Source organism: Streptomyces sp. NPDC127119, assembly GCF_042677425.1.
GTDB lineage: Bacteria > Actinomycetota > Actinomycetes > Streptomycetales > Streptomycetaceae > Streptomyces.
Genome location: NZ_JBHXTO010000017.1, coordinates 1 through 56,027 on the forward strand (window position 1 = coordinate 1; position 56,027 = coordinate 56,027).

The following is a 56,027-nucleotide window of genomic DNA, read 5'->3' on the forward strand; positions in this document are numbered from 1 at the left end:
GCAGTCGACGCCCGGGGTCCTCACCGAGCAGGCCGTCTACCTCGGGGCTTCCGGGCTCGCGGGGGTGGGGCGCTTCCTGGTGCTGCGACTGTTCGTCTTCGCGGGTGACCGCGAGCGGACGGGGCTCGGCGAGGTCTCCCGACCGCGCTCTGCACGCACCGCGACCCCGGTGGCCGTCGCTTGTGTGTCGCGCACGCAGGTGTCCCGTTCTCAGCTCGTACTCGCGGCCGGTGCCTGATCGGCCCACCGACTCCGGATCAGGCGAGTGCCCTGCACGGGCTGGCAGGATCGGCGGCATGTCGGTGGATTCGTTGGTGGTCCGGGCCCGTGGGCTCTGGGAAGACCTGGCCCAGGTGCCGGTGTCGTTCGACCCGCCTGGCGCAGTGAACGTGGTGGTCTCCCCGCGGTCCAGGCTGTGTCCGAACGGCTGGGTCGGAGTGGTCGCCCTGGGTGGCTCAGCGATCGTGACCGCGCCGAACGACAGTGCCGCCCAGTTCGTTCGTGACGCACTGGGGTGCCTGCCTGTGGAGGCCGTCGTGGATGGCGTACTGGTTCGGGAGGTCCTACCGGTACGGCGGGTGCTCGGGCCGGCAGCGCTCGCCTATGTGTCTCCAGCGGGCTTTCGGCCGGTGGAAGCTGGTGCGTTGGCGGTGGAGCAACTGCCGCCCGCTCATCCGGACTTGCGTCGTTTGGAGCACGTGGCCGGTGATGACGACGCCGGTGAGGCTTCTCTGGACGAGATCACGTCGCCCGCGTTCGTGGTCCGTGAGTACGGCCGCGTGGTTGCCGCCGCGGGATATCGGGACTGGCCGAGGCGTACGGCCCATGTCAGCGTACTGACCGCGCCGGAAGCGCGCGGGCGAGGACTGGCACGGGTGACAGGGTCGGCGGCTGTCACTCAGGCCCTCACACGCGGGCTTCTGCCGCAGTGGCGTGCGCGACCGCCCGCCTCCCGGCGCGTCGCGACCGCATTGGGATTCGTGGAACTGGGCTCCCAACTCAGCATTGAGATCGCTTGAGACGTGCTCCTAGCCTGCGAGGGCTTCCTCCGCACGGTCTCCCCCGGTCACGGCGTCGGGAAGATCAGCCGTACGTCGTACGTCCGTTCCGCGTCGCGCAGGGCCGGGAACAGCGCGGTACGCAGTTCGCGGACCTCCTGCGCGTGCGTGTCGAGGAACTGTCGGCGCAGGGTCCGCCGGAGCGGTTCGCGGGCGGCTTCGACGGGACGCATGCAGGTGGCGTACGCGCTGCCGAGGGCGCGGTCCTGACGGGCGTAGTCCGCCGTGCTCGCGTTCATCATCGTCTTGTCGACGAGGGCGAAGAACGCCTCCTCGTCGCGGACCCGGTAGCCCTTGCCGGCGAGGCAGCCGGGCAGGGTACGCAGGGCCCGTACGGCGGCGGGGTCGCGCCGCGAGGCCGAGAGTTCACCGAACCACAGCCGCTGCAAAGGGAGATAGGCCTCCCGTACCTTCTCGCCTGCGGCTTGGCCTCGCGTGCGGCAGCGACGGATCTCGGCGTCGCTGCCCGTCCGCACCGGAGTGGCACTCGACGCGAGTACAGGCACCTCGGTGCCGTGGCCGAAGCCGTGACGGCCGAGGTAGGCGAGGTCGGGCAGTTCGGCATACGAGATGAAGGCGAGCGGAGGCTCAGGCGGCAGCCCGGTTCCGGCCTCGCGGGCGCAGTCGGCAGCGACGGAGCGTGCCACCTGCTGCCTCAGGACGTCCAGGCCCTGGGTCCAGCGGGACTCGGCCCCGGTCGCGGGGAGCACCATGAGCGCCGGGTCGTCGGGCAGGGTGCGGGTCACCTTTGCGGGTGCCACGGTGGCGGGCGGCCCCGGTACAGGCCCGGTCGCGGCGGTCGGCTCCGTCGTAACCGAACACGCGCCGAGCAGCAGCGCGGCCGTCGTCGCGAGGGCCGCGCGCGCCAGAATCGTACGGGTCACGTCCATCCGTCCTTCCGCCGGTACGGGGCGCCGGTACGGGGCGCCGCCGGACAGGCGGCACCCCGTGGGTCTGGGCCGAGGTCAGTGGGTGATCGTGACGCTGTCGCCGCCTTCGAGGAGGCTGGACACGCTGAACGGCACGTTGTCGTTGACGTCGGTGCACAGCCAGTACGTGGAGTCGTTGATGCTGTGGTTGCCGTCATAGGCCTGGACGTAGCGCTTGGCGCAGGTGAACCAGGTGCCGTCGGAACGGCGCAGGCGGCCCGCGTAGTAGTCGTACAGCCGCGAGCTGCTGTTCAGGGAGTACGTCAGGTTGAGGTCGCCGCAGGTGCTGGTGGCGGACTTGTTCCGGACGGTGCCCTGGCTCTCGTACTCACCGGTCGTGATGGCCGAAGCGGTACAGGCCGCCGGGGCGGCGGACGCCACGGGGGCCAGCGCCACGCCGGTGCCGGCGCAGACGAACGCCAGCGCCCCGGCCATCAGGCTCCGGTTGATGGTTCTCCTCTTCGACATGTTTCGTGTCCCCTCTCCGTTCGGGGCACGGACCGTGGTCGGACCGGCCCGTGCGGTGCCGCGGGAAACACTCGCAGCGCCCGCCCCGGCGCCACCACGACCTTCGAAACGGCTCGAAAGTCCCAGGCCCGGCAGCGGAGTTCAGCGCTCCGGCGGGGCGGGCGGGGAAGGTGGGCCCGCTGGGGTGATAGGGGCCTCGGCGGGAACTCGGGCGCCTGAGCGACCTTGACTCGAATGTGTCGTGTCGGGCTTCCGCAGCATGGCCGCGCCGAGCGGGGTGAGGGTGTGCAGGACGGTGTTCCGCACCCGTCGGCTGCGTACCAGGCCTGCGTCCCGCAGCACGGTCGTGTGGTGCGTGGCGGTCGCGGGTGACACACCGAGGTGGCGGGCGAGTTCGGAGGTGGTCGCGCCGCAGGCCAGGGTGTGCAGGGCGGCGGCGCGGGTGCGGCCGAGCAGCGCGGACAGGGAGGCTTCCGAACGCTCGGGCGGCGCGGTCGGCCGGCTGTCGTGCAGCGGGTAGACGAGCACCGGCCGGAGGGTGTCGTCGGCCAGCGAGACGGGCGACTGCCAGCAGAAGTAGGAAGGTACGAGCCGCAGTCCGCGTCCGCCGAGGTACAGGTCACGGTCCTGTACGTAGTCGACGTGCAGGACCGGCGGGCGCCAGCGCATGGCGGGCGAGAGGCCGCTGAGCAGGCCGCCGACACCGCCGTCGAGGAGGGCGCGGGAGAGCAGGACGCGTTCGCCTGCGAGCGAGGCGCCGATGAATTCCTGGTGCGGGGCGACGACGGTGTCGTGGTAGTCGCGCAGTACCCGTACGAGTTCTCCGCGAAAGTGGCGTTCGGTGAGCCGGTACGCCCAGGTGGGGGCCCGGCCGAACCGGGCGAGCAGGGCCACCTCTTCGGCGACGCGGCGGGGTGGGGTGTCGAGGATGGCGGCGAGTCCCGGTTCGAGTCCGTCCTCGGACTCCTGCGGGGAGAGGAAGTCGGGCCAGTAGCGGGCCCGGGGCAGCACGGGGACGAGCAGCCGCCGGACGGCGGCGCCGAGCCGGGTGCCGGTGAGGGCTTCTCTGGTCGCGCGGTGCCAGTGGGCGTAGGCCCATCGGCCTTGAGAGGTCTGGAGACGGTGCAGGCTGGAAGTGATCTCCCAGAGCGGGTCGGGTGTGTTCGCCACTCGGATGAGGCTCAGGTCATCGGGCGTGAAATGGATGCGCAGCATGGCAGGGTCCCCCGGTTCGACTAGTCGTCCCGCCCGGCAGGCAGCAGCCTGTGCCTTCTCGCGCATCGGGGACAACGTACGGATCCGGCCGTTCCGTGCCGTCACCGCTGGCCCACGGGTCTCGGCCACGATCCGAGCGCGCGGCGGATGGGAGGGGGTGGCTGGGGCTGAGTGTTCGGCTGCGGGTCGGTGGGGGCCGATCGCGCAGTTCCTCACGCCCCTTACGAGCAGGGGGTAAGGGCGTGCCTGGTAGCGGGCCCCTCAGGGGCGCGGGGAACTGCGCGGCCCGCCCCCACCGACCCGCAGCCGAAGTAATCCCCGCACGAACCCACACCCGGCGGACGCGCACAAGCGAAGGATCAGAGGTACGGAAGGATCAGACGTACGACTGGAGCCAGTACAGGAGCAGGCCCGCCGCCCCCGTGCCCAGGCCGTAAGCCAGGCCGCGCAGCAGAGCGAAGGTGGCGGCGTCGCGCAGACGACGGCGTTTGCGGCGTGATCCCTTGCTGGAAACGACAGTTCGGGGCTTGTGCTTCATGGTGTTGTACGTCCTTCTGGGGGCGTGAGGAGGAGCCTGCCGGCGGTCAGTGGCCCGGGCACCGGGACCGCGGGCAGGCTTCTCGTCAGTTCGGGGTCAGAGGGAGCCGGTGCAGTCCTGCAGGCGCCGGGCGAGGCCGGCGTCGGGGCGGCACACGAGACGGTCGGCGTCGTCCTGCGTCGCCAGGCGGCGCACCTCGGCGTCCAGGGCCGGGGTGACGGGGGCCGGGGGTCGGTGGCGCCGGGTGTAGGCCGCGAACCTGCCGACCGTGCTGACGAACGTCGTCTTGACGGCGACGTCGTCGTCCAGGTCGACGACGAGGAGCAGCATCTCGCGCCAGTGCTCGGCCTCCGCGGTCTCGCCCCGGGACCTGTGCAGCAGTTGAAGGCACAGGGCGCTGGCGCCGAAGCCCGCCCCGGCGGTGAAGCGCCACCAGAACTGGGCGCTCTCGGGGTGCCCGGCCAGGTACAGCATGCAGGCGAAGACGTGTGCGCCGTCCAAGTCGACTTCCTCGGTGTCCCGGTCACGCGTCAGCAGCCGGTGGGCGTCGCTCTCGCCGAGTGTCGCGGCGTACCGCTCGACGTGCGTCGTGGCGCCTGGCTGGTCCAGGCTCCAGCTGACGAACTCCTTCAGATGGCGCAGGGCACGGGAGACGGACGGTGCGGTGTCCGGCACAGGGCTGTAGCCGGCGTCGCGGGCCAGGCGGAGCAGTCCGGCGCCGACATCGAAGGCGGGCTGTCGGGCGCGCAGGCGCCGGCCGGCCGCGGCCAGCACCTGTTCGGTGTGCGTGACGGATCCCTTCTGGGCGCTCATTCAGTTGCTCCTTCGGATACGGGCGGGCATGGCCTGCTCAAGTCGCTGCTTGGCCTTGCGGCCGTGGTAGTCGACGGTGCTGGCCGACACGCCCAGGTACCAGGCGATGTCGGCGGTGGCACAGCCGCACAGGTACCGCAGGACCATGACGTCGAACTGCCGCGACGGCAGGGTGCACAGGGCACGCGCCACGTCGTTGTCCTCGATCAGTTCGGCTAAGTTGCCCCGGTAGTTCGTCAGCTTCTCGGAGATGACGGTGCGCCGCAGGATCGCCCACGTCTGCTGGTGGACGTTGCCGTCGGCCAGGAGGTCCGGCCAGTGCGCGAGGATCTCGAAGTAGGCGCGGTGGACGGCGTCTTCGGCGTCCTGCTGATCGTTGAGTATGGCTTGCGCGAACCGGTGGTAGTCCTCGTGGTTCTTCAGATAGAGCGCCTCGAAATCCAGCGGGAAGGGCAGCACGCCGGTGGCTGTCACGGGGCTTCCACCGGCCCCCGCACGGGCATCGTCAGTCATGGATCCTCTTCGTTGAGGCAAGATGCGAACGGCTCCGCGCTACGAGATGCGCACCTGCGGCGCCTTCTGACGTCGCCTATGAAACTCGTCCGAACGGGCGAACACGCATGCGTGGCAGGGCGAACATGACAGAGCGGTACTTGAATAATTCACAAAGCTGCCGCCTACCCGTTGGTAACGCAGAGTGGCCAGCGGCTTCCCCGCGAGCGCCACGAGGTGGTCTACGCCTCTCCTGGCTCAACTGTGTTGCAGTTCACTCGCGGAACCAGCGAATCCGCTCACGCGACTCAACTCGAACGGATGAATTTATGCAGTGTTCGCACATGGAACAGCCTGCTTCTGATCCGTCACGACGCTTGACAGCACTGCCCGTTCGCGAACGGTCGGCGTCGGCGCGTGCGCGCGTCACACGTCTCCTCCGCACCGCCGCCTCGACCCCGCCTCCGCTGCCCCCGATGTGACGGTCCGTGCTGTAGGCGTCCTCGCTGTGAGCCTCTGCGCTGTGAGCCCTCTCGCCGTCCGGAGAAAAGCCGAAGCGGCACCTGTCCGCTGCGCGGTGGCGCCGGTAACGTGCCGACGGTGCTCGCTTCTGTGCTGCTCATGACACTGCCCGTCCTGATCCGGTGCGGGCGGGCCGCCGTCAACTCCTCAGCGACCCCCACGCCGCATTCGGCGAACAGGCCGCGATGAAGCCCCCCACTCAAGGAGTCCGCATGGCAACACCGCTCAGCCGTCGCACCCTTCTGGCCGCCGGCACGGGCGCCGCCGCCGGCCTGTCCCTGCCCGGCTCCTCCGCGTACGCCGGCGACCGTGGAATCAGCAGCCTGAGATTCACCCTCAACGCCCAGGTGCTGGACGGTGGTGAACAGGTCACCTCGGTCACCCTCGACGCCGCCCGGCTCGGCCCGATCGACCCCGCCAGTCTGACCACCGGCACCTTCACCGTGCATGCCAAGGCCACCAGCCCGATCCCCATCGCCGACGGGGACGTCATCTTCAGCGAGTACGACCTCGATCGCACGGTGACCGCGGTTCGGCTCGACCGCCGCGGCAACATCGTGCTCGACCTGAGCCATGCCGAGGGCCAGATCGGCGGCGGCACTCTCGGATACATCGCCGGCCGAGGCCGCAACGTCGTGCTCGACCTCGTCTACACCATCACCCAGCAGGCCCCGTTCGCCCTACGCGATCACCGTTCGATCACCGTCAAGAGCTTCGTGCAGAACCGCCGGCTGTCGGACCCCGAGGTCGACGCGTTCAGCTCCCACGTCTCCGGCTCGGGAATGAAGTACCGGCTGTACTCCCCCACCGGCGCCCACTCCTCCCGACGGAGCAAGCGACCGCTGATCGTCTGGCTGCACGGCGGAGGCGAGGGCGCCTCGCTGCCCGACTACTACGACAACGAGACCACGCTCCGAGCCAACCGCGGCGCACTGGGCTTCGCCACCCCCGAAGCGCAGCGCATCTTCGACGGCGCCTACGTCCTGGCCCCGCAAAGCACCTCCGCCTGGATGCAGGACGGCCCCCGCTTCGCCCCCCTCATCCGCGAGATCATCGGCGACGTCACGCGCGGCAACCGCATCGACCACGACCGGATCTACGTCGTCGGCTGCAGCAACGGCGGCTACATGAGCATGAAGATGACCACCGTCTATCCCGCGCTGTTCGCCGCCTCCGTGCCGATCTGCGGCGTCGTCGGATCCTTCCCGCCCGGCGGCCCGCCGCTGATCCCCGACAGTGAACTGGCACAGATCAGCACCCCCAGCTGGCTCGTCGCCTCCCGCGACGACCTCACCGTGGATCCGCAGGCCAACACCGTCCACGCGCACGAGCTCATCCCCGGCTCACTAGTGACGCTCTACGACCATGTCGTCCGGGACGGCTACCAGTTCTCCGGCCACTGGTCGTGGATCTACGTCGCCCGCAACGACCCCAGCCTCGACGGAACCCACATCTGGCAGTGGATGGCAGCGCAGCAACGACACTGACAGAGATGCCGTGTTCGGGGGTGCTGCTTTCGGGCCGGCCGTGTTCGGGACAGCTGTGGTCGGGACAGCTGTGGTCGGGGGGTGCTCGGCGAGCAGGTCTCGGCTGTCCCACGCTGCGGCCCCGATGCACCCCCGATGCGTGGGGCGCGGGCGGGAACTACTTGCGGACCCGTCCCCACGGCTTGAAGACCGAGAGCACCATCGCGAAACTCAGCAGCACCATGGCGGTGGTGGCCAGGAACGCGACGAACCAGATGTCCTGCAACGGCTGTTCACCCGTGGAGAGTTCGGTGATCGGGCCCAGAAAGAGCAACAGCATCACGCAGGCGATGCCGTTGAGGGCCAGCTTCACCGACACCCACCAGTAGCGAACGAGCCCCCACTTGGTCGCCAGCCCCAACAGGACGCCGGTGACGAGGCAGACCAGCCCTGCTGCGAGAGCCGACAGCAGCAGGGGGACGACGAAGAAGTCCGCGAGGGCCCGGTACACGGCGGTGCGGTCGTCGCCCGCGCGTAACCAGCCGATCGCCACCAGAACGGTGGAGACGACATCGATGCCGATCCAGGCTCCCGCCGATACGACATGCGTGACCAGGATGCTCTTGCGCAACCGGGCCGGGATGCTCCAGCGAACTCGGTTTCCCCGTGCCGGCGGGGTGGTGCGGGGCGTGGTGAGGGTACTCATGGCCGTCCTTGTCTGCGCAGTGCGCGGGTGATGGGTAAGAGGTAGGAAGCCCTCGACCTTGGCCAACTGGGCGCCTCGTCCCCGCACTTCCGGGAGCGAAGTCGGCGTACGCCGTGATCTCGGTGGTCCGGGACCCTCAGTCGGTCAGAACTTTCAGCGCGGCTGCGTGCACACCCGGCGCGGCGGCGAGGTAGCTCTTGCCTGCCAGTTCCCACGGCTTGCCCTCGAAGTCGGTCACGACGCCACCGGCCTCCTGGACCAGCAGCACACCTGCCGCGTGGGACCGGACGTTGTCGAACTGCCAGTGCAGATCCATGCGGCCCGCGGCGACCTGGGCGAGCTGGTGGGTCACCGGTACGGAAACCCGCACATACAACGCGGAGTTCGTCATCGCGGCGAAGGCGGAGCCCATCCGCTGCGCGAGTTCGGGGTCGTGACCCGGCTGTGCCTGCCCGGTCCCGGCGAGTGCGCCGTCCAGCGACGTCTTGGCCGACACCTGTAGCCGTACGCCGTTGAGGAACGCCCCGCCGCCCTCGGTCGCGGTGAACATCTCGTCGAGGACCGGGAAGTAGACCACCGACAGCACCGGGCGGCCGTCACGGACGAGGCTCACGCCGATGTTCCAGTCGGGCATGCCGTGCACAGCGTTGACGTTGCCACCGACCGGGTCGATGAGCCACCACTCCCCCGTGGCCAGCGGACCCGAGCCGTGCTCGTCGTTGAGCCAGCCTCCGCCGGGCAGAGCCTCGGTCAGTGCCGGGCGCAGCACGTCGACCACAGCCGCGTCATTGGCCTGGAGGTTCGCGAGCAGCTCGGACAGACCGGGCGGACGGGACTCGGTGGAGTAGCGCGTCATCATCCGGGCGCCGGCGGCGCGGACGGCGGCGACGGTGGCGGCAAGCAGTTCCTGGCTCATGGGAGGCTCCTGAAGTCGATCGAAAAGGATCTGTGTCTGTCGGTACGGGGGATGCGCCACGGCCAGCCGGCCGGCCGGTCAGGCGGCGGGCAAAGTGCTGTCGCCGATGAGCGAGTTGGGCCCGGCCGCGTCGCGCCAGCCGCGTGGTGCCGACCGTGTCGTGCCGGCCGCTGAAAGTACGCCTCGACCACGCCTGGCTCCGCAAGCAGGTCCGGGCGTCGGTCGAGGAGGTCACCGCCGGCTGGTTACTCCGCCAGCGGAAGGGCCACGGCGCCCGGATGCGCAGGCGCTTCGGCTTCGTCGAGCATCGCCGCGGCCACGGTCTGCCGGCTCACCTTCGCACCGAGGTCGAGGAGAGGCCCGGCCTCCAGACCGACGGTGCGCCGATGGGGGCTCTCCGGTCCGTCGGCGAGCATGCCCGCGTGGAAGACGGTGCCTCCGGCCGCGAGAACGGTGTTGTCGGCTTCGACCTTGTCCGGAAGGCGGTCGCCCAGCACCTTGGCGAGCATGCCCGCCCCTTCTCCCGCCACTTCGGCCGACGCGCCCGTGCCGTAGGCACCGAGCCAGATCACGCGCCGCGGACCGGCGGCGACGACGGCTCGGGCGCCGGCCAGGAGGGTCCCGGCCCGGTTCGTACCGAGGGCGGAAAGGACCACGGAATCCCCGTCCACGACGGCGGCGATGCTCGCCGCGTCGTGCACGTCGGCCGCCACTTTGCGCAGGTTCGGGGAGTCGGGCAGGTCGATCTTCTCGGGATCACGCGCGATGGCGGTCACGGTGTGACCACGTCGCAGGGCCTGTCGGGTGAGGGCGATTCCGGTCTGGCCGGAGGCCGCGAGGACGGTGAGGTTCATGCCGAGAACGTTAGGGAGGTCCTCACTTAACATCAAGTGCATACATCTGAACCGACGATTAACCCAGACGCAATCGTGCGGCCTGGTGATGAGTTTTCGCGTCCGCACCCGTCACACCTATGACTGGGCACGACGACGCGGAAGGATGACGTGATGAGTGCGGACATGCGGCTGGAGGATCCGAACGTGAGCGGGCTAGGCGTGGGCGGGTTGCGCGAGGTCGACGAGCCGGCGTTCTCGGGGCTGGCGGAGCGGCACCGGCGGGAGCTGCACGTGCACTGCTACCGGATGCTCGGGTCGTTCGAGGACGCCGAGGACACCGTCCAGGAGACGTTCCTGCGTGCCTGGCGGCGGCGGGAGACCTTCGAGGGGCGGTCGACGTTCCGGGCCTGGCTGTACCGGATCGCCACCAACGCCTGCCTGGACCAGCTCGCCAAGTGCCGCCCGGAGCCTGCGACCGGCGGCGAGGTGCTGTGGCTGCAGCCCTATCCGGACCGGCTGCTCGACGAACTGCCCGCAGCCGACGCGGGCGAGCCGGAGGCTGTCGCCCTCGCGCGGGAGACGGTCGAGTTGGCGTACCTGGTCGCGGTCCAGCACCTCGCGCCGCGCCCGAGGGCCGTGCTGATCCTGCGGGACGTGCTCGGCTGGCCGGCGAAGGATGTCGCGGAGCACCTCGGGGACTCCGTCAACTCCGTGAACAGCGCGCTGCAACGGGCCCGCGCCGGCCTGCGGGAGCATCTGCCCGCCGAGCGGCAGGACTGGACCGGCGGCGAACAGGACGCGGATACGCGCGAGTTGGTGCGCCGCTATACCGACGCCAGCGTGGCTACCGACGTCAAGGGTCTCGCCGCCCTGCTGCGGGACGACGTCCGCTGCTCGATGCCGCCCACGCCGGGCCTGTACATCGGCCGCGACGCGGTGGTGAACGACTGGGTCGAGAACGGCTTCGAGACCATGAAGGGCCTGCGCGCCGTCCCCACCTCCGTGAACCGACAGCCCGCCGTCGCCTTCTACCTCTGGCAGAAACAGCAGGGCGCGTACCTGCCCCTGACGATCGACGTCCTACGCATCACCGACGGAACGATCACGGAGATCACCACGTTCCACAACGACCAGTTCCCACGCCTCGGTCTGCCGCAGCGGTTGCTGGCGGATGGCATGGAGTAGGCGTGATGCGGACGCTGGATACCGGCTGGCAGGCACTTCAGAACACGTGCGCAGAACGGGTCCACTTGTACGGGCCACTCAGCAACTCCTCTCAATCGATACGCGTCACAGATCCAACAGCAGGTCCCGTATCACCGTAGGCCGGGACAGGAACGGATGGTGGCCCGCGTCGACTTCGACCACGTTGCCGGCCCGCCGGGCGAACTCGCGCTGCAGCGCTGCAGGAGTGCCTCGGTCCTGCGCGCAGACGAGGTACGTCGAGGGCACCTGCTGCCACGCCGCCGCACCGACCGGCTGCCCGGTCACCTGCACGCTCTGCCGGGCGAGGTGGTCCGCCGCCTGCGCCTGGACCTCGGGATCGCAGTCCTGCAAGAAGGTGTCCACGAGCAGCTCGGGGCGGACCCCGAACGTACCGGCTTCGATGTCGACATCGAGGAACGGGGCGGGGCCGTTGCCGTCGCCGTCGCCGTCGCCGAAATCCGACAGGCTCTGTCCGACCTCGGGCAGGTAACTGGAGACCAGCAGCAGGTGACGCACCGACCCGATGCCCGCGGCGGCCTCCGCGGTGACGATGCCGCCGTAGCTGTGGGCGACCACGACGGTCGGTTCGTCGCCGGTCCGCAACACCTGCCGTACCGCGGCGACGTCCTCGGCCAGCCCCGGGCCACTGAACCCGCCGGGCAGGCCCACCTCACCGCAACTCGGCAGCCCTGGAGCCACACTTGACACTCCCCGCTCCTGCAGCAGTTCGGCGGTGCGGTGCCACCACCATGCCCCGTCCCGCACGCACGCCCCGTGCACGAACACCACTCTCATTGCCGGCCTCCACGTAAGCCTCGTCCGCTGTCTCTCTGTAGACGTTAGACGTAGTGGCTGTTACGTGAAAAAGTTGGGTCATGGGCAGACGACCGCAGCCGCAGATCAAGGACCGGCTGCTCGAAGCATGCGCCGATCATGCCCTCGCGCACGGCCTACCCGACCGGCTCGAACCGCTGGCCACCGCCACCGGCACCTCGGCCCGCATGCTCATCTACCACTTCGGCACCCGCGACGACCTGCTGCGAGCCGTTCTCGGGCGCGCACGGCAACGTCAACTCGACACTTTCGGCGACGTCCTGCGGGCGCGGCCCGACGAGCCCTACACCGTCACTCTGGACCGCGCCTGGACCTCCATCACCGGCCCGGACGGGCAGCCGTACCTGCGGATGTTCGGTCAGCTGCGCGAGAGTGCCGAGCAACAGCTGTGGCCCAACTTCCGGCGTACCGCGACGACCGACTGGCTCGGGCCGCTGGAGGACGGCCTGCTGAGCATCGGCCGACCGGACCTCGCGACGCTCGTCCTCGCCGTCATCCGCGGTCTCCTCATGGACCTCGACGCCACCGGGGACACCGCCCGGACCGGCCAGGCTTTCCGCGACTTCCTCGGCACGGTCGACCACCTGTCCGGCGCCAGCCGCTCAACCGCCCCCTGCTCGCAGGAGTAGACCGACAGCAGCACGACCGGCACGGGTAAGACGGCGGGAACGCAGTTCCGCTCCCAGCGAGACATCAGCCAGGGGTCAGTGGTGTGCTGGGTCCGGCCGCCGGGAGGGTGCCGTCCGGCGGCTCACCCCTTCGGTCGACGACCTCGTACCAGTGCGACGGCGACTGGGAACACGAGTGGGGCGTGAAGATCGGCGCTCTCGACAACCCGGGTGGACCGTCGGCATCGACCTGGAGGGGACCGGCCTGGAAGCACGCGACCACCCTCGTCACGGATGCTTCCTAAAGCGGCTCGAGACGGGCAGACGCCGCCCCCGTGAACCATGTAGTCAGAGCGCTAGCAGTGGTAGCCGTCAGGGCACTCCGCGAGTGGGCCGAGGAAGAGCCAGACCGTGAGGAGCAGCGCGCTGGAGATCGTCGCCATGATGATGAAGCGACGGAGAGCGCGCCGCCGGCGCCCGCTGTACGCCACCACGAGCCCCGCGGCCGGTGCGACCACCGCGCCAAGGGCGGCAGCCCACAAGGTGATGTCGACGGACTCCGCCATCACCTGGGGGAACCCCATGCCACGGGCGAGGGCCGGGCGCGAACAGGATGAGCGGCGTGGCCGACCACCACCACGACAGGCCCGCGATCACTCGATCCAGCGTGGACGGCATCCGGCGATCGGGCGGAGCATCACCGGGACGCCGGGCCCGAACGGCGCTGGTTGATCGCATGCCCGAAGCACAGGCAGTCCTGTGGTGCGGCAGGAGTTCGCTGTGCGAGCGATTCCGAGCTGTCACACAGTGACCGCCGGCCTCGCGCGCCTGTCACTCGTTGAGGTGCAGTACGGCCGCGTCACGTGGATCTCCGGCCACCGGTTTGTTTCTGTACATCGTGTTATGGGATGAATCGGAAGGAGCCCTGGTGACCAGCACGCTGGTGCTGGAAAGCCGGTGGGTCCGGAAGCTCGGTCAGTGGTTCTGACGGCAGCTGGTCGTTCTGACATCCCACCGCGCTCACGTTTCAGGAGTTCCTCCGTGCGAGTTCCCAGCTTTCCGCAGGTCCGTCTTCCCCTTGCCGCTCTGCTGGCCGCTGCCTGTTTGGCGGCTCCGGTGCAGGACCCGGCCCGAGCCGCGGACGGTCCCGCGGGTCATGACCGCGCGCTGCGGCAGCAGTTGCGGGATCTGACCGCCGCGCCCGACGGACCACCCGGAGCGATCGCCGTCCTCAAGCGCGGATCCCGCACCGAGGTCTACCGGGCAGGCGTCGCCGAAATCGGCACCGACCGTCCGATCAAGGTCACCGACCACATGCGTATCGCCAGCACGGCCAAGGCGTACAGCGGCGCCGTCGCCCTCCGCCTCGTCGACGGCGGGGACCTGCGTCTGAACGACACCGTCGGCAAGGTGCTCCCCCGTCTGCCGCGCGCATGGCATCGGGTTACGCTCCGGCAGTTGCTCAACCACACCAGCGGACTGCCGGACTTCAGCGCGGCCCCGGAGTTCCTGGCTCTGGTGACCGAGAACCCGCGCCGCACCTTCGACTCCCGCCGCCTGCTGGACTTCGTGGCCGACGAACCGTTGGCGTTCCGTCCGGGGACCCGGTATGCCTACTCCAACTCCGACAACATCGCCGTGGCGCTGATGGCGGAGGCGGTGACAGGCGTGCGCTACGAAGACCTGCTCGACGAGCTCGTGTACCGCCCGCTGGAGCTGCGTGGCACCAGCCTGCCGCAGGGTTACCGGATGCCCGAGCCGTACATGCACGGCTACGACGTCACCGCGCAGAATCCGCCCGAGGACGTCAGTGAGGTGCTGGGCACGTCGGGTGTGTGGGCGTCGGGCGGGATCATCTCGACGCCGAAGGACATGACGGCCTTCATCCGCGGTTACGCCGGTGGGAAGCTGATCTCCGACCGGACCCGCCGTCAGCAGCTGAACTGGGTGGACGGCGCGTCCGAACCGGCCGGTCCCGGCAAGAACAAAGCCGGTCTCGCCCTCTTCCGGTACACCACCCGATGTGGCGTGGTGTACGGCCACACGGGCAACTTCCCCGGCTACACACAACTGATCGCGGCCACCCCGGACGGCGAGCGGTCACTGACCGTCTCCCTCACCACCCAGGTCAACAAGTCGAGCAAACCGGAGCTTCTGGAGCGGCTGCGCACCGTCGAGGAGAACTTCGTCTGCGCGCTGCTGCGCAAGCCGTAAGCGGAGGCAGGTTCGAGGGCGCAAACGCAGGACGCCGAACTCGGGCAGAACCGCCGGGCCAGAAGGCGTACGGAGGTCACGTCGTCGCGCGCCACCCCAGGCGTGCGGCGTCAGAGCTCAGGCATCAGACGTCAGGGATCAGGCCTCAGGCCTCAGGCCTCAGGCCTCAGGCGAGCCCGTGCGGCGGAAGAGCCCGCGTGTCGCGGTGAAGGCGAGGGCGAGCAGGCGGGGCCACGTGGGTTGGACGGCGTACCGGGCGAAGCGCGTCGACAGGTCCAGCCAGCCCCGCTTGCTCGTCATGAGGAGGTGGCCCGGCGAGGTGAAGCCGCTGACCACGATCGACTTCTCGGCGTTCTCGTAGCCCAGGAGGTTGCCGAAGTTGCCGCGGCCGGAGACGAACGCGCGGCCCTCCTCGTTGCCGCCCCAGATGAGGTAGGGGTTCGTCCAGATCATCGGCGGCATCGTGTTGACGCCGACGGCGCCGTAGCGGAGGTCCGTGACCGCGCGATCGACGGTGGCCGCGTGCGTCTTCTTGGTGTCCTCGTCGATGAGGATCGTCGCGGCGAGGGTTCCGAGGAGGTTCTCGTTGGCGAACTCCGCGGCTGCCGGAAGGAACGTCCCGGCGTCGGGTGCGACGTCGAGCGCGACCTCGCTCATGATCTGGCAGAACGCCTCGTGGTCGAGCGCGAAGCCCTCCGTGCCGACGTCCTCGATCACCATGACCCGCGAAGCGGGGCGGCCGTCCATGGGCTGGATGAGCCGCCCGCCGGGATAGGCGTCGCGGAAGGCGTCGAAGGTCTTGTCGACCCCGGGGTAGCTGGTGCTGGAGCCGGGCGTGAGGTCGCGCAGGGCGACGGTGATCGCGTCCAGTAACTGCCGCCGCTGCGGCCAGTGCCGGCTCGTCACCAGGGTCTGCGTACGGCCGCAGATCGAGCCGCCGCTGATCGTGACGATGGTGGCGATCTGGAGCGCCTGGTGGCGGATCTCCCGCTCGGTCCACGGGCGGTCGCCGGGGACGACGATGCACGGGTTGTTGCCACCGCACTCGGAGACCAACTCGGTGTCCGTGGCCTCCATGATGGCTTTGGCGGAGGCGGTCCCACCGGTGAAGTAGATCTTCGAGAGGCGGGGGTCGCGGGTCAGTGCGGGCCCCTCGGCGGCGGGACAGAAGGAGGCCGCGTGGACGTCGACGAGCGGTTGCAGGACCTTCTCCCACACCCGGTCGGCGTCCTCGTTGAGGTGGTGGGGCTTGTGGACGACCACGCAACTGTCGACGAAGAGGGCCCTGATCATCTCGAAGGACGACGCGACGTTCCCCGCCCCCAGTACGGCGACGATGCCACCGGGCTTCGCGTACGGGTCCACCCTGCGAGGCTCCCCGACGACGCGCAGCACGTCGGTCCGGTCGCCGTTGAGCAGGCGGTCCTTCCCGCGCGGGGAGACCCGGACGTCGAAGCGACCGTCCCCGGCGGGGGTGACCGCCAGCGGCTGGAGCGGGCGGTCGCGGACCAGCCCCTCGTACAGGTCGATGGCGGCGGAGACGTTCGCGGCCATCGGCACCAGGACCCGTTGGATGCTCGTGCCCACCTGGTGGGCGTCGGCCGGGTCCGCCGGCTCGATGCCCTTCGCGTGGCAGTCCGCCGACCTCAGCTCGTCGAAATGCCGGTCGATGTTCGCGCGGACCAGGCGGAGCAGCCTCAGTCGCTCCACCGGCGGGGTGGCCCGCCACCGGTCCGGGTCGACCCAGTCGACAGCCTCCGTGACCTTCATGACGTCCATGACGTGCCCCTTCCCTCGGCCGGCGGCAGCGTGATCCGCCCGGCCACGAAAATAGTGGACCAGCGGTACATTGAAATTAATGTACCGCCGGTCCACAGTCAATGGACCGGCGGTCGACTAATCTCGGGGGATGGCGACCTTCCAGCGTGCACGGAGCGACGAACAGCGTGCCGTGCGTCGGCGGAGCATCCTGGAAACCGCGGCCGGCATGCTCGACGAGATGCCGGTGGCGGCGGTGAGCCTCAACGAACTCAGCCGCCGCGTCGGGCTGGCGAAGTCCGCGATGACGCGCTATTTCGAGTCGCGCGAGGCCGTTCTGCTCGATCTGCTCTCCGAGGCGGCCGCCCGCTACCGGTCCGATGTCGCCGAGACACTCCCCGGGTGGGCCGACCCGTCCGCTCCGGCTCCGGTGCGGACGCGCCAGGTCGCGGCGCGGCTGGCCACGACGTTCGCCGCGCACCCGATGCTGTGCGAACTGCTGAGCGCGCAGCACGCGATCCTTGAGCACAACGTCTCCGTCGAGGTCGCCGCCCGGTACAAGAGGTCCTCGCGTGACGCCATCCACTGGCTGGCCGAGCGGCTGCGCGACCTGCTCCCCGAGCTCGACGACGAGCGGGCGCTGCGCGCCGCACATATGGTCATCATCCTCGTCGGCGCCCTGTGGACCCGCAGCCGCCCCGCCCCCGCGCAGCTGGCCGCCTTCCAGGCCGACTCAAGTCTGGCGTTCATGCACCCGGCCTTCACCGAGGCCTTCGAGGCCGCGATCGGCACCTTCTTCCTGGGCCTCGTCGCGGAGACCACGGACGCGGCCTGACGCGGCACCGCGTGCGAGGCGGCGCGTGCGGCGGCGTATGAGGCCGGAGGGGCCATACTGGTAAAGGCATTGATCTTCCACAGAACGGTTCCATGTTTAAGAACAGCAGCTCCGCGACGACCGTCCCCGACACCGTATGGCTGGCACGCGGGCGTCATCTCGGGGCCGATCCCGAACAGGACGTCCGGCGCAATCTGATCGCCCTCAAGGCAGCCGGGGTCCTCGACGACTTCGTGGACCTCGACCCCGTGGAGGCGTCCCGCTCCACCGTCCTCCACCCGCGCGAGGCGTCCGCCGCGCCCGGCCCGTCGGCCCGCCGGCTCTTCGAGGCCCGCTGGCGCGTGGCGGACGGCGTCATGGTGCGCGCGCAGCTGACCACGTACGAGCATCGGGGCCGCCGCGCGGACGACGAGGCGGTCAGCTGGGTGCTGGCCGCCGAGGCGGAGCTGCCGTGGGACTTCCGGTGGCCCTCGCCCGCCACGATGTTCTGGCCCGACAGCGACCGGGTGGCCTGGGACCACGACGCGGTGCCCGGGGTGCGTCTGCGGACGGCGAACCACCTGCCGGCGGACGACAGCGAGCTGCGCCGCCACCTGCGGGACTGCACGCGCAACACCTGGTACATCCATGTCGTCGTGCACGAGGCCATGACGCCCGACACGAGCGGGCAGCGGCCGGTCTCCGCGTTCCTGCCGCCGAGCCTGCGCCACCGGGTCGTCGAGCACCGGGCGACGCCTGCGCAGGCGGAGACCGCCGACTTCGCTATGAAACGGGAACTGAGCGTGCGGATGCCGCGCGGCGGCGCCGTCATCCTGCCCGTCCACCCGCGGAGCCGGGACCACGACGCCGAGCACTTCAGTGTGCACACGGTCTTCCTGGACGGCTCCGAGCCCACGGATCTCCTCGCCCTGATCGAGGAGTTCGCCAACCTGCCGCGCCCCCTCCCCGAGGGCGCCGAGCAGGCCCTGACCCAACTGCGCCAGGGCTGGCACCTGCTGACCCCGGACGAGGAACTGGCCCACGCCCAGAACATGGCCGTCAAGTACGCCGAAGCACTCGACGCCATGACGAAGTCCTGCGACCTCTACCGCGAGGCGGCCGACGCGGCACAGGCCGCACTGACCGAGTTCACGCGCGGCGGCGGTACGCCCCGATCGGCGGCGCCGGAAACCCCCAAGGCGATCACCTCACCGCTGAACGCCATCAGGAAGGGTTTCGACCGCCTACGAGACCCGAACAAACAGGACGTGTGACGGCCGTCGACCGTCAGCCGTCGAGTGCGCCGAGTGGTCACCGGGGGATGCAGCCCGTTCCTCGGTGACCATTGCTGCGCCGGTCTGGATACAGTCGGGCCGTGTCTGAACTGAAGCCACTGCATGCCGACCACGCTGTGGCGGTCCTGGCCTTCGAGTTGGCCAACCGTGCCTACTTCGCGGCCTCCGTGTCCGACCGTGGTGACGCCTTCTTCGAGGAGTTCGCCGAGCGGTACGACGCCGCGCTGGCCGAGCAGGAGGCCGGTGTCTGCGCCTTCTATGTGCTCGTCGCCGAGGACGGCCCGGTGCTCGGCAGGTTCAACCTGTACGACCTGGAGGACGGCACCGCGACACTCGGCTACCGCGTTGCGCAGCACGTTGCGGGGCATGGCGTGGCGACCGCAAGCGTTCGGGAGCTGTGCCGGCTGGCGGTGGTCCGGCACGGACTGCGTACCCTGCGGGCGGCCACCTCACATGAGAATGCCGCGTCCCGGGCGGTGCTGACCCGTGTCGGGTTCGTCGCCGTCGGTCCGGCCGATCCTGCCCACCTCGGCGGTAAGGCTGGCACCTGGTATCAGCACGATCTGCGGCCCCGGCTGAGCCCCGTCGACGGGTAGAGGTCGCGCTGCGCCCGCATGTCGTCATCTGTGGGATAGGGGACGATATCGCCATGGCGGACGGCATGCCGTCGGACCAAGCTGGAGGTGGCGGTCCGACCGGGTGCGCCGACAGGAAGTGGGGAGCAGCAGCATGTCGATCGATCGTGTGACGGCCGCGGGTGTGACGGTGCCTGGCACTCAGCTGGTGCGTGAGGCGACGGAGCTCATCCGGGACACCACCGACGAGCTCATCTACCACCACTCGCGCCGGGTGTACTTCTTCGGAAGCCTCCAGGGCCGCGAGCGTGACCTCAGTTTCGACGCGGAACTGCTCTATGTCGGGGCGATGTTCCACGACGTCGGCCTGAACCAGGAGTTCCATGACAGCGGCCGTCGGTTCGAGGTGGACAGCGCGGACGAGGCCAGGCGGTTCCTGCAGGCCCACGGCGTCCCCGAGGACAGCGTCCGCCGCGTCTGGACGTCGATCGCCCTGCACACCACGCCCGGCATCCCCCAGTTCATGGAACCGGAGGTGGCGCTGGTCATCGCAGGGGTCGAGTACGACGTCCTGGGCCTCGGCTACGACAGCCTCTCCGCCGAGGACCGCGATGCCGTCGTGGCACTCCACCCGCGCCCCGACTTCAAGCGCCGCATCCTGGACGCCTTCACCGACGGCATCCGCTCCAAGCCCGAGACGACCTTCGGCAATGTGAAGGCGGACGTGCTGGAGCACTTCGTTCCCGGTTTCGAGCGGGGAGACTTCGTCCGGACGATTCAGGACTCCGCGTGGAAGGAGTAGCGCAGGCCACACCCCGTGCCAGGCGCGCACCCCAGGCCAAACACACGCCCCGCGCTCGGCGCACGGTCGTCGTCGTGGCCTTCGACGGGGTGCAGCTCCTCGACGTCACCGGCCCCGTGGAGGTCTTCACGACAGCCAACCGCTACGGGGGCGACTACGACGTGCGGGTCGTCTCGCCCACCGGCGAGTCGGTCACCACCTCGTCGGGGCTGGTCATCGGTGCCGGCCGACCGCCTGCCAGGTTTTCACGGCGCCACAGCACACTGCTGGTCGCGGGGCGACAGGACTGGCGCGCTGCCGTGGCCGACACCGGCCTGGTCACCTTGGTGGCGCGGATGGCCGGACAGGCGGAGCGCGTGGCGTCGGTGTGCGCGGGGGCCTTCCTGCTGGCCGAGGCCGGGATCCTGGACGGCCGCCGCGCGGCCACGCACTGGGAGCTCACGGCCCAGCTGGCCGCCGCCTACCCCCGGGTCCAGGTGGAAGACGATCCCGTCTTCGCGCGGGACGGGCATGTGTTCACGTCGGCCGGTGTCACCGCGGGCATCGATCTCTCCCTGGCCCTGGTCGAAGAGGACTGGGGCGCCGAGACCGCCCGCAGTGTGGCCAGGCAACTGGTCGTGTTCATGGCCAGGCCCGGTGGACAGGCCCAGTTCAGCGCCCGGCTGGCTCCCCGGCAGCCGCAGCATCCGGCGGTCCGCCGGGTGATGGACCACGTCACCGAGGACCCGGCGGCCACACATACCCTCACCGCTCTGGCCTCCGCGGCCGGGTTGAGCGGACGCCACCTCGAACGGCTCTTTCGCATCGAGGTCGGGACGACGCCCGGACGGTACGTGGAATCCGTCCGGGTCGAAGCCGCCCAGACACTCCTCGAAGCGGGTACCGGCACGGTCGAGGAAGTGGCCCAGCAGGCGGGATTCGGCTCGTCGGAATCCTTGCGACGCGTCTTCCAGCGCGTCCTGGGGATCGCTCCGACGCAGTACCGCGCCCGGTTCCACAGCACGGCCGCCTCCTGACACCGAGTCCGAGGCCGGCCGGACCGACCGGCCAGGCGGGCGTTCCGGCCGGACCGGGCGGGACGCCGGTACCAGTACGAGGAATCAGGGAACAGGGGTCAGGGATCAGGGGATCTGTATGCTCGGGCCGTTGTCGCCGCTGAGGTTGTAGCCGTACTCGGCCTGTGCTGACGGCGTACCGAGGTCCACGGGGTTGTGCGCGGACGACTTCGTCGCCGTCAGGCCGGACGCCGTACCGCGCAGCAGCCACACCGCGCCGCCGTTCCTGACCGTGCCGAGGTCCTCCCCGGGCGCGCCCGCCGTCAGGTCCGCCTTCCCGTCCCCGGTCACGTCGAGCAGCCGTACCGACCCGCCGAACACGTCGTTCTTCTCCGCGACCCCCGGCACGTTCGCGGTGTCCTGGTGGAACGCCTGCGCGCCCGCACCGGTGAGCCCGCCCCTGCCGCCCTTGAGGAGGACCACGGAACCGGCCTTGGCCACCGAGCCGATCGCCTCACCGGGGACGCCCACGGCCAGGTCGGGGTAGCCGTCGCCGTTCGCGTCGCCCGCGCTCAGGCGCGCGCCGAAGGCGTCGTTCTTCTCGCTCACTCCGGGCACGCCCGCGGTCTGCTGCGTGATGGTCTGCGTACGGGTCTGGCTGGGGCCCGCGGCGGAGCCGTAATAGATCTTGACGGTCCCCGGGTCGTCGACCATCTCCGTGTCGCCGCCCGGGAATTCGCGGGTGGCGAGGTCGGCGTAACCGTCCTGGTCGAAGTCGGCGACGGCGGTGGCGGACGCGGAGGACAGCCGCTGCGGGACGGTGGACAGGCCGTCCTTCGTGCCGAGCCACAGCTTGCCGCCCTCGGCGTGGTTCTCGTAGACGTAGAAGGTCGCGAGGTCCTCGATGCCGTCGCCGTTGAAGTCGCCGGCCGCGGTGGAGGAGATCGTGTTGTCGGTGCTGAACGCCAGCAGCGACTGCTTGCGGGTGGGGGCTCCGGTGCGGTCGAACGGGCCGTGGAGCACGTCGCGGTAGTCGTAGTCGTCGCCGTTGCGCATGAACAGGTCCGTGTGACCGTCCCCGTCGAAGTCGCCCGCGGTGATGTCCTCGCCGACCTCGGCGTTCGTCGGCGCGCCGGCGACGCGGACGGAATCCTGGCCGGAGATGCCCGTTCTGCGGCCCCAGAGGACGATCACCGATCCGCTGATGTTGCCTTCCGCCTGGTACTCGCGGCTCGTCACGGCCAGGTCGGTCAGGCCGTCGCCGTCCAGGTCGCGGGGAACGAGCGCGTAGCCGAAGACGCCGTTGTCGGCGGAGACGCCGGGCACTCCCGGGGTGTCCTGGGTGATGACGGTGGTGTGGGCCGTGTCGAGGCCGTTCGCCGAGCCGTAGGTAATGGTGAGGTAGCCGGCCCAGGCGTGGCCGCCCACCGTGGCGCCTGGAGCGGCCACGGCGATGTCCTGGTAGCCGTCGCCGTTGAAGTCCTCACGCACGGTGGTGGCGCGGCCCGCAGCGGACGCGGTGCCCGCCACTGTCTGCACGCTGAAGGTGCCGATCATTGCGGCGACCACTGCGGTCGATACGGCCAGTCGACGGATGCCCACAAGTCCTCCTGGAAGCGCGCGGCTTCAAGGCCGCTCACGGGTGACATTCGCCTGTGAGACACGTGGGAACGGCCGATGGTTGCGCGGCGAACACCACGTGAACGGACGTGAACGTAGATGAACCAATGACACCGGGCACGCCGGGCCGGAGGGCTCAGGTGAGTGGGCTCAGGTGACTGGGCCGCTCGTACGGCAGGCCTTCGGCATCGCCCGCCGTACGAGCGGCCCTCCGCTGGTCAGGAAGCGGAATCGCCGCGCTTACCGATCAGGTCCCGGTACAGGGCCGCGCGTTCCTCGTGCGAATCGGCCGCCGCCAGCCCGGCCTTCCACTCCTTCTCCAGGTCCTTCAGCTTCTGCACCCAGTCGCCGAACCCCTTCAGGTCGACATGACGCTGACTCGAAGCCAGGGGTGCTTTGCCACCGGGCTTGTCGTCCTTGTGGCCACCCACCTGGCTCACCGGGTTGCTGTTCTTCTCACTGCTCGTCAGGCCGTGCTTGTAGCCGTCCGGGGTCCTGCCTCCCGGCCCGGCGGTCTCGATACCGACCTGCAGTGCCCCGTCACGCTTGTCGGTGGGCGGCTTGTAACCCATGAAGGCGTGTCCGTACGACTCGTTCGGGAGGATGGTGTCGCCGTGGAAGTCCTTGTTTCCCATGCCCCGGAGGGCCAGGGGCAGACCGTAGAGGTGACTGTGCGGATCCATCCAGTTCTGCAGGGTGGCGCCGATCTCGCCCTTCTCCACGAACGAGCCCTGGGTTCCGTCCTTCTGGTTGTCGCCGATCTCCATGTGATGTGTGCCGAACCCGCGCCGGTACACCGGCTTCTCGGGTGTCGATCTGGGCTCCCAGAACTTCCGGTCCTCCTTGGTGATGTGGAGCCACTGGGGCAGTTCGTATCCGTGCTGGCCGTCGGCCAGTTGCGGGATGCGGATGTTGACGCGTCCGCCATAGGCCAGGGCGTGGGCGACGTCGTCCTTGAAGTCCTCGTGGACGCCCGCCTCGGGGTTGTAGACCTTCAGCCCCTCCTTCAGGATCAGGAAGATCTTGGTCAGCAGCTCGGTGCCGCGCGCGACCCGCGCCTCGTGCTTGGCGGCGTCCGGGACCTTGTCGCTGATGCCGGGAGGGAGCATGGTGTCGACGAAGGTCTGGAAGATCTGCTCGTTCCGCTCCGCCGTGAGCCGGTCCTTCTCGGGCTGCGGGGTTTCCTCGCCGTGCATGGCCATGTGACGGCCCAGCTGGTAGTCCGATCGGCTGGGTTCGACCGGCGGAATCCCCGCACCGCGGTTCTCGGTCTCCTGCCGCCACCGCAGGCTGGCCACGAGCAGGCGTTTGCCCTCCGGCTGCTCCAGCCAGTCGTGGAACTTGCCCGCCTTCATGTACGCCTCGGCCTCGGAGCGGGTGCAGAGACCCACGGTCTTCAGCCACTTGGGGTCCTCGGACTCCACTGCCTTGATCGTCTGCAGTTCTTCGTCCGTGAAGCTCGGGCCGCTTCGCACCCGCTTGTGGATGACGGCCCGTACTTCCTTGTTCCTGATCTCCTGATTGCCGCCGACGAGCAGCCGCGCCAGCCGGACGATGGCCGGGAGCGTCGCCATCCTCGGCGGCTCGGCGGCGGTCGAGGGCTCGGCCACGGTCGGGGGCTCCGCCGTGGGCGCGGGGCCGGGGCGGTCCGCCCGCTGGACGGGGACGTCCGCGTCCACGCTGCGCTGCACCGCCCCGCCGGGTAAGGCGGGTAAGGCCGGTAAGACGGGTAAGGCGGCTCCCGGCAGCGAGAGGTCGGGGGCCGAACCCCGGGCGAGCTTACGGCCGTTGGCGCCGGCGCTCTGCTCGAACGCGTCGTCCGGGCGGGAGACCTTCTCGCCCTTGCCGTTGGGGGTGCCGGGGACGGGCCCCAGAGCCTGCTGGCGCACGTGGTCGACCTCTTCGTACATCACCTCGTCGTTGACACGGTTCCCGCCGAGCACGATGTGCGAGCCGGTGGTGTAGGCGAGGGCCCCGAGGTCCTCGGCCGAGCGCTGGGCCACCGGATCGTTGTGCACGCGTACGTGACCGAAGTCCATGTTGTAGGCCTGCTCGGCACGCTGCAGGACGCGGGGCTCCAGGGGGCGGCCGGGAGAACCGACGGCGTCGCGGACCGATGGCCGCCGCTGGACCGGTGTGGGCCCTTCGGTCTCGCGCTCCGCGGTCCCGTTCTGCCGGTTTTCGGCGTCTTGCTCCTTGGGGGCGCCCTGTTGCCCTTCAGTGCTCTGTTCGTTCCGTGCCCGCTGGATCGCGCGGGTCACCGCGGCGTTCCCCGCGGCCTGCTGGAGAGCGATCAGCGGATGGAGGGCTGTGGGCGGCCGGGACGCGGGACGACGTCTGCCGACACTGTCCGAGCCCTTGTCGTTGTCCTTCTGGATACGCATATTTTCCTCTTTGTTGGATGTAGGTCATTCCCTCCTATCCGGCCAGCGTTGGAGTCGGTATGTCCGCGGGGGCAGAACCGGGGGCAGCCCTGAGGTCGCGAGGGGCCCGTTTCAGTAACCCGCGGCCAGTTGCACCGCGGCGGCCGCGCCCGCCAGGTAGCCGGATGCCACAGCCGCCGCCATGGACGGCGGCACCGAGGTGGCGGCGTCACCCGCCGCGTAGAGCCCGGGAACGCCGGTCCGGCACATCGCGTCGACCTTGATCGCCTCGACGCTGAGCATCTCGTCCGGTTCGCTCAGTGACGCTCCGAGGTCCCGGGCCAGCGAGGAACGCTGGTACAGGGTCGACTTGACCAGCAGCGCCCCGAGGGTCAGTTCGCCGCCGTCGGCGAAGACCGCCGCCCGCAGGTCGGTTCCCGGCCCGTCGAGAACATCGATCGGCCGTTCGTCCCAGCCCACTCCGCCGGCGTCCAGCTGTTCGCGCTGCTGGTCGGTGAGTTCGCCGCCGTTGGTCAGCAGTGTGATCCGGTCGCTCCAGGCACGGAGGTTCAGGGCCCCGTGCACACCGACCGCACCCGTCGCGAGAACGCCCAGTGGGCGATCGCTCACCTCCCAGCCGTGACAGAACGGGCAGTGGAAGACCGCATTCCCCCATCGTTCGGACAGGCCGGGCAGGTGTGGGTGGCGGTAGTCCATTCCGGGTGCCAGGACCATGCTCCGCGCCCGCTCGCGACGGCCGTCGGCGAAGGTGACCGCGAAGCTTCCGTCGTCCTCCCGCACACCGTGGGTGACCTCTCCCCGGTGCAGCTCGACGGACGGATAGGCGAGCAGTTCCGCGCGGCCCTCGGCATAGAACGCGGCGGGCGGCTGCCGGTCGTGTCCGAGCAGGCCTCCGACGCCCGCCGCGACGAGGTTGCTCTGCCGGCCGGCGTCGATGACCAGGGTGCTGCGCCGGGCCCGGCCGAGCGTGAGCGCGGCACTCATTCCGGCAGCTCCCGCGCCGACCACGACGCAGTCGTTCATAGCGATGTCGTTTTCCTTCATGACACTCACTGAACCAGCCGCTGACGTGCACGGACATACGCGCTTGTCGCCACCGCATACGAGTTTGAGCGGCCGATAGAATCCAGTGGGTGGACATGATCAGCCAAGCCGTCTCCGGTCTCCGCGTCGGACGTGAGACCGTCCGCCGATTCCGTCAGTCGGGTCCGTGGGGCATGCGGTACGCCGGCCTGACCGGGAGCGGTTTCCACGTGGTTCTCCGAGGCTCAGGCTGGCTCGTCCCCCTCGACGCGCCGCCCGTCGCCCTGCATCCGGGCGATGTCGTGCTGATCACCTCCGGAGCGGACCACGGGCTCAGCCACGCTCCGTGCGGGCTCGACGGGCTGCCGCAGGTGACGCTGAGCCTGGACCAACCGGCCGCCGGGCCCGCCGACTTCGAGTTCCTCTGCGGCGCGTATCGCCTGGACCACGGCCAGGTGCACCCGTACCTCACGGTCATGCCGGGCCTGCTCGTGGTGTCCCCCGACCATGAGCGGTTCCCGGCACTGCGGTCGGTCATCGAGCTGCTCGACGACGACGCGGCCCAAGCCCAGTCACAGGCGCAGACACAGACACAGGCACAGGCACCGACAGGTAAGAGCGTGACGCGGTCGGCGCTGCTCGACCTGATGCTCGTCCACGTCCTGCGTCAGTGGATGGAGGACGAAGGCTCGCAGGGCCCCGCGCTGTCCGACCCGGCGATCGCCTCCGCACTGCGGACGATCCACGGCGAGCCGCAGACGCAGTGGACGGCCGCGCGGCTCAGCGAGACCGTGGGCATGTCCCGGGTGGCGTTCACGCGGCGCTTCACGTCGGTGGTCGGCAAGCCGCCCATGACCTACCTCAGGAACTGGCGGCTCAGTTGCGCCGCACGGCTGCTGCGGGAGACGGACGCACCCCTGGCGGCGATAGCCCGGCAGGTCGGCTACTCGACGGAATTCGCTTTCGCCGGCGCGTTCCGGCGCGAGTACGGGGTCTCGCCGGGGCGGTTCCGGCATGCCGAGGCGCACCCCCACTAGTCAGTGCCGGTCGGCGCGACCGGGCCGGCCCGTGGTCAGCGCGGCGATCCCGTCGGCTCCTCCTCGTGCGGTACGGCGTATCCGGGCACGGAAGGCCATCGCACGGTCAGGACCACGGACTCGTCCTCCGCGACCCAGGAATGGTCCACTCCCTGGCCCCACACGACATAGTCGCCCTGTTCCTCCAGCAGCACGCTACGACCGGGGAACTCCATACGGAAGCGGCCCGTGATCAGGACCAGGAGAGCTGTCCGTACCTCGCCCTTCACCCACTGCGCCCGCTCCTCGCCACGTGGGTGGACGCCCCACTTGACCTCCAGGGCCTCGCTGTGGCGAGGATCGCCGTGCTCCTTGAAGTGTCCCAGCAGCCAACCCCGGTCCAGGGCCGCGTCCTTGCCGGCGTTGCCCACGTACACGCTCTCTTCCATGCGCCCGAACGCTAGCAGCCGACGTCCGGGCAGCACGTGGTGCGGGCTCGGCCGGTCGGCCTCGCTCACCCGAGGGCGTCGACCAGCAGTTTCGCGGCCACCTCAGCTCCGTCGGTGCGGATCCTGCTGCCCAGGTCCGCTGCCCGTGCCCGGGTCCCGGGTGCCAGGGCCGTCTTGACCGCGAGGGTGAGTGAGTCGGCGGTGAGCGTCGGACCGTCGAGGGCCGCGCCGATGTCCAGGGCTGCCACCCGGCTCGCCCAGTACGGGTTGTCCGCCAGTTGCAGAGGTACCACCACCTGCGGCACGCCCGCCCGGGCCGCCGTCAGCGTCGTACCCGCGCCGCCGTGGTGCACCACCGCGGCCACCCTGCCGAACAGATTCTGGTGGCTGACCTCGCCGATGGTGAAGCAGTCGTCCCGGTCGTCGGCCACGTCCAGGTCCGCCCAGCCGCGGGAGACGAGTACGCGCTGACCCTGTGCGCGGAGTTCCTCGACGGCCCTGCGGGCGATGTCCGGTGCCGGGCGCAGGCTGCCGAAGCCCACGTAGACGGGCGGTGCGCCGGCGTCGAGGAACGTCAACAGGTCGGCGGGGAGCGGGCGTTCGTCGGGCAGACCCCACGCGCCCGTCTGTACGACGTCGAGGCCGGAGGCCTGCGGCCACCGTCCCAGGACCGGATCCGCCGCCAGCCACGGCCGGTCGGAGTAGACGTGGTCGCGGACGTTGTCCACGGGCGGCAGCCCGAGCGCCGCCCGGTGCCCGTTGAGCGTCTCGGCGAACTGCGCGTTCACGAGCTGGGCGTCCACCTCCCACCGGGTCAGGTTGTCGTCGGTCTCCGGCTCGGGCCAGCCCGGCCGGGGCGGCGGCGCATGGTGGGGCGACGGCAGGTTGACGGCCGAATAGCTCGTGTACACATAGAGGATGCCCGCGGCCTCGGCCACGGATCGCGCGCCTATCTGCGCCAGGCCGGCCACCACCAGCGCGTCGCATCCTTCGACCGCCGCGGGCAGGATGTCGAACTGTGCGTCGACCAACTCGTTCCGGTATCGGGACAGTTCGGCCGCCGAGGGCAGGGCCGTCCCGCCCATCATGGCCCGTACGGGCGGTCCGACCGGAATCAGTCGCACACCGATGCCTGCCAGCCGCTGCGCGAACTCCTCGTCCGGCGGGGCGCACATCCGTACCTCCACGCCGAGTGCCTGTAACCGCACCGCGAGGGCCACCAGTGGTTCGACATCGCCGCGCGTCCCGTATGTGGACAACAACACCCGCATCGTGCACCCTCTTTCGTTCCGGCCTGCCACACGTTTCGGCCCATGCCTGCCCATGCGGGCTCGTGGCCACACGGGTTTCGAGCGGCACCGGTCGACGACCACTCGACCGATGGGCGGGCGTCCGGCAGCCGGGTACGACACGTGGTGAGCGCCGCGGACGGTCTCGTCTCCCCACGCCCTCTCGCGCAGGACCCGCCCGATGGCTACCGTGATCGCCGGAGTGCTTTTCAGGCCGACGGCCCGATGTCGGCCCTGCGCCACCCGTACCCGCCGACGCGTGCAAGGTTCCCTGTCGTCAACACAACCTGAGAGCGGCTCAATGCCCAGACCGTCCGCGCCCGTCCCCGATGTCTCGATCATCTTGCCCTGCGCCGGATTCGGAACCCGTTTCAGGGCGCCCTACTCGAAGGAACTGCACTGCCTGGCTCCCGGGGTCACCGTGCTGGACCGCAGCCTGGAGGCCGTCGTCGAACTGGCGAAGAGCGGACTGAGTGTGCGCCTGGTCGTCGTGTTCGGGACGCACAAGCTGGACACGGTGAGCTATCTGACGCGCTACGCCGACACCCTCCAACTCGTCTTCGTCCACCAGGACCAGTCGTTCGAACCCGACCTCGACGGCGCGATCCGGTCCGCCCTCCCCATGACGCGGGGGCCGGTGGCCCTTGTGCTGCCTGACATCGTTGTCTCCGGACCGGGAAGCGCCGGCAGTCTTTTCGCCGCATTGCAGCAGGTGGAAGTGGCGGGTTGGAGCGTGGTGGCCGCCGAGGAACGGGATCCCGACACGCTGCGGCAGATGGGCGCGCTGGCCCTGGTCGAGGGTGACGGCGTCGTGACGGTCGGGGCGGCCACCGACAAACCGGCGGACCCCGCCGCCTTCAACGCGTTCTGGGGCATGGTGGCGGCCACCGAGGAGGAGGCGCACCGGTTACCCGACGTGGTGCGAAAAGGGGCGGACAGTCCACTCGTCGGTGCCGTAGCTCTCCTCGTGGAGGGGATCGTCAACTACAACACCGTCGAGGGCTGACCCGCGGGTGCGGCGGGCAAGGGCTCACGCCGATGCCCGCCGCAGACGTTCCGCCGGTTCAGCTGTATGGGATGACCAGCACCGATTTGTCCGTACCCGTCTGCAGTTTCGACGGGCCGTTGCCGATGGCGTTCCACACTTCGAGGCGTACGGTGCCGCCGTCCAGGTCGCCCGCCGTGCCCGTGGACGCCTTCAGGCCGCGGGCCTGCGTGTACTCCTCCCAGCCGGAGACCGGGTCGGTCGCGAAGTAGTTGTACGTCTCGGTGCGCTCGAAACTTCCGTCGCCGGTCAGGTCGTAGCTGATCCGGGCCTGTTGGCCGAGTCCGACGGCGCTCTCCGCGTCCACCTGGAGCCGGAACGCGCTCTGGGCGCCGGGGGTGAGGGTGCCGTCGACACCACGGACCTCGTAGACGAGCGGCTGGTACGGGGTGCCGTCGTGGTTGGTGCCGCCGGCGGAGGCGATGGTGTCGCTGCCCGCCGTGCCGCCGGTCGCCGTGGTCAGCGCGCCGCCGGTACGCAGCTGGAAGGTGTTGCCGGTCCCGGTCGGCGGGTCCGGGTCGGGGTCGGGATCCCCTGAGCCGGTACCGGTGCCGGTCGCGGTGGAACGGGCCGGTACGGCAAGGGTCTTGCCGTCGGAGAAGGTGACGGTACGGGCCGCCGATCCGTAGTTGTGGGCGGCGTACGTCCGGGCCGTTCCCTTGGTGAAGACGGCCGAGGTGGGGATGTCTCCGGTCACGGTGGCGTCCGGGGCGCCGATGGTGTCGAGCGTGTTGATCCAGTGGTACGTGTGCGCCTTCGACTCCCCCTGTTCCGGGGTGTAACCGGCGTTGCCCGCGTCCCACTTGGTCTTGGCCGCGCCCGGATCGGCGAGGGACTGGAATTCCCAGAGGATGTCCCGCCATTCGACGGCCGGGCCGCCGTTCTCCCGTTCCATCTCGGCGATGTTGCGGCGGATCGCGGCCTTCTCACCGCCGAGGTGGAGCGAACCGCCGGTCACGGGAAGGACGTTGATGCCGTGGATCTCCTCGGGGTTGGCGGTCCACCAGGTCGCGTAGGCGGCGCCGCTCCCCCAGACCATGCCGGCCGTGTCCTTGGTGAACGAGGACGGGAAGACCTGCTCGTCGGCGTCGAACCAGTACTGGGCGATCGACTCGGACTCGGTGGTCAGCAGATAGGTGCCGAGGTCCCGCAGCGAGGTGTCGCCGGTCGCGGAGCCCCACAGGACGAGGGCCGCGCTGAGGTTGGTGGACTCGGAGGACGACTCCTGGTTGTTGCCTGCGGCGAAGCCCTGGTGTCCGGAGGCCCAGCTGTGGCCGGCGTAGACGTCGAAGCCACGCAGGAAGGGGTAGGCGGTGTCGGTGCGGCTGGGGTTGGCGGCGTCCCGTACGAGGGCCTTGACCATGCCGCCCCAGGCGGAGTCGGCGGCCCATCCCTGGTCGTACTGGGCGACGATCGCCGCCGCGTACACGTAGTAGCTGTAGTGGAAGTGGTGGTCGTTCAGCTCGGTGTCGCTGCCGTAGGAGGCGGGGTAGCCGGTGAGCGTCTTCCAGTCCTTGTCGTAGCTGAATTCGTTCGCGCCGCCCGCCGTGAACCAGTCCTGCAGCTTGCCCTTCATCAGTCCGAGGAGCTTGTCGCGGGTGCCGGTCTCGCCGATCTGGTCGGCCAGCGGGACGAGTTGGGCGAGCCGGCCGAGGGCCTTGCCGGTCCAGTAGGTGTCGGAGGCTCCGGAGAACGGGTCGGCGGCGTTCACGACCTCGTCCAGATAGCCGCGCAGCCGGGCCGTGTCCACACCGCTCGACCTGGGCAGCCCGGGCAGCACCGCCGACGACTTCTGGCTGGTGGTGAAGGAGGCCGACTCACGGACCTTCATGGTCCCGCGCGGCGAGACGTAGGTGTACGAGGTCAGGGCGTCCGTGGTGTTCAGCCACTGGTGGCGGTAGAGGGCCTGGAGCGTGCCGCGCTCGGTGCCCTCCTTCGCCTCGGTGGTGAGCGTGTAGGTGGCTTTCACGGTGCCGCCGGTGTAGCTCCAGGTCGCCTTGGAGTCGGTGACGAAGCTGTAGGCGTACTTCTTGAAGGTCGCCAGCGCGTCGGTGGACGGCAGCACGGCGACGGAGAAGTAGTCCTTGGAGCCGAGGCCCGCGGTGACGGTCGAGCCGGCGACGTTCCAGTCGCTGCCGGTCGGCGCGAAAAGGGCGTAGTGGTGTCCGGCGACGGTGATGCCGAGGACGTTTCCCTGGTCGGCGAAGACGGTGGGCGTGGCGGCGGTGGTGATCTGGGCGTTGCCGCCCGTGCCCTTGGCGTATACGAACGGGGAGCCGTGGCCGATCGTGGTGCGCAGGGTGCGGGTGCCGTCGGACCACTGGGGGGTGACCGTCCAGTCGGACCAGTCGTCGGCCTTGGCGTCGGGCGAGTTGAGGCCGGTGAGCCCGATGGTGAGGTCGCGCTTGTGGGCGTACTCGTACTGGCGGCCGTCGCCGACGATCGCGGGGGACGTCGGGTAGCCGACGTCGAGCCCGCCGGACGCGGCCTGGTAGGTGAGGGGGTGGCCGTACATGGGGGTCGAGTACGGGTTGTCGCCGTAGCGCTGGAAGGCGAGGGAGGACCACCAGTCGTTGGTGGGGACGGGTCTGTCCTTGGCGGCGGCGGTCAGCTTGGGGGTGACCGGCGCTCCGGTGTTGGTGGTGGGCCCCGACGTCCCGGCGGGCCGGGTGTCGGAGTAGCTGCCGGAGCCTACGGGCACGGTGGCGGCTGCCGCTGGTACGGCGGCCGGGCCGAGGCCGACGGCGACGAGGGCCGAGGCCAGGAGCAACCCGGCTGCCGGCCTGATGCGGGGGGATGGCATGCGGCACCTCAAGTCTCACGCGACGGGTGCCTGAGAGCGCTCTCAGGTGAGCGCAACGTAAAGCCTTTGTAATGGACGTGTCAATACATTGAACACAACGCGTGGGTCATGGCAAGGGCGAACGGGTTATGCGTTCGCGTCTTGACGGGGTGGCGCCCGTCCGGAGACGGTCTCAACTGCTCTTCCGCGCCGCGCTCAGATCCAGGTCGCTGTACAGCATGTGGTGGTCCGAGTACCGGGTCGGATGAACGCGGTGATCGAGTGGGCTGATGCCCCGCAGGAAGATGTAGTCGAACTTGCTCTGCCAGTCGGTGGTCGGCTCGCACGCGCCGGAGTACGAGGAAGGACGGCACCCGGGGTCGACGTCCGTGGCCAGTTTCCACACGGGTGCGAGTTCGGGGGCGTTGGACACGGCGTTGAAGTCACCGATGACGATCGCGCGGTCGTAGTGCGCCAGTTCCGCGGCGAGTACGCGGGTCTGCCCCGCCCGGACCGCCTCTTGACGTCGTTGTGCGAGGTGGGTGTTGAAGAGACGCACGGACTGACCGCCCACGGTCGTGGTCACTGCCAGGTACCCACGGTCCTCGGATCCGCCGTCCGGATATTCCTTGTGGACGACGTCGGTCATGGGCGCCGCCGAGAGAATGGCCTGCCCGAAGGCTCCCGGGCTCCACGGCAGTCCCCCGCAGCGGCCCCAGTCCTGCAGCACCGACCCGTATTCGACGTGGTAGACCAGACCGTGCCTGCTCTCCAGATAGTCCCGGGTCCGCTCGACGTCACGCACGCACGCTTCCTGCATGCCGATGACCTGCGGGGCGAACCTGGCGATCTCCGCCGCCCGGTCGGCGCTGCTCTCGTCGCAGGGGTTGCAGATGTTCCATGTCATGACCCGGTTCGGTACGGCGTCCGCGGCGGCCTCGCCCTTCAGTGACTTGGCGAAGGGGCCGTCGATCGGCCCGCTGCGGCCGAGGAGGACCAGACAGGCCAGGATCAGGACGCCCACGAGCAGACGCATGCGCCTCGTGAACACGATCGCCTCCTCAATGCGTACGTTTATGAACGTGCACGTCCATGAACGGGTACGTCCACGACATTCGACGTCTTCCAGGACGAGGGTATTCGAGAATTTTGCGGGCTTCCCTGGGTCCATGGGCTCGGAAGCGCGCTGCAAGGCGCGAATCCGACCGTTCCGCGGCGTCTCGAAGCGGGCTTCGCGGTGATCGGGGACGTTCGGTTCCTGCCGGGCCGTTCAGCGCTTGGGAGTCGGCGGAGGGCGTCGGTCGACCGGTCCTGCTGAGTCCGCGGGAGAGGTGGGGCGTGGGGCGACGAGCGGTTCGTGCTCGGTCCGCCGCACGATGTGCCGCGGGCGGTGAGCGCCGAGGAGCTGGACCGGTTGCGGCCTGCGCGGTGACGGGGCGGGGCCGTTGGGCTCAGGCCGGCTGCTGCGGGTCGGGTGTTCCGGTTGCGTCCTGCGCGGAAACAGGGGCCGTTGGGCGCAGTCGACTGCTCCGGTTCCGTCCGTCGCTGCCGTCGCTGCCGTGACCGCCGTGACCGCCGTGACCGCCGTCACCGCCGTGACCGCCGTGACCGCCGTGACCGCCGTCATCATCGCTCCTGCACAGCTATTTGCTTCAGCGACGGGCCTGAGCGCGCTCGCTGCCTCACGTATCCGTGATGAGCTTCGCCAGCCCAGGACCCCGTCTCGACGCCTCGACCGCCGCGTCCCACGGGCTCGGCCCTCGCCGGGCGGTACAGCCCGCACCGGCGCAACGGCCCCTCCGGCACGCTCGGGTCCTCGAAACCGTCGGCCGGGTTCCGGGTCGTGCCGATGAGGCGCATCAGCGCTTGGGAACGGGAGTTGTCGACGGTTGTCGACGCGATCACGGGGTCGGCGTTCATCGCCGCCCATGGCTCAAGGTCGCACTCCCGTCACCGGCGGAGCAGGAGACGCTCGGTGCGCGGTTCAGGCATGCGCCCCGGCTGACGCCAACAGGACCCGGGCGGCGATCGCTTGGATCGAGCCGCACGGTTCTCGCCACCGTCGGATCTTCCCACCGCCGGACCCGCCGCGTGGATTCACACGGCCCGAATCACCGGGCGCGATGCCCCAATACCTGTACCCCACCTACCACTTCGACACGCCCGCTCGCGCCCTCCGCACCTCGCTTCGCCGTGGTCGGTGACGTCGTGACGTCCTCGTACCTCCTCATCGTGACGCCAGGCAACAGAGTGCTGCACGAGGTCTGGACAGGTTCCTGTGAGCGTGTTGTCATACCGCAGGCAGAGGGTTTCCAACGTTGGAAAGGCCGCACCCGAGCACCCCGTAACCCTGCCCCGGCAGTCGGACGCGGTCGCGGTCTCAATGCGAGGAAAGGTTCGATGACACGACACGGCACCCGCCCCAGAACCAGGAACAGAGCCAGAGTCCGAGTGCTGGCGCTGTTCGCCATGGCGGCCCTCGTGCTGCCACCGAGCGGAATGCTGCCCGTCGCGGCGGCTTCGGAGTTGACCAGCGGAGTCTCGTCCGCACCCGCCGCCGACCAGGCAGCCGTGGTGACGCATGGCCTCAAGGGCGAGTACTTCAGCATGTCGGCGCCCGGTGCCCGGGACTTCGCCGAACTCGGTGGTACGACGCTCGACCCGCAGATCAACTTCTCCGGTCTCACCGACACGTTCAAGGAGTTGACCGGCAAGACCGAGCACACGACCGCCCGTTGGACGGGCCAGATCGAGGCGCCGGCCACGGGTGACTACACCTTCTACGCCATCGGCGACAACGGCTTCCGCCTCTTCATCGACGACCAGCCCGTCATCGACCACTGGGTGGGCGACTGGGACAAGGAACAGACCAGCCAGGCCGTCGAACTGACCGCCGGTGAGAAGCACTCGTTCCGGCTGGAGCTGTTCCAGGACACCGGCGGCGCCAACATGTATCTGCGCTGGTCGACGCCGACGCTGGCCAAGCAGGTCGTGCCGATGTCCGCGTTCACGCCGCCGGCCGACTTCGAGGTCTTCCCGGTGGAGTACACCGTCGCCGAGAACGGGACGCGGCTGCGCGCCCGGTTCGAGGGCAAGGTGGGCAGCCTCCAGACGGTCAAGGACCATCTGAAGGTCGAGGCCGACACGACCGCCATGCCGATCAAGTCGGTCACGTCCGTCCCCGGGGACTCCTCCTCCGTCTACGTCAACCTGTCGGAGCCGATCCAGAAGGCCCAGCTGGTGCGGGTCTCATACGACGGTGCGGGCGGTCTGACGGTCGGCGGGAAGGCCGTGCCGAAGGTCATCCGGTACGCGGAGAACGCCTCCACCCACCGTCTCACCACCAAGTGGGGCGACAAGGTCGACAAGAAGCACCCACTGCCCGAGTACCCGCGTCCGCAGCAGAAGCGGTCCAAGTGGGAGAACCTCAACGGGCCTTGGCAGTTCAGTGCCGCCAAGGCGGGTGAGGAGCCGGTCTTCGGCAAGAACCTCGGTGAGAAGATCACCGTTCCGTTCCCGGTCGAGTCGCAGCTCTCCGGCCTCGAACGGCACGAGGACCACATGTTCTACCGGCGGGTCGTCGACGTGCCCAAGAGCTGGAAGGTCGGCAAGGACAACCGGTCGAACCGGCTCAAGCTCAACTTCGGCGCCGTCGACTACCAGTCCCGCGTCTACGTCAACGGCAAGAAGGTCACCGAGCACACCGGTGGTTACAACGCCTTCAGCGTCGACATCACGGATGCCCTGAAGGGGAGCGGCAAGCAGGAGATCGTGGTCGCCGTCACCGACACCGGTGGCGCGGACCAGCCCATGGGCAAGCAGTCCACGAACCCGGGTGGCATCTTCTACACGCAGACCTCCGGCATCTGGCAGACCGTGTGGATGGAGCCGGTCGCTCCCGCGGCGATCGGAAACATCGTGACCACGCCCGACATCGACACCGGCACCCTCGCGGTGACGGTCGACTCCGAGGGCGCCTCCTCCTCCGCCCGCGTCGAGGCCGTCGCCCGTGACGTCCACGGCAAGGTCGTCGGAAGGGTCAGCGGCGCGGCCGACAAGAAGCTCACCCTGCCCGTGGCGAAGCAGCACCTGTGGAGCCCCGACGACCCGTACCTCTACGACCTCGACGTGACGTTGACCGACGGCAAGACGAGCGACAAGGTGCGCAGCTACTTCGGGATGCGGAAGATCGCCGTGGAGAAGGTGGGCGGCTTCAACAAGCTGGTCCTCAACGGCAAGCCGATCTTCTCCCTCGCCACCCTCGACCAGGGCTTCTGGCCCGACGGTCTCTACACCGCGCCCAGCGACGACGCCCTCGCCTTCGACCTGGAGGCGCACAAGAAGCTCGGCTTCAACGCGGTGCGCAAGCACATCAAGGTGGAGCCGGCGCGGTGGTTCTACCACGCCGACAAGCTCGGCCTGCTCGTCTGGCAGGACTTCGTCTCCGGGAACCTCACCAACGAGACGGGCCAGAAGGCGTTCGTCGACCAGGGCCGCGAGGTGATGAAGCAGCACCACAACTCGCCCGCCGTGATCGGCTGGATCGTCTTCAACGAGGGCTGGGGCGAGTGGAACCGCGAGGAGACGGGCCGGATCACCGAGGCGGTCGAGGCCGCCGACCCGTCCCGTGTCGTCAACGCCCACAGCGGTGTCAACTGCTGCAACTCGAAGGGTGATTCGGGCAAGGGCGACATCATCGACCACCACGACTACAACAACGACGACCCGCCCTTCCCCGACGACAAGCGGGCCGCCATGGACGGCGAGCACGGCGGCTTCACCCTCCGCTCCCCCGGCCACATGTGGCCCGGCGCGCCGACCGTCATCTACAGCGGTGTCACCACCAAGGCGGAGCTGACCCGCAAGTACGTGGAGAACACCGAGAAGTTCTACGTCGAGCAGGCGGGCGCCGAACTGTCCGGTTCGGTGTACACGCAGATCACCGACCTGGAGAACGAGCTCAACGGTCTCTACACGTACGACCGGCGTGACATCAAGATGGATGCCGCCGAAGTACGGAAGGTCAACCTCAAGGTGATCGCGGCGGGTGCCGCGGCCGGTACGAAGCAGAAGCTGAAGGGCGGGCACTGGACCCTCGACGAGGGCACCGGCACCACCGCCAAGGACACCGGGCCCGGCAAGAGCCCCCTCACCTTGCGCGAGGGTGCTTCCTGGACCGACGGTGTCAACGGCAGCGCTCTGAAGTTCGACGGCCAGAAGCAGTACGCGGAGACCTCGGGTCCGGTGCTCGACACCAGTGGCAGCTACTCGGTGTCAGCCTGGGTCCGGCTCGACGGGATCCCCGGCAACTACGGCACGGCCGTCAGCCAGGACACCCGCGCTCTGGCCAACTCGTTCTACCTGCAGTACGGGCACGGCAACTTCGCCTTCAGCACCCCGGGTGAACGCCGTGCGCAGGTGGCCGTCGCCGCGGAGACCGGGCGCTGGTACCACCTCGTGGGCGTCCGGAACGCGGCCACCAACGAGATCGAGCTGTACCTCGACGGGAAGCTCGCGGCGACAACCACGGGCGGCGCCGCCCTCGGGAGCACCGGCCCGCTCACGGTCGGCCGGGCCCACTGGGACGGCACGAACGTCGACTTCTGGAACGGCGCGGTCGACGAGGTCCACGCCGTCGACCGGGCACTCACCGCCGAGGAGGTGAGCGCCCTCTACGGCGACGAGAAGCCGTAGCCGACAGCGCGAACGGCGGTTGCCCCGGCGACTGTCCCGGCGTCTGTCCCGGCGTCTGTCCCGGTGATGGTTCCGGTGATGGTTCCGGTGCTGGTTCCGGTAGTGGTCCCGGTGGTGGGAGGTTCCCTCCTGTCACCGGGACCATCGCTGTGTGCGACCACACCGGGGACACGGGGGCGAGGTCTCCGTCTCACGGCGTCACGCCGTCCCCTGCGTAGAGGTAGCCGCCCGGCCGGGCGGGGTCGGCGATCAGCAGCACCTGGTCACCGGTGCGAGGGATACGCAGTTTGGAGACGACGGTCTGGAGCGCGACCGGGTCGGTGGCCGCGCCCGACGGCTGGACGACCAGGTCCACGACCGGGTCGAAGTTGACCAGCCGGCCGGTGTCACCGATCGACACGACGACCGCGGGGATCGTCGGCACTCCCATCGCCAGCAACTGCTGCACGTTCACACCGGAGTTGTACGCCCCGATCGACTGCTGCACTCTGGCGAAGTCCTCACTGCCGAGGAACGCGCGTGTCGTCCGCCCGTAGAAACCCTTGCCCTCGGCAACCTGTCCCGCGATCTCGGCGGCCCGCTCCTCGCGGCTCCTGCGGCGCTTCCCGAAGATTCCCATGCTGTCTCTCCCCTTCTCGTCCTGGCCCTGACCAGGACAGTAGGGAGGAGGGATCTCCTACCGATCCCAGGTTCGACCGCTTGTTCCACCACCACGTAATCTCGGGCCATGCCGTCCCCGAGCCAGTCGCCGCCGACCCGGTCGCCGTCGACCGACGAGCGCCGTCCGCGTGCCATGGTCATCGACAGCGCGTGGCGCGGTCTCGGAGCACGGCCCGGACTGGAATCACTCAGCGGCCCCGGCGGCGCGCCGCTGACCCGGACGGTCAAGCTGATCGTGCTGCCGCTGATCATCAGGCCCGCACTGCGGCCCGAGCTGGCCGCCGACTTTCTCGGCGAACGAGAGGCCGCGCAACTCGACTTCCTCATAAGGGAGTCGGGCGACCTTCTGCACGCGACCGCGCAGTGGTTCACGGTGCTCAAGAAGACGCGGCGAACCCTGGGCATCAAGGCGGGCAACCCCCAGGACCTCTATTTCCAGCGCTGCTTCGAGCTGGCGACCGCACACGGCATGCCCTCCGCCTCCACCCCTGCCGGTGCGGACGCGTTGGCCCGGAGCGTCGTCGAAGACATCGCGGACGCGGGCGGCGGGCGCACGGTGGAGGCGTTGAAGGAGTACCTGGACGACGTCGTCCGGCGTACTCGTCTCGACGCGCAACTCGCCGAGGCATGGGACGCCCGGCCGCGCACCCCGGTCACTGACGCGGCCGAGGATACGTTTCACCTGGCGGCCACGGTTCTTGATGCCTGTGCCGCGCCCGGGTCGGAGACTGATGCGGGCACGAACGTGGGCACGGATACGGGCACGGACGCGGGTTCGTCGGCCTTCGCCGTCCTGCGGGAAGCCGGGCACGGGAGCCGGCTCGGGCAGGCCGTGTGGGCACGCACCGGCGGGGTCTGGGGTCGCGCCGACCTGCCCGCGCACCTGGGACTCAGCGCGCGTCCCGTGCCGAACCGGCCCGAGGTCGGTCGCGGTGCGTCGACCGCCACGCTCCCGGCGCCGTTCGACCGCACGCTCTTCGAGCGGCTCTTCACCGTGCTCCAGGCATCGGCGCACCGCGAGGAACTGCCGACGGCGCCCGAACTCGTGCGACGCGAGGTCGGCCGCAGTTGTGCGCCGCTCGGCCTGTACGACGAGAGCCTGCGCGTCGCCGTCGTCCTCGGGGGTCGCCTCGCCGTGGGCCTCGATCCTCTGGGGCTCGACCGTCCGGGCCACGATCCGCTGGGTCACGGGGAGGGCGAGGCAGGCCGGACGGCAGCGCATCGCATCGTCAACAGCCGCTGGCAGAGGGAGGCTTCGGTCCTGCGAGCCCGCAGAATGACCGTCTCCTCGCGGCCCGATCCGGACGGCGGGCAACTGAGCGCCCTCGCCCAGGACCTGCGCACCCCATGGGTCACGTACATGCGACGGCTGTGGGTACGGCTGCACGGGCGCGACGTCCGTGACGCGCCGCTGTCCGACGCCGCGTCGGCCTGGACCGTGCTCGACGGGGTCGCCCGCTCGGTGATGATGGACCACCGCGCGAAGGTCCGGACGGCGCTGCGCACCCTGTCGACGAGTACCGCGCGGGCGGCGGCGGCCGAGTCGAGGAGCGCGTGATGCCGGGGACGGGCGGCGGAACCGACGGCACCGGCATCCGTGTCACGCGGGCCGAGGACGGCATCGTACGGATCGCCGTTCCCCCAGCGGCGGGACCTGCCTTCACCCGAGCCGTGCTGGATGTCGCGGGCGCAGTCCTGACCTGGCCGGTCCTCGGTCCAACCGCCCTTCCCGCGGCGGAGATTCACCACCCCGGCCGCGCGCAGCAATGGCTGTGGGCGGTCTACGGCGAACGCACCGCTGCCGCCGTGCACGCTCTCGCGGCGGAGCCACCGGGGGCCTCGGCCGATGTCATGCCGCCGGAGTCGCCTCGGCCACCGGAGCGGCCGGAGTCGCAGACCGCGCTCGCGGGGTACGCCGCTCGACTCGCCCTCGGCCACTGGGCGGCCCGGTGGTGGCCCGCGTCGTACACGGACGGCATTCCGGCGCTCGAACCGGACCTGCTGGGACTGGAGTTGGCCGCGCTCACCCATCGCTGCCAGCAGCTCTTCGACGATCCCGAGGACCAGCCCGACGGTGATCCGGCCGAACTGGTGGAGACGCATCGGGCCGCGTTGGACCCGTTGATCCGGTGGTGGCAGACGGCGCGGGAGACGGCGTCCGGCCCGGTGCGGCAACTCGACGGGGTTGTACGGCTGATCGACGACGCGGCGGACTGCGCCGGGCTGGAGGGGGACGCGTTGCACCGGCTCCGGTCGGCCCTGGACGCGGCTGTGCCCCATGACACGGGCGGGGCGCACGGGCTCCGGACCCCGCTCGACCTCGGCAGCCTGTTCACGCGCTCCGGCGACTACGCCCTCGCGGCGGGTGAACGGCTCGGCGCGGGCGGCCGGGTGATCGCGCGGGGTTCGGGGACCAACGACTGGCGCCGCTACCCGCCCGGTTTCGTCGACTCGGCCGAGAGCGCGGTATCCTGGACCGTCTCCGCGGTCGGCGCCGGACGACGGATCGAGGTCGAGGTCGTCGCGGACGTCGCGGCGCCCGTCGGCGGCGTGCACCTCGCAGCGGAGGTCCGTGTGGAAGGCCGACCGCCGACCCGTGTGTCGCTCGCCCGCCGCGGCGATGTGTGGGCGGGCCGGGCGGACCTCGACGTCCCGGCTTCGCTGCCGCCGCGTACCCGTATCGAGGTCGGTGTCCTGTTGCCCGGCTTCGACCCTGATCCCGAACCGTGCGACGGCACCGACGGTACCGACGGCCGCGCCGACCGTGACGCCGTCCGCGCCCTCGCGCGACACCGGCTGACAACCGCGGCCCAGCCAGCGCCGCCTGAGTCGCAGGAGCCGTACACGCGGTCGCTTCTCTCACCTTTCCTGGCCGAGATCGTTGCCGCCGCAACTGACGCAGGGGAGGACTTCTGACCCATGCAGAACGACGAACCGGACACTGAACCGCACGACGAACCGGACATCGCACCGCATGGCGAACCGGGCGGCGAACCGCATGACGCTTCGGAGCCACGGCCAGAGCCACAGCCGGAGCCACCCCCGACGCTGTACGGAGAACCCTTCGACAGCGGCTTCGAACGCGCCGAACACCACCAGCTGACCCCGGATCTCCCTGCCGCACAGGCCGTCTACGCGGAACTGCTCACCGTCGCCGAGTCGTTCGAGGACTCCCCCGATGTGCGGTTGCTGCGAGGGCACCTGCTCTCGAACATCGCGGCGGTGCAGTTGACGGCCACGGATCTGCCCGGGGCAGGCCTCTCCGTCGAGCGGGCGCTCGGTCTGGTGCGCGGTGTGGCGGACGTTCCGATGGGGCCGCGAGGCCGCCAGCTGTGGCTGGAGGTCCTGCTCAAGACGCTCAAGGCCGACGTCGAGCTGTCCCGCAGGACGGGCAACCTGGACGCGGCGCTGGCGACGGTGGACGAAGCGGCTGCCCTGCTGACCGAGTTCGACGACCCCGAAGGGCTGCGCACCGCCGAGTTCAGCCTGGCCCGGGTGCATCTGCTGCTGGACCGCAGCGAGTGGGGCGCCGCCGAGGAACTGGCCTCGGCGCTGCTGCCCACCACGCCCGCGATCGAGCCGCAACTGCTGGACTGCCTGGGCATCATCTGCGCCTCGACCGGGCGGAGCGAACCCGCGGAGGACCACTTCGCCCGCGCGGACGAGGGGTATCTGGCGCTGGGCGACATCTCAGGGCGTCAGCAGGTGATCTCGCATCGGGCGTACGCGGCGATGCGGGCCGGCGACCTCGACCGGGCGGAGCAGTTGTACGCCGAGGCTTCCGCGGTCTTCGAGCGGCAGGGCCAGTTCGAGGATCTGGCGGTCTGCGAACAGGCCCGGGCCTTCCTCGCCGAGCACCGTGGCGACCCCGACGCGGGCCAGGCCCTGACGGAGTCGAGCCTGGCCCGTTTCGAACGGCTCGGTGCCATGATCGCCGCCGCCGACACCATGCTGCTCGGTGCCGGGCAGGCCTACGAACGCGGTGACATCGACGAGCTGAAGCGCCTCGCCCAGGGTGCCCGCGAGGTGTACCAGGAGCGCGCACTGTACGAGCGCTGCGCCCAGGTGGACCTCATGCTCGCGAAGACCCTTGAGGACAACCTGAACCGGACGGACCACGGCGACCACGAGCGGCGGTCCGTCGACACCGCGCTCTCACTCGCCCTGCCCGCCGCGCTGGCGCTGGAGGCCGCGCGCTACGACTTCGCCAGTGCGCACGCGCGGAGCCAGTGGCTGCAACTGGCCGACGACGCGATGCGGTTGGCCTTCCGGCTCGCCCTGCGCCGCCAGGACCAGGGCCTGATCTTCGAACTGGTGGAACACCGCTGTGCGGGCGCGTCGCTGGTCCTGAGCCCTGCGGACCGTGCGCCGCAGTCCGTCTTCCCGGACGCCGCGATGAAGACGTACGCGTCCGCCCCGGACGACGACGGGGCGCCGATGGCGCTGGGCGGTGTGGCGGCCGAGGCAGCCGCCTCCGTCGGTCTGCGGGTCGCGCCGCCGCCGAGGGTACGGATGGCGGCGGATACGGGTCGTACGGCGTTGCAGGAGTACATCCAAGCGGCCGAGTTCCGCTATCACCGGCGGATCGTGAGTGAGGAAGAGGTGCCGTTCTGGTCGCCGACGAGCTGACGCACGCGAACCGGCCGGTGGTCCAGGTCCGGCTGGCCGACGCCGGAGACCTCCATATGACATGGACGTGGGTCAGCGGGGTCCAGGGGTTCGGCACGGGGTACGGTCCCGCGGCCGACGTGGACGAGGCGATCCGCGCGCTGGCCGCCGCGCTGCCCGGCGCGGGCGTGGACGACGAAGATGATGCCGATGGCGATGGCGCGGAGGGTATGCGGCGCGCGTTCGAGTCCGGGGCGCTGGCCTCGTACGAGGAGGAGCGCCGCCTCGCGCGCCTGCTGGCCGAGGCGTTGTGGCCGCCGGGCCTGACCGACCAGATCCGCCAGGTGTCGGCGCGTCTGGGCCGTCCGCTGATACGGCTCCAGCCGTCGCCCAGGGTCGCCCAGGTGCCGTGGGAACTGCTGGCCGTGGGCGGCGGGCGCGATGACGACCCCCGGCTCGATGGCGACGTCCGGCTCATCGATCTCGCGGACATCGCCACCTCGGTGCCGGCCTCGCTGCGGCGGCCCGGCGCCGTGAGCCGAAACGCCCCGGCTCCGGACCCGGACGCCGATACGGCCTCGGACGCCGTCGTCCTCGTCCTGGACCCCCGCGTGCCCGGTCACCGTGCCGACTCCCCGCTCGGATCGGTCCTGGGACGCCCCGGTTCGGACCCCGCGCTGCTGTCGCTCGTACAGCGTCGTCTCGACACGGGAGCCGTCGTGCCGTCGGTCGCCGCGCCCGCCGAGGCCCTGCGCCGCACGGACCTGGACCGCGACTGGCTGAGCGAGGTGCTCCGCAAGGGCGCACGACGTCTGCTGTACGTCGGGCACGTGAGCGGCGCGCCGGTCGAGGGCGGCCGGAGCGAGGATGTCGCCCTCCACCTGTGCTGCGGCCCGCGGACCACCGGACTGACCGAACCGGTCCGCGCCCACCGGTCGTTGTCGGCCAAGGATCTCCTGCTGGGTACGCTCCCGCTGCGGGCGGACGGCGTACCGGGAGCGGAGCTGTGGCCCGCGCCGGAGCGCGTCGCGCTGATCGCCTGCGAGAGCGGTGGCGATCTCCGCTTCGCCGAGTCGTTCGGTCTGGCGTCCGCGATGATCCACAACGGGGCCCGGCTGGTCACCGCCACCCGCTGGGTGCTGCCGACCAGCTTCGCCTTCCATCGGCTGGCCGGTCTGCCGGAGTCGGTTCGTCCGCTCACGGACCTCGTCGTCGCCGTCGACGACGCCCATGAAGATCCCGATCCCGTGCGGCGGCTCGGTGCCTGGCAGCGAGAGCAGCTGGACCGCTGGCGCACCGACGGCCGGATCGAGCACGCGCCCCTGCTGTGGGCGGCCGTCACCTGCATCGTCAGGTGACGGCCGGGAGTTCGTACGTCGTCAGGTGACGGGCAGCAGGCCGTCGAGGAGGGCCGCTCCCAGCGCGATCGCCGTCATCCCGGCGAGCAGCAGATACGCGACGAACCTGACCGCCGACGCCCGCTCGCGGCGGTCGTGGTCGAGGTCGGGGGTGAAGACGGCCGGGTCGGCGGGCGCGTAGTGGATCGTGAGGTCGCGGTCGAGGGACAGACCGGGCCGTGCGATGCCCTCGCGGCACAGCGCGGTGACATGGACGCCCTCCCTGGTGGTGAAGACGACGACGGGAGCGTGGTTGACGATCTCGTCGCCCTCTCCGTCGGTGTGGACGTCCTTGGTCACGGCGACCACGCGGCCCGGCACGGCGACCGCACCGTCCAGCAGAGCGGCGCGGGCGCGCGCGTGCTGCCGGTCCCTGCTGAGCGCGCCGACGACGAGGAGGAGTCCTCCGAGGGAGATGAGCCCGTCCGGCCAGCCCCGCACGACGAACGTCCGGACGACCAGCCCCACAAGCAGCAGGAGGAGCATGCAGTTCGGGCCGCCCAGCCCCCGTTCCTCCCCCTTCTTGTCCAGCATGAGGTGGAACCGCTCCGGACGCCGCCGCGGATAGCGCACCGGGAACTCCTGGCCCACCCAGGCCGCGGCCACGACATGGCCGTTCCGCCCCGCGTGCCGCAGCCTCAACTCCCGCCCGGTGGAAGGGTCCTGGAAGGCGACGGTCACCGGGATCCCGGGCCTCTTGGAGTCACCGTGGTCCGGTCGGTGCACCTCCACGACCCGCGCCGTCACCCACACCGCGCGCTGGGGCCGCGTCAGCCCGGCGAGCGAGCCCGCGTAGCCGATCAGTGCCGCGCCCGCGGGCACCGTCCACCACAGTTCGAGCATCCCCTGCGCGTCCATCCGGCGACGCTCCCAGCGTGGCGACTCCTACCGATCCCAGGTCGGGCCGGGGCGCGAGGCGCTCCGTGGTGGGCGGACGGCGACCGTGATCCGTACGGTCAAGCGAGGTGATCACTCGATCGTGAGTTCCTGCCCTCCCGTGCCCGGTATGTCGTGATGCTGGGCGGAACGGCGTGCGACCGGCGCCGTCCGGATGTGCTGTGGGTGGGGAGTGGCGTGACGCGAGCGACGGAACGACGTGCGGGCCTGGACGAGCGGGCCGTCCTGCTGGTGGCGGGCCTGGCCGAGCTGACGGTGAGCACGGTGGGTTCGGCCCTGGGGACCGTGCGGGGGCTGCTGCGGCGCTCGGACGCCGCGGAGCTGGCGGCGGAGGCCGAGCACGATCTGTTGGCGCGCGGACGCCTGGTGCTGGACCGGTACGCGGCCGTGCCCCCGGCCCACCTGGAGATCCTCGCCCGGCGCGCGCTGGTCCGACGGGCCGCCGATGACGTCTGACCGATCGGATGCGGCCGCGTTCAAGTCCCGTGTCGACGCGGTGCTGCACGCGTTCGTCGCCCATGAGGCCGGGCAGTTGGCGGCGATCGATCCGGCGCTGGGACCGGTGGCCACGCAGGTGGAGGCCGCGGTCGCGGACGGCAAACGGCTGCGGGCGGCGTTCTGTTACTGGGGCTGGCGCGCGGTGGGACAGCCGGACAGCGACGCGCTGGTGCGGGCTGCGGCCTCCGTGGAGCTGGTGCACGCCGCCGCGGTCGTGCACGACGACCTCATCGACGAGAGCGCGTTACGGCACGGGCGGCCCACGGCCCACGTCGCTCTGCGCGCTGCCGTACGCCGTCGCCCGCGGGCCGTCGCCGCCGCAAGGTCGCTGGCGCTGCTGGTGGGGGATCTGCTGATGGGGCTGGCCGGGCAGTTGTTCGCCACCAGTGGGCTGCCCGCGGCCTATCTGGCGCGGGCCCGCCCGTTGTGGTCGGTGCTGGCCCGTGAGCTGATCGCGGGCGAGTGCCTGGAGATCCTGCGGACCGGCGACGAGCCTGACGTCACCGCTTCGCTGAAGGTGATCCGGTACAAGACCGCCAAGTACACCGTCGAGCATCCCCTGCTGATCGGCGGCGCCCTGGCCGGGGCGGGCGAGCGGCTGCGCGAGGGCTACTCCGCGTACGGGCTTCCGCTGGGCGAGGCGTTCCAGCTGCGGGACGACCTGCTGGGCCTGTTCGGGGACCCGCACCGGACCGGCAAGGCCAACGCCGACGACGTACGCGGCAGGCGGCCCACGGCCCTGCTGGCGGAGACCTGGCGCCTCGCCGGTGCCGACGACCGGGAGCAGCTGAGCACCCTGCTGGGCCGGCGCGACCCGGACGGCGACGGCCTGCACACGGTGCGCGAGGTGATGCGCCGGCTGAAGGCACCGGACCGCGTGGAGGACATGATCAGCGCCCGGGTCGAGGAGGCCCTCGGCGCCCTGGACGAGCTGGACGTACCCGCGCAGGCCGCCACGGCCCTGACCTCGCTGGCCCACTCGGCCGCCGCCCGCCTGTCCTGACCCTCGTAAGGAGCCTTGCCATGAACCACACCGAGGCATCGATGGACGCCCTGCGGCAGTCCGGCGACGAACTCGCCGACGCCACCGTCGCCACACTCTTCGAACGCGGCGAGGTGGGCAGGTTCAACACCCTCATGCGGTACGTCTCCACCGTCGGCGCGCCTCTGCCGGACGGGCTGCCCGAGGTGGCCCGGGAGTACCTCCGGGAGACAAGCGCTCCGCCGGCCTGGGTCGACTGGGGGGAGATGGAGAAGGCCCGGTTGTTCTTCATCGACAACAACGTGCACATCTCCACGGCCCTCTCCTTCGCCTCCATGCCCGCCTGTTACGTCGTCCCGCACGTGGCGAAGCTGTTGTCGGCCGCCCATGGGTTGAAGTACCCGTCCAAACGGATGGCGGAGACCGGCCAGTTCACCGTCCACCTCATGCAGCCCGACGCCTTCGAGGCCGGCAGCCGCTTCATTCCGGCCGCGCAGAAGGTCCGTCTGCTGCACGCCTCCATCCGCCACCATCTGAAACGCGAGGACCGCTGGGACACCGAAGCGCTGGGGACGCCGATCTGTCAGGAGGACATGATCGGCGGGCAGATGTTCTTCTCCATGCTGGTGCTGGACTCCCTGCACCGCCTCGGCATCCACATGTCCACGGAGGGGGCCGAGGCGTACTACTACGCCTGGCGGGTCGTCGGGGCGATGCTCGGTGTCGACCAGGACGCCGTCCCCAAGTCCCTTGAGGAGGCACGCCGGTTCCTCGACCTGTACATGGTCCGGCACATGGGTCCTTCCGAGGAGGGCGCGCACCTGACCCGGCAGCTCATCGACCTCTACGAGGAGGTCGTGCCGGGCACCTTCTTCGACCCGATCGTCTCCGCGCTGATCCGGCATCTCGTCGGCGACACCTGCGGCGACTGGCTCCAGGTGCCCCGCACCCCCTGGGACACGGTCGTCAAGGCCGTGCCCCATCTCCTCGGTGTCCTGGAGACCATCGAGGACCGTTCACCGCTCGGCGCCTGGGCGCTGGACCGTCTCGGCCACCTCACCACGGTCCTCGAGCTGTCCTCCCTCACCCGCGGGCGCGTCATGCACTACGCCATCCCCGAACAGCTGAAAAGGGACTACGGAGTCTCCGACGCGGTGCGCCGCACCCAGCGGTGGACCCCGCCTGCCGCGACGGTCCCCTACTGATCTGCCGCCGTGCTGTCCGCCTCAGGGGCCGGCAGCACGGCGCTCGGGATCTGGGTCAGGGCCGACGCTCCGCCGTCCACGACGTGGACGCCGCCGGTCATCCAGGACGAGTCGTCGGAGGCCAGGAGGAGGGCCGGCCCCGTGATGTCGTCGGGCCTGCCCCAGCGCCGCATCGGGATCGAGTCCTCCCACGCGGCGACGGCGGCTTCGGGCCGGGGGCCGGGGCCGCCGATGTTGGTGACCACCGGCCCGGGGGCGAGGGCGTTCACGCGGACGCCGAAGCGGGCGAGTTCCAGTGAGGCCTGGCGGACCAGGCCGACCACGGCGGCCTTGGACGCGACGTACGGGTAGCTGACGCGTGGTTCCGCGCGCAGGCCCGCCGTGGAGGCGGTGACGACGATGCTCCCGGACCGCTGCCCCTTCATCACCCGGGCGCAGTGCTGGAGGCAGTGGAACAGGCCGTCCAGGTTGACGTCCATGACCCGCCGCCACGCCTCGAAGGGCAGCTCGTCGATCGCGCCGCCGGGCTGGAGCAGGGAGGGCACGCCGTTGATGCCCGCGTTCAGGAAGGCGACGTCGAGGCGGCCCGACGCGGCGACCACGTCGTCCACGAGGGTGCGGACCGCGTCCGGGTCCGTCACGTCGCACACGTGTGACGTGACGGACCCGCTGCCTGCGGCGGTCAGTTTCCCGGCCGCTTCGTGGACCGTGTCCGACACGTCCGCGAGGTGCACCGTGGCGCCCTCGTCCGCGCAGGCACGGGCGATCGCGTGACCGATTCCGCTCGCCGCGCCGGTGACCAGCACCACTCGTCGGTCGATGCGCAGGGTGTCCATCAGGTCAGCCTTTCCTTCGTACGAGGAGCGTGCCCGCTGTTCCGTCGACCTCCACGAGGTCCCCGGTGCGGATCGTCCCGGTGGTGTCCAGGCCCGTCACCGCCGGGACGTGGAGGACGACGAGGCCGAGTGCGAGCTTGCTGTTCATCCGCGTGAACACGATGGCGCACGGCGCCGTGCCCTGCAGCTTGGCGAGGTGGAACTGCCCGGACCAGCCGGAGGACCCCTTGGCCCCGGGCAGCACCAGTACGGTGCCGGCGACGCTGCTCCCGTGCTGGGGGTGGCGGCTCTCCACGATGGTGCCGGTCCGCGGGTCGATGCCGCCCCAGCCCGACACCGGGGCCGTGCACACCAGCGCCGGTCCGCTCGCCCGTCCGGCGACGACCCCTGTGCCGTACAGCAGCTCAGGCATCGGGCCACCGTCCTTCCAGGGCGGCGGTGACACAGGTGCGTACGCCGCCGAACCAGCCCTGTACACCGGTGATGGCCGGCAGATAGTGCGCCTGCTTCGCGGAGTCGGTGGCGAACACGCGTGTGCCCGGCGGCAGGAACTGTCCGATCGCCGGGCAGGTGTCGGACAGTACGCGCCCGCCGGCCCTCTCGATGGCGGCGACGTGGCCGTGGCGTTCGGCCACCTCGCGCAGGGCACGCGGAGTGAACACCCACAGGGCTGTCGAGTCCGCGAGACGCCGGCCCTCAAGGAGCCCGGCGACCTCGCGGACCTGTTCCAGTGAGGCGTGCGGGCAGCCGATCATCACGAAGTCCACCTCGCGGTCGGTGGCCGTCCGGCACAGCGATGCCACGGTCTCGGCGCGGGCGTCCGCGTCGAAGACCGAGACCGCGGCGGGTTCCCGTCCGGCCAGGGCCTGTTCCACCGTCCGGGCCTCCGGGGTGACACCGGGCAGGTGGTACATCTCGACGTCACCGGAGGAGGCTGCCGCCGCGCCGAACTGCTTGAGCTGTACCGGCGTCGGCGCGTTCCCCGCGAGCCCGGGGCCGGTGAGGACCGGGACGGCGTCCTGGACCTGCTCCCCCACCCAGTAGCCGAGGACGTTCCAGTCCTCGGTGGTCACCACCGGGTGCCGCACCTCGACCAGGTGGGTGGCGCGGCGGTGCGCGTCCAGGTGGTAGCCGCAGTAGGGGGTGCGGCCGGTGAGCATGGACGCGGCGGAGGACTCGCGGCCCTCGGTGTTGGTGCGGGCGCCGAGCACGGAGTTGATGTAGACGACCGCGGAGGACTCCATCCACGCGCAGTGCTCGCCGAACCGGGGCACGTTTCCGACCTGGTAGGGGGTGCAGGTCGAGAGCAGGTCGACGCCCTTGTCGGCGAGGTAGCGCTCGCTGTCGTCCATGGCTGCGGCGTCGGTGGGCGCGATGCCCTGCAGATCCCACTGGTCGCGGTCTCGGGGGCCGATGAGCTGGCAGCTGTGGGCGCGGAACGGCGGGACGTCGACCGTCTCGTCGAGGTCCAGGGAGAACCGCGAGAACAGGGCGGCCGGGTCGGTGGTGCCCAGGACCCGTGCGTGACGCGGTCCGAAGAGGTTGGCGCCGCACACGTTGTCGGTGTCGATGAGGCGTTCGGCGCCCATCAGCTCGCCGTACCGGACGAGGAGTTCGAGGGCGGAGCGGACCGCGGGACCCTCTTCGCCGGCCAGCATGCGTTCGTCGGCGGGGCTCAGCAGCATGATGTCCTCACAGTGAGAGGCACGCGCCCTCTCCTTCCAGTTCGGTGCGCAGCCGCGTGACGTCGACCTCGGCGGCCGTGACCTGGTCCTTGAGCGCCAGGTGGGCGGCCGTACCGGCGGCCTGGCCCATGGCGAAGCAGGGTCCCGCGACGCGTGCGGCGGACTGGCCGCCGTGGGTCATCGACGCGCAGCGTCCGGCGACGAGCAGGTTGCCGGGGCCCTCGGCGGGGACGAGCATGCGGTACGGCAGCTGGTTGTAGCCCACCGGGTCGTCTCCGTAGGGCCAGCGGATGTCGAGGTCCCCGTCGACATGGGCCTCCACGGGCCAGCCGTTGAGGCCGACGGAGTCCTCGAAGCGGGCGCAGGAGCGGACGTCGTCCTCGGTCAGGAGGTAGCGGCCGAGCAGGCGGCGGGTCTCACGGATTCCGATCTCGGGGCCGATGTCGACGATGTAGGACTTCTCGAAGCCGGGGAGGTTCTCGCGGATGAAGCCGAAGACCTCCTGGGCCTGTGCCCGGCCCTGCACCTCGCCGTGGGTGAGCTGCCAGACGTCGGTGCCGTCGACCGCGCTGCCGTCGGGGTTGCGCAGTTGGGTGGCGTTGGCCCGCCACTCCACGGCGTCGCGCTGGGGCCGTACGATCGCGCCGCGCCGGGGGAAGCGGGGGCGGCCGGCGGCCACGGCCTCGTCCATCAGGCGGGGCAGGATCTTCCAGGCTGGTCCGGCGCGCTCGTCGTCCACGGCGTTGATGCGGAACATCGTGGACGGGTAGAGCATGTCGCCGTACGGGTCGGCCTTCTCGTGGCTCGTACCGGTCCAGGCCAGCAGGTCGCCGTCGCCGGAGCAGTCGATGAACACCTGGCCGCGCAGGATGCCGCGGCCGGACTTCGACTCGACGATGACCGCCTCGACGCCCGACGGGCCGGCGATCGCGCCCACCGCGAAGGCGTGGTAGAGGAGTTGGGCTCCGGCGGACAGCACGTGGTCGTCGGCGGCGCTGCGGTAGGCCGGGATGTCGTAGGCCTGTGCCTGGATGCGGTCGGCGAAGGACAGGTGGGGAGCGCGCAGGCCGCCGAGCCGGTCGATGCGTTCCAGGAGTTCGGTGGCGTGTCCCCTGACGGTGAGGACGTGTTCGCCGTGGACGTTGGAGTACATGCCGCAGAAGGTGGACAGGCCGCCGCCGGTGCCGGCGCCGCCCAGGTAGCCGCTCTTCTCCACCAGCAGGGTGCTGCGTCCGGCGCGGGCGGCGGCGGTCGCCGCGGCGAGTCCGGAGGGGCCGCCGCCGAGGACGACGACCTCCCACTCGCCGAACACCGGTGTCTCACGGGTGGGTTCGGTGACGTGGCTGTTCACGGGGTGGCCTTTCTGTCGGCTGCGGGGGTGGCGGCCGCGGTGACGGTGGCGGCGGTCCAGTGGTCCGTCAGCAGGGTGTGGAGTCGGTCGGGGATCTCCTGGCTGAGCAGGTGTCCCGCGTCGGGGAGCGCGATGTGCCGGGCGCCGGGCACGCCGGTCGCGATCGTCCGCGCGTGGTGGGCCGGGACGACGGCGTCGGCGAGCCCGTTCACCGCGAGCACGGGGCAGCGGATATCGGCCAGCCGGTCACGCAGGTCGGTGCCCGCGACGGCCTCGCAGCAGGCCGCGTACCCTTCGGGGTCGAGTTGCCCGACACCGTCGACGGTGTTCTGGACCAGCGCTGTCGGGGCATGGGCCACGGCGGGGGCGTGCCAGCGGTCGAGCAGGCCCGTGGTGGCCGCCGTCATGCCCTGTTCCCGGATGGAGGCGGCGCGTCGCCGCCAGAAGGCAGGATCGTCGGCGAAGGCGGGCGCGTTGACGGTGACGAGACTGCGTACCCGGTCTGGGTGGTCCGCGGCCAGGGCGAGACCGACGGTCCCGCCGAGGCTGATCCCCACGACGTCGACGGACTCGATCTCCAGCGAGTCGAGCAGGGTGACGGCGTCGTGGACCAGGTCGGCGAGGTCGTACGGTCCCGGGGGCGCCGGGGACGCGCCGTGTCCGCGGTGGTCGTAGGCGATCACTCGGCGATCGGTACGCAGGCGTGCGCGCTGCGGTGCCCACATCGCGGCGGTGGTGCCGAGGGAGGCGGAGAGCAGGACCGGGGCGCCGGAGCCTTCGTCCGTGTACGCGGTCATGCGGCGGCTGCCGCTCGGCGGCCGGCCTTGGCCTCCTGGATGCCGCGGTGCACGCGGGTGCGCAGTTCGGCGAACTCCGGCGTCGAACGGCTGGTGACCTGGTCGCGTTCGGCGGGCAGTGAGATGGGCACGTCGTCGAGGACGTGGGTGGGCGAGGCGGACAGGACCAGGACGCGTTCGCCGAGGTAGACGGCCTCGTCGATGTCGTGGGTGACGAAGAGTGTGGTGATGCCCAGCGACCGCCACAGTGAGCGGACGAGGTCTTCGAGGTCGGCGCGGGTTTGCGCGTCGACGGCGGCGAACGGCTCGTCCATCAGGAGCACCTGCGGCTCGTACGCGACGGCCCGGGCGATGGCGACACGCTGCTGCATACCGCCGGAGAGCTGCCACGGGTACGCGTCACCGGAGTCGGCGAGTCCGACGGCGGTGAGCGAGTCGGCGACGAGGCGGTCGCGTTCGGCGCGGGGCAGGCCCTTCTGCCGCAGCGGCAGGTCGATGTTCTGCCGCACGGTCTTCCAGGGGAAGAGGCTGCGGCCGTACTCCTGGAACACCACGGCCATGCCGGGCGGCGGCCCGGTCACGCGGGCGCCGTCGAGCAGGACCTCCCCCGCGGTGGGAGTGAGCAGTCCGGCCAGGCATTTGAGGAGGGTCGTCTTGCCCGCGCCGGAGGGGCCTACGATGCAGGCGAACTCGCCCCGGGCGACGGAGAAGGTGATGTCGCCGATCGCCTCCACCCGGTGGCCGGACGACTCGTACACCTTGTTGAGGCCCTTGACGGTGACCATGTCTGTCATCAGCCGTTCTTCCTCTGCGACTCGCGCAGGCCCAGGTACCAGCCCAGGACCCGCTTCTCGACGACGGTGAACAGCGCGGACAGCGCGAACCCGATGAGGCCGAGCAGGATGATGCCGCTCCACATCTGGGGGATCGCGAAGGTGCGCTGGAACTGCACGATGCTGAAGCCGAGTCCGTTGGTGGCGGCGAACATCTCGCCGATGACCATGAGGATCAGCCCGATGGACAGGGACTGGCGGAGTCCGGCCATGATCTGCGGGCTCGCCGCGGGCAGCACCATGTGGCGCAGCCGCGCGCCGCGGGTGATGCCGTAGGTGCGGCAGGTGTCGACCATGACCTCGTCGGCGGCGCGGACGCCCTCGACGGTGTTCAGCAGGACCGGCCAGACGCAGCCGGAGACGATGACCAGCACCTTCGAGCCGTCCCCGATGCCGGCGACGATCGCGATGACCGGTACGAGCACGGTCGGCGGGAGGGCGCGCAGGAACTCCAGGACCGGTTCGGCGCCGCGGCGCAGTGTGTCGGTCAGGCCGAGGGCGACGCCCAGGGCCACCCCGATGACGGCGGAGAGGGCGAATCCGGTGAGCAGCCGGAGCATGCTGGGTACGACGTCGTCGGCGAAGCGGGACGAGAGCCACAGTTCGCCGAACCGGTCGAGGATGTCGGGCAGCGGCGGGTAGTAGTAGCTGGTGCTGTCGACGCTGGTGATCCACCACAGCGCGACGAGGGCGGCGGGCAGCCCGAGGGCGTACAGGGTGCGGCGCAGGAGGTTCATCGGGAGCCCTCCGATCGCCGGACGGAGGGGTGCCAGCCGAGTGCGGCGCGCTCCGCGTACCGGAAGCCGACGTTGACCAGGACGCCCAGGACGCCGGTGAGCAGGACGAGCGCGAACATCTCCGTCGTCGCCCCGCTGCTCTGCGCGACGGAGATGAGCTGGCCGATGCCGGTGGTGCCGATGACCAGTTCGCCGGTGATGGCGAGGACCAGGGCGACGGAGGCGGCGAGCCGGATGCCGGTGAACACGAACGGCAGGGCGGTGGGCCAGATGACGTGCCGGATGCGGGCCCACAGGCCGAAGCGGTAGGAGCGGGCGGTGTCGTGGGCGACCGGGTCGATGTCCTGGACGCCGTAGAGGACCTGCACCAGCACCTGCCAGAAGCCGGCGTAGACGATGAGGACCACCCCGGACTCGTAGCCGGTGCCGAAGACGAGGATGACCGCCGGGATGAGGGCCACCGAGGGGATCGGGCGCAGGAACTCCACCGTGGAGGCGGTGATCGCGCGCAGCACCGGTACGAGTCCGATGGCCACGCCGGCGATGACGCCCGCGGCGACGGCGGCCACCAGTCCGACGGCCCAGGTGCGGACCGTGTTGCCGAGTGCCTCCCACAGCGCGCCGTCGCCCGCCTCGCGGCCGAGCTGGGCCAGGACGGAGCTGAGCGGGGGCAGTGCGCCGTCCGCGATCAGGCCGGTGCGCGGGACGAGTTCGGCGATCAGCGCGGCGACCGCGATGCCGACGAGCGGGGCGATACGGGGCCGCGGCCTGCGGGTTCGTGGAGGCGGGGCGGGCGGGGCCTTGGTGGGCCGGGTGGCGTCGAGCACTTTCATCGGGCGACTCCCGCTTCTCCCAGGGGTGTGCCGCACGTGCTCGCGCAGTCCGTGCGGGCCAGCACGGAGCCGCAGGCGGGGCTGGTGACGGTGCGGTCGTACACGGACAGCCAGCCGAGCGTACGGACGGTCTCGGCGGGCGCGGCCTCGCGCCCGGCCAGGGTCTCCGGGTCGACCTCCAGGTCGACCGTGCGGGTGGTGAGGTCGATGCTGATGACGTCACCGTCGTGGATGCGGCCGAGGGGGCCGCCGATCGCGGCCTCCGGGGAGACCTCGCCGACGACGATGCCCTTGTTGACCAGTCCGGAGAGCTGGCCGTCGGTGACCACGGCGACCTTCTCGCCGA

General features: G+C 70.4%; 51 protein-coding genes and 1 pseudogene (1 of these 52 running past the window's edge). 22 read left to right on the forward strand and 30 right to left on the reverse strand.

Features of this window, described 5'->3' with window-relative positions:
• Nucleotides 1-238: pseudogene (locus tag ACFVH5_RS10885) on the forward strand (hypothetical protein); the annotation flags it as partial.
• Between the two features lie 58 nt (nt 239-296).
• Nucleotides 297-1,019: a GNAT family N-acetyltransferase gene (locus ACFVH5_RS10890; protein WP_385833209.1), complete on the forward strand. Its 723-nt coding sequence runs from the start codon at nt 297-299 to the stop codon at nt 1,017-1,019.
• A gap of 47 nt (nt 1,020-1,066) precedes the next feature.
• Here ACFVH5_RS10890 and ACFVH5_RS10895 read toward each other — a convergent pair whose 3' ends face one another.
• The 6 genes from ACFVH5_RS10895 to ACFVH5_RS10920 form a co-directional block, all read right to left on the reverse strand.
• Nucleotides 1,067-1,942 (reverse strand): hypothetical protein, encoded by an 876-nt coding sequence (locus ACFVH5_RS10895; RefSeq protein ID WP_385833210.1) that lies wholly within the window; start codon nt 1,940-1,942, stop codon nt 1,067-1,069.
• 81 nt (nt 1,943-2,023) lie between these two features.
• Complete coding sequence (locus tag ACFVH5_RS10900; RefSeq protein ID WP_384810337.1) at nt 2,024-2,455, reverse strand: hypothetical protein; 432 nt, start codon at nt 2,453-2,455, stop codon at nt 2,024-2,026.
• 141 nt (nt 2,456-2,596) lie between these two features.
• The gene (locus ACFVH5_RS10905) at nt 2,597-3,625 is read right to left on the reverse strand and encodes an ArsR/SmtB family transcription factor (RefSeq protein WP_385833211.1); all 1,029 of its coding nucleotides are present in this window, start codon (nt 3,623-3,625) and stop codon (nt 2,597-2,599) included.
• A 421-nt stretch (nt 3,626-4,046) separates the two neighbouring features.
• Complete coding sequence (locus tag ACFVH5_RS10910) at nt 4,047-4,208, reverse strand: hypothetical protein (protein ID WP_385833212.1); 162 nt, start codon at nt 4,206-4,208, stop codon at nt 4,047-4,049.
• Nucleotides 4,209-4,304: 96 nt separating this feature from the next.
• Nucleotides 4,305-5,021 (reverse strand): hypothetical protein, encoded by a 717-nt coding sequence (locus tag ACFVH5_RS10915; protein ID WP_385833213.1) that lies wholly within the window; start codon nt 5,019-5,021, stop codon nt 4,305-4,307.
• Nucleotides 5,022-5,495: an RNA polymerase sigma factor gene (locus tag ACFVH5_RS10920; protein WP_385833214.1), complete on the reverse strand. Its 474-nt coding sequence runs from the start codon at nt 5,493-5,495 to the stop codon at nt 5,022-5,024.
• Nucleotides 5,496-6,247: 752 nt separating this feature from the next.
• Between ACFVH5_RS10920 and ACFVH5_RS10925 the strand changes: the two genes are divergently transcribed.
• Nucleotides 6,248-7,522, forward strand: coding sequence for a prolyl oligopeptidase family serine peptidase (locus ACFVH5_RS10925; protein WP_385833216.1), 1,275 nt, complete (start codon nt 6,248-6,250; stop codon nt 7,520-7,522).
• 157 nt (nt 7,523-7,679) lie between these two features.
• On the opposite strand, the gene ACFVH5_RS10930 is transcribed toward ACFVH5_RS10925, so the two are convergent.
• The 3 genes from ACFVH5_RS10930 to ACFVH5_RS10940 all read right to left on the reverse strand — a co-directional run bounded on the left by ACFVH5_RS10930 (nt 7,680) and on the right by ACFVH5_RS10940 (nt 9,977).
• On the reverse strand, nt 7,680-8,207 hold the full coding sequence (locus ACFVH5_RS10930) for a hypothetical protein (RefSeq protein WP_385833217.1): 528 nt from the start codon (nt 8,205-8,207) through the stop codon (nt 7,680-7,682).
• Between the two features lie 136 nt (nt 8,208-8,343).
• On the reverse strand, nt 8,344-9,123 hold the full coding sequence (locus ACFVH5_RS10935; protein WP_385833218.1) for an inositol monophosphatase family protein: 780 nt from the start codon (nt 9,121-9,123) through the stop codon (nt 8,344-8,346).
• 245 nt (nt 9,124-9,368) lie between these two features.
• A complete protein-coding gene (locus ACFVH5_RS10940) occupies nt 9,369-9,977 on the reverse strand; it encodes an NAD(P)-dependent oxidoreductase (protein ID WP_385833219.1) in 609 nt (202 codons plus the stop codon).
• Between the two features lie 153 nt (nt 9,978-10,130).
• Here ACFVH5_RS10940 and ACFVH5_RS10945 point away from each other — a divergent pair, with 153 nt between their 5' ends.
• The gene (locus ACFVH5_RS10945) at nt 10,131-11,144 is read left to right on the forward strand and encodes an RNA polymerase subunit sigma-70 (protein WP_385833220.1); all 1,014 of its coding nucleotides are present in this window, start codon (nt 10,131-10,133) and stop codon (nt 11,142-11,144) included.
• A 105-nt stretch (nt 11,145-11,249) separates the two neighbouring features.
• On the opposite strand, the gene ACFVH5_RS10950 is transcribed toward ACFVH5_RS10945, so the two are convergent.
• Nucleotides 11,250-11,960, reverse strand: a complete 711-nt coding sequence (locus tag ACFVH5_RS10950) for an alpha/beta fold hydrolase (RefSeq protein ID WP_385833221.1) — start codon at nt 11,958-11,960, stop codon at nt 11,250-11,252.
• A gap of 80 nt (nt 11,961-12,040) precedes the next feature.
• On the opposite strand from ACFVH5_RS10950, the gene ACFVH5_RS10955 reads away from it, so the two are divergent.
• Entirely contained in the window at nt 12,041-12,628 is a 588-nt protein-coding gene (locus tag ACFVH5_RS10955) for a TetR/AcrR family transcriptional regulator (protein WP_385833222.1), read from the forward strand.
• A 107-nt stretch (nt 12,629-12,735) separates the two neighbouring features.
• Nucleotides 12,736-12,912, forward strand: coding sequence for an Imm53 family immunity protein (locus tag ACFVH5_RS10960; protein WP_385833292.1), 177 nt, complete (start codon nt 12,736-12,738; stop codon nt 12,910-12,912).
• A 51-nt stretch (nt 12,913-12,963) separates the two neighbouring features.
• Here the strand turns inward: ACFVH5_RS10960 and ACFVH5_RS10965 are convergent, their stop codons facing one another.
• Complete coding sequence (locus tag ACFVH5_RS10965) at nt 12,964-13,191, reverse strand: hypothetical protein (protein ID WP_385833224.1); 228 nt, start codon at nt 13,189-13,191, stop codon at nt 12,964-12,966.
• 457 nt (nt 13,192-13,648) lie between these two features.
• Here ACFVH5_RS10965 and ACFVH5_RS10970 point away from each other — a divergent pair, with 457 nt between their 5' ends.
• Nucleotides 13,649-14,821 carry a serine hydrolase domain-containing protein gene (locus ACFVH5_RS10970; RefSeq protein WP_385833225.1) on the forward strand — a complete coding sequence of 391 codons (1,173 nt, stop codon included), beginning with the start codon at nt 13,649-13,651 and terminating at the stop codon, nt 14,819-14,821.
• A gap of 159 nt (nt 14,822-14,980) precedes the next feature.
• On the opposite strand, the gene ACFVH5_RS10975 is transcribed toward ACFVH5_RS10970, so the two are convergent.
• On the reverse strand, nt 14,981-16,600 hold the full coding sequence (locus ACFVH5_RS10975) for an aldehyde dehydrogenase family protein (protein ID WP_385833226.1): 1,620 nt from the start codon (nt 16,598-16,600) through the stop codon (nt 14,981-14,983).
• A 130-nt stretch (nt 16,601-16,730) separates the two neighbouring features.
• Between ACFVH5_RS10975 and ACFVH5_RS10980 the strand changes: the two genes are divergently transcribed.
• The 5 genes from ACFVH5_RS10980 to ACFVH5_RS11000 all read left to right on the forward strand — a co-directional run bounded on the left by ACFVH5_RS10980 (nt 16,731) and on the right by ACFVH5_RS11000 (nt 21,081).
• A complete protein-coding gene (locus ACFVH5_RS10980; protein WP_385833227.1) occupies nt 16,731-17,414 on the forward strand; it encodes a TetR family transcriptional regulator in 684 nt (227 codons plus the stop codon).
• A gap of 92 nt (nt 17,415-17,506) precedes the next feature.
• On the forward strand, nt 17,507-18,667 hold the full coding sequence (locus tag ACFVH5_RS10985; RefSeq protein ID WP_385833229.1) for a hypothetical protein: 1,161 nt from the start codon (nt 17,507-17,509) through the stop codon (nt 18,665-18,667).
• 101 nt (nt 18,668-18,768) lie between these two features.
• Nucleotides 18,769-19,284 (forward strand): GNAT family N-acetyltransferase, encoded by a 516-nt coding sequence (locus ACFVH5_RS10990; protein ID WP_385833230.1) that lies wholly within the window; start codon nt 18,769-18,771, stop codon nt 19,282-19,284.
• Between the two features lie 133 nt (nt 19,285-19,417).
• Nucleotides 19,418-20,065 carry an HD domain-containing protein gene (locus ACFVH5_RS10995; protein WP_385833231.1) on the forward strand — a complete coding sequence of 216 codons (648 nt, stop codon included), beginning with the start codon at nt 19,418-19,420 and terminating at the stop codon, nt 20,063-20,065.
• Entirely contained in the window at nt 20,053-21,081 is a 1,029-nt protein-coding gene (locus ACFVH5_RS11000) for a GlxA family transcriptional regulator (RefSeq protein WP_385833232.1), read from the forward strand. The genes ACFVH5_RS10995 and ACFVH5_RS11000 overlap by 13 nt, the downstream gene beginning before the upstream one ends.
• A gap of 105 nt (nt 21,082-21,186) precedes the next feature.
• On the opposite strand, the gene ACFVH5_RS11005 is transcribed toward ACFVH5_RS11000, so the two are convergent.
• The 3 genes from ACFVH5_RS11005 to ACFVH5_RS11015 form a co-directional block, all read right to left on the reverse strand.
• Nucleotides 21,187-22,662: an FG-GAP and VCBS repeat-containing protein gene (locus ACFVH5_RS11005; protein ID WP_385833233.1), complete on the reverse strand. Its 1,476-nt coding sequence runs from the start codon at nt 22,660-22,662 to the stop codon at nt 21,187-21,189.
• Nucleotides 22,663-22,898: 236 nt separating this feature from the next.
• Nucleotides 22,899-25,064 (reverse strand): DUF4157 domain-containing protein, encoded by a 2,166-nt coding sequence (locus ACFVH5_RS11010; protein ID WP_385833234.1) that lies wholly within the window; start codon nt 25,062-25,064, stop codon nt 22,899-22,901.
• A 111-nt stretch (nt 25,065-25,175) separates the two neighbouring features.
• Complete coding sequence (locus ACFVH5_RS11015) at nt 25,176-26,108, reverse strand: NAD(P)/FAD-dependent oxidoreductase (protein ID WP_385833235.1); 933 nt, start codon at nt 26,106-26,108, stop codon at nt 25,176-25,178.
• Between the two features lie 95 nt (nt 26,109-26,203).
• On the opposite strand from ACFVH5_RS11015, the gene ACFVH5_RS11020 reads away from it, so the two are divergent.
• Complete coding sequence (locus ACFVH5_RS11020; RefSeq protein ID WP_385833237.1) at nt 26,204-27,124, forward strand: AraC family transcriptional regulator; 921 nt, start codon at nt 26,204-26,206, stop codon at nt 27,122-27,124.
• Between the two features lie 35 nt (nt 27,125-27,159).
• Here ACFVH5_RS11020 and ACFVH5_RS11025 read toward each other — a convergent pair whose 3' ends face one another.
• On the reverse strand, nt 27,160-27,552 hold the full coding sequence (locus ACFVH5_RS11025) for a signal peptidase I (protein ID WP_385833238.1): 393 nt from the start codon (nt 27,550-27,552) through the stop codon (nt 27,160-27,162).
• Between the two features lie 65 nt (nt 27,553-27,617).
• On the reverse strand, nt 27,618-28,823 hold the full coding sequence (locus ACFVH5_RS11030; protein ID WP_385833239.1) for a glycosyltransferase: 1,206 nt from the start codon (nt 28,821-28,823) through the stop codon (nt 27,618-27,620).
• 319 nt (nt 28,824-29,142) lie between these two features.
• Between ACFVH5_RS11030 and ACFVH5_RS11035 the strand changes: the two genes are divergently transcribed.
• On the forward strand, nt 29,143-29,847 hold the full coding sequence (locus ACFVH5_RS11035) for a hypothetical protein (protein ID WP_385833240.1): 705 nt from the start codon (nt 29,143-29,145) through the stop codon (nt 29,845-29,847).
• A 58-nt stretch (nt 29,848-29,905) separates the two neighbouring features.
• Here ACFVH5_RS11035 and ACFVH5_RS11040 read toward each other — a convergent pair whose 3' ends face one another.
• A complete protein-coding gene (locus tag ACFVH5_RS11040; protein ID WP_385833241.1) occupies nt 29,906-32,689 on the reverse strand; it encodes a glycosyl hydrolase in 2,784 nt (927 codons plus the stop codon).
• Nucleotides 32,690-32,861: 172 nt separating this feature from the next.
• Nucleotides 32,862-33,704, reverse strand: a complete 843-nt coding sequence (locus ACFVH5_RS11045; protein ID WP_385833293.1) for an endonuclease/exonuclease/phosphatase family protein — start codon at nt 33,702-33,704, stop codon at nt 32,862-32,864.
• Between the two features lie 1,364 nt (nt 33,705-35,068).
• On the opposite strand from ACFVH5_RS11045, the gene ACFVH5_RS11050 reads away from it, so the two are divergent.
• On the forward strand, nt 35,069-38,362 hold the full coding sequence (locus ACFVH5_RS11050; protein WP_385833243.1) for a LamG-like jellyroll fold domain-containing protein: 3,294 nt from the start codon (nt 35,069-35,071) through the stop codon (nt 38,360-38,362).
• Between the two features lie 190 nt (nt 38,363-38,552).
• On the opposite strand, the gene ACFVH5_RS11055 is transcribed toward ACFVH5_RS11050, so the two are convergent.
• On the reverse strand, nt 38,553-38,981 hold the full coding sequence (locus tag ACFVH5_RS11055) for a hypothetical protein (protein WP_385833244.1): 429 nt from the start codon (nt 38,979-38,981) through the stop codon (nt 38,553-38,555).
• A 108-nt stretch (nt 38,982-39,089) separates the two neighbouring features.
• Between ACFVH5_RS11055 and ACFVH5_RS11060 the strand changes: the two genes are divergently transcribed.
• The 4 genes from ACFVH5_RS11060 to ACFVH5_RS11075 are packed head-to-tail and all read left to right on the forward strand — an operon-like array spanning nt 39,090 to nt 44,988.
• The gene (locus ACFVH5_RS11060) at nt 39,090-40,580 is read left to right on the forward strand and encodes a hypothetical protein (protein WP_385833245.1); all 1,491 of its coding nucleotides are present in this window, start codon (nt 39,090-39,092) and stop codon (nt 40,578-40,580) included.
• The gene (locus tag ACFVH5_RS11065) at nt 40,580-41,938 is read left to right on the forward strand and encodes a hypothetical protein (RefSeq protein ID WP_385833246.1); all 1,359 of its coding nucleotides are present in this window, start codon (nt 40,580-40,582) and stop codon (nt 41,936-41,938) included. The genes ACFVH5_RS11060 and ACFVH5_RS11065 overlap by 1 nt, the downstream gene beginning before the upstream one ends.
• 3 nt (nt 41,939-41,941) lie before the next feature.
• On the forward strand, nt 41,942-43,651 hold the full coding sequence (locus ACFVH5_RS11070; protein ID WP_385833247.1) for a hypothetical protein: 1,710 nt from the start codon (nt 41,942-41,944) through the stop codon (nt 43,649-43,651).
• A 56-nt stretch (nt 43,652-43,707) separates the two neighbouring features.
• Nucleotides 43,708-44,988: a CHAT domain-containing protein gene (locus tag ACFVH5_RS11075; RefSeq protein ID WP_385833248.1), complete on the forward strand. Its 1,281-nt coding sequence runs from the start codon at nt 43,708-43,710 to the stop codon at nt 44,986-44,988.
• Nucleotides 44,989-45,009: 21 nt separating this feature from the next.
• Here ACFVH5_RS11075 and ACFVH5_RS11080 read toward each other — a convergent pair whose 3' ends face one another.
• On the reverse strand, nt 45,010-45,885 hold the full coding sequence (locus ACFVH5_RS11080; RefSeq protein WP_385833249.1) for a DUF3592 domain-containing protein: 876 nt from the start codon (nt 45,883-45,885) through the stop codon (nt 45,010-45,012).
• Nucleotides 45,886-46,101: 216 nt separating this feature from the next.
• Here ACFVH5_RS11080 and ACFVH5_RS11085 point away from each other — a divergent pair, with 216 nt between their 5' ends.
• From ACFVH5_RS11085 to ACFVH5_RS11095, 3 genes are read left to right on the forward strand one after another with little or no spacing between them, the layout of a single operon-like run.
• Nucleotides 46,102-46,380, forward strand: a complete 279-nt coding sequence (locus ACFVH5_RS11085; RefSeq protein ID WP_385833250.1) for a polyprenyl synthetase — start codon at nt 46,102-46,104, stop codon at nt 46,378-46,380.
• Entirely contained in the window at nt 46,370-47,425 is a 1,056-nt protein-coding gene (locus ACFVH5_RS11090) for a polyprenyl synthetase family protein (protein WP_385833251.1), read from the forward strand. The genes ACFVH5_RS11085 and ACFVH5_RS11090 overlap by 11 nt, the downstream gene beginning before the upstream one ends.
• A 20-nt stretch (nt 47,426-47,445) precedes the next feature.
• Entirely contained in the window at nt 47,446-48,609 is a 1,164-nt protein-coding gene (locus ACFVH5_RS11095) for an oxygenase MpaB family protein (protein WP_385833252.1), read from the forward strand.
• Here the strand turns inward: ACFVH5_RS11095 and ACFVH5_RS11100 are convergent.
• The 9 genes in view from ACFVH5_RS11100 to ACFVH5_RS11140 are tightly spaced (at most 8 nt apart) and all read right to left on the reverse strand, a layout consistent with a single transcriptional unit that may run on beyond the window.
• Nucleotides 48,603-49,445: an SDR family NAD(P)-dependent oxidoreductase gene (locus tag ACFVH5_RS11100; RefSeq protein WP_385833254.1), complete on the reverse strand. Its 843-nt coding sequence runs from the start codon at nt 49,443-49,445 to the stop codon at nt 48,603-48,605. The two genes, ACFVH5_RS11095 and ACFVH5_RS11100, sit on opposite strands and share 7 nt — an antisense overlap.
• A gap of 4 nt (nt 49,446-49,449) precedes the next feature.
• On the reverse strand, nt 49,450-49,857 hold the full coding sequence (locus tag ACFVH5_RS11105) for an aconitase X swivel domain-containing protein (protein ID WP_384806733.1): 408 nt from the start codon (nt 49,855-49,857) through the stop codon (nt 49,450-49,452).
• Complete coding sequence (locus ACFVH5_RS11110) at nt 49,850-51,130, reverse strand: aconitase X (RefSeq protein WP_385833255.1); 1,281 nt, start codon at nt 51,128-51,130, stop codon at nt 49,850-49,852. The genes ACFVH5_RS11105 and ACFVH5_RS11110 overlap by 8 nt, the downstream gene beginning before the upstream one ends.
• A 7-nt stretch (nt 51,131-51,137) precedes the next feature.
• Nucleotides 51,138-52,481, reverse strand: a complete 1,344-nt coding sequence (locus ACFVH5_RS11115) for an FAD-dependent oxidoreductase (RefSeq protein ID WP_385833257.1) — start codon at nt 52,479-52,481, stop codon at nt 51,138-51,140.
• Nucleotides 52,478-53,278, reverse strand: coding sequence for an alpha/beta fold hydrolase (locus ACFVH5_RS11120; RefSeq protein ID WP_385833258.1), 801 nt, complete (start codon nt 53,276-53,278; stop codon nt 52,478-52,480). The genes ACFVH5_RS11115 and ACFVH5_RS11120 overlap by 4 nt, the downstream gene beginning before the upstream one ends.
• Nucleotides 53,275-54,063, reverse strand: coding sequence for an ABC transporter ATP-binding protein (locus tag ACFVH5_RS11125; protein ID WP_385833294.1), 789 nt, complete (start codon nt 54,061-54,063; stop codon nt 53,275-53,277). Before ACFVH5_RS11125 ends, ACFVH5_RS11120 begins: the two co-directional genes overlap by 4 nt.
• An 8-nt stretch (nt 54,064-54,071) precedes the next feature.
• Nucleotides 54,072-54,848: an ABC transporter permease gene (locus ACFVH5_RS11130; protein ID WP_385833259.1), complete on the reverse strand. Its 777-nt coding sequence runs from the start codon at nt 54,846-54,848 to the stop codon at nt 54,072-54,074.
• The gene (locus ACFVH5_RS11135; protein WP_385833260.1) at nt 54,845-55,681 is read right to left on the reverse strand and encodes an ABC transporter permease; all 837 of its coding nucleotides are present in this window, start codon (nt 55,679-55,681) and stop codon (nt 54,845-54,847) included. The genes ACFVH5_RS11130 and ACFVH5_RS11135 overlap by 4 nt, the downstream gene beginning before the upstream one ends.
• On the reverse strand, nt 55,678-56,027 hold the end of the coding sequence (locus tag ACFVH5_RS11140; RefSeq protein ID WP_385833261.1) for a dihydroxy-acid dehydratase. The gene runs 1,426 nt beyond the window's last position; the window shows 350 of its 1,776 coding nt (coding positions 1,427-1,776); its start codon lies off the right edge, out of view; it ends in the stop codon at nt 55,678-55,680. The genes ACFVH5_RS11135 and ACFVH5_RS11140 overlap by 4 nt, the downstream gene beginning before the upstream one ends.

Excerpts from the sequence above, each read along its gene's own strand:
- ACFVH5_RS11015 (WP_385833235.1), bottom strand. The coding sequence starts at position 26,108 with ATGAAGGAAAACGACATCGCTATGAACGACTGCGTCGTGGTCGGCGCG.
- ACFVH5_RS11120 (WP_385833258.1), bottom strand. The coding sequence starts at position 53,278 with ATGACCGCGTACACGGACGAAGGCTCCGGCGCCCCGGTCCTGCTCTCC.
- ACFVH5_RS10995 (WP_385833231.1), top strand. The coding sequence starts at position 19,418 with ATGTCGATCGATCGTGTGACGGCCGCGGGTGTGACGGTGCCTGGCACT.
- ACFVH5_RS10945 (WP_385833220.1), top strand. The coding sequence starts at position 10,131 with ATGAGTGCGGACATGCGGCTGGAGGATCCGAACGTGAGCGGGCTAGGC.
- ACFVH5_RS10965 (WP_385833224.1), bottom strand. The coding sequence starts at position 13,191 with ATGGGGTTCCCCCAGGTGATGGCGGAGTCCGTCGACATCACCTTGTGG.
- ACFVH5_RS10950 (WP_385833221.1), bottom strand. The coding sequence starts at position 11,960 with ATGAGAGTGGTGTTCGTGCACGGGGCGTGCGTGCGGGACGGGGCATGG.
- ACFVH5_RS11090 (WP_385833251.1), top strand. The coding sequence starts at position 46,370 with ATGACGTCTGACCGATCGGATGCGGCCGCGTTCAAGTCCCGTGTCGAC.
- ACFVH5_RS11075 (WP_385833248.1), top strand. The coding sequence starts at position 43,708 with ATGACATGGACGTGGGTCAGCGGGGTCCAGGGGTTCGGCACGGGGTAC.
- ACFVH5_RS11020 (WP_385833237.1), top strand. The coding sequence starts at position 26,204 with ATGATCAGCCAAGCCGTCTCCGGTCTCCGCGTCGGACGTGAGACCGTC.
- ACFVH5_RS10890 (WP_385833209.1), top strand. The coding sequence starts at position 297 with ATGTCGGTGGATTCGTTGGTGGTCCGGGCCCGTGGGCTCTGGGAAGAC.
- ACFVH5_RS10910 (WP_385833212.1), bottom strand. The coding sequence starts at position 4,208 with ATGAAGCACAAGCCCCGAACTGTCGTTTCCAGCAAGGGATCACGCCGC.
- ACFVH5_RS11095 (WP_385833252.1), top strand. The coding sequence starts at position 47,446 with ATGAACCACACCGAGGCATCGATGGACGCCCTGCGGCAGTCCGGCGAC.
- ACFVH5_RS10980 (WP_385833227.1), top strand. The coding sequence starts at position 16,731 with ATGGCGACCTTCCAGCGTGCACGGAGCGACGAACAGCGTGCCGTGCGT.
- ACFVH5_RS11010 (WP_385833234.1), bottom strand. The coding sequence starts at position 25,064 with ATGCGTATCCAGAAGGACAACGACAAGGGCTCGGACAGTGTCGGCAGA.
- ACFVH5_RS10915 (WP_385833213.1), bottom strand. The coding sequence starts at position 5,021 with ATGAGCGCCCAGAAGGGATCCGTCACGCACACCGAACAGGTGCTGGCC.
- ACFVH5_RS11035 (WP_385833240.1), top strand. The coding sequence starts at position 29,143 with ATGCCCAGACCGTCCGCGCCCGTCCCCGATGTCTCGATCATCTTGCCC.
- ACFVH5_RS11050 (WP_385833243.1), top strand. The coding sequence starts at position 35,069 with ATGACACGACACGGCACCCGCCCCAGAACCAGGAACAGAGCCAGAGTC.
- ACFVH5_RS11060 (WP_385833245.1), top strand. The coding sequence starts at position 39,090 with ATGCCGTCCCCGAGCCAGTCGCCGCCGACCCGGTCGCCGTCGACCGAC.
- ACFVH5_RS11070 (WP_385833247.1), top strand. The coding sequence starts at position 41,942 with ATGCAGAACGACGAACCGGACACTGAACCGCACGACGAACCGGACATC.
- ACFVH5_RS10940 (WP_385833219.1), bottom strand. The coding sequence starts at position 9,977 with ATGAACCTCACCGTCCTCGCGGCCTCCGGCCAGACCGGAATCGCCCTC.
- ACFVH5_RS10975 (WP_385833226.1), bottom strand. The coding sequence starts at position 16,600 with ATGGACGTCATGAAGGTCACGGAGGCTGTCGACTGGGTCGACCCGGAC.
- ACFVH5_RS11045 (WP_385833293.1), bottom strand. The coding sequence starts at position 33,704 with ATGCGTCTGCTCGTGGGCGTCCTGATCCTGGCCTGTCTGGTCCTCCTC.
- ACFVH5_RS11125 (WP_385833294.1), bottom strand. The coding sequence starts at position 54,063 with ATGGTCACCGTCAAGGGCCTCAACAAGGTGTACGAGTCGTCCGGCCAC.
- ACFVH5_RS10900 (WP_384810337.1), bottom strand. The coding sequence starts at position 2,455 with ATGTCGAAGAGGAGAACCATCAACCGGAGCCTGATGGCCGGGGCGCTG.
- ACFVH5_RS11135 (WP_385833260.1), bottom strand. The coding sequence starts at position 55,681 with ATGAAAGTGCTCGACGCCACCCGGCCCACCAAGGCCCCGCCCGCCCCG.
- ACFVH5_RS10930 (WP_385833217.1), bottom strand. The coding sequence starts at position 8,207 with ATGAGTACCCTCACCACGCCCCGCACCACCCCGCCGGCACGGGGAAAC.
- ACFVH5_RS11100 (WP_385833254.1), bottom strand. The coding sequence starts at position 49,445 with ATGGACACCCTGCGCATCGACCGACGAGTGGTGCTGGTCACCGGCGCG.
- ACFVH5_RS11105 (WP_384806733.1), bottom strand. The coding sequence starts at position 49,857 with ATGCCTGAGCTGCTGTACGGCACAGGGGTCGTCGCCGGACGGGCGAGC.
- ACFVH5_RS11130 (WP_385833259.1), bottom strand. The coding sequence starts at position 54,848 with ATGAACCTCCTGCGCCGCACCCTGTACGCCCTCGGGCTGCCCGCCGCC.
- ACFVH5_RS11055 (WP_385833244.1), bottom strand. The coding sequence starts at position 38,981 with ATGGGAATCTTCGGGAAGCGCCGCAGGAGCCGCGAGGAGCGGGCCGCC.
- ACFVH5_RS10925 (WP_385833216.1), top strand. The coding sequence starts at position 6,248 with ATGGCAACACCGCTCAGCCGTCGCACCCTTCTGGCCGCCGGCACGGGC.
- ACFVH5_RS11030 (WP_385833239.1), bottom strand. The coding sequence starts at position 28,823 with ATGCGGGTGTTGTTGTCCACATACGGGACGCGCGGCGATGTCGAACCA.
- ACFVH5_RS11065 (WP_385833246.1), top strand. The coding sequence starts at position 40,580 with ATGCCGGGGACGGGCGGCGGAACCGACGGCACCGGCATCCGTGTCACG.
- ACFVH5_RS10955 (WP_385833222.1), top strand. The coding sequence starts at position 12,041 with ATGGGCAGACGACCGCAGCCGCAGATCAAGGACCGGCTGCTCGAAGCA.
- ACFVH5_RS11025 (WP_385833238.1), bottom strand. The coding sequence starts at position 27,552 with ATGGAAGAGAGCGTGTACGTGGGCAACGCCGGCAAGGACGCGGCCCTG.
- ACFVH5_RS11080 (WP_385833249.1), bottom strand. The coding sequence starts at position 45,885 with ATGGACGCGCAGGGGATGCTCGAACTGTGGTGGACGGTGCCCGCGGGC.
- ACFVH5_RS11040 (WP_385833241.1), bottom strand. The coding sequence starts at position 32,689 with ATGCCATCCCCCCGCATCAGGCCGGCAGCCGGGTTGCTCCTGGCCTCG.
- ACFVH5_RS10935 (WP_385833218.1), bottom strand. The coding sequence starts at position 9,123 with ATGAGCCAGGAACTGCTTGCCGCCACCGTCGCCGCCGTCCGCGCCGCC.
- ACFVH5_RS10985 (WP_385833229.1), top strand. The coding sequence starts at position 17,507 with ATGTTTAAGAACAGCAGCTCCGCGACGACCGTCCCCGACACCGTATGG.
- ACFVH5_RS11110 (WP_385833255.1), bottom strand. The coding sequence starts at position 51,130 with ATGCTGCTGAGCCCCGCCGACGAACGCATGCTGGCCGGCGAAGAGGGT.